We start from the raw sequence: 56,602 nt of genomic DNA, 5'->3' as shown, positions 1-56,602 counted from the left end.
GCCAGGCGAGCTTCGCGCGTTGCCACGTCAGCTTCTGTGCCGATCGGGCACTCGTGATAAAAGACGTTAAAGCTCTTCGCCAGATCATACAAATAAGTGCAAATCGCTGAAGGCTTGAAGTTTTCCGCTGCCGCCGCGACCGCCGTGTTAAAGCCCCCCAAAGACTGCATCAGCTGTCTTTCAGAAGCGTGATTCAGGCGACTCCAGTCAATTTTTGCACCGGCCGTGCGTGGGAACTTGCGCCCCAGACTGGAAATACGTGCGTAAGAATATTGCACAAACGGACCGGACTCCCCGTCCAGTTTCAACCATTCGTTCATATCAAAGACGATTTTCTTGTTCGTATCCATACGAAGCATGCCATAGAAAATAGCACCTTTGGCCACTTGGCCGGCAATCTTCTCAACATCCTCTTCAGACCATTCGCCTTTATAGCGACTCAGGTATGTTGTCTTCACGTGATCTTCCATGCGGTGAACCAGTTCACGCAGCGGCACGATATTGCCCTTACGGGAACTCATCGCACCATCCGGAAGCTCGACATAGTTGTACTGAAGGTGGAAGCAGTTTTTCGCCTGCTCAAAGCCCAGGATTTCCAAAACGCGGAAGACCTGTTTAAAGTGCAAAGCCTGGCGCATATCGACGACATAAACACTTTTTTCAATCTTCACATCTTCAAACTTGTGTTTTGCCAACAACAAATCTTTCGTCGCGTAAAGACCCGTGCCGTCGGATTTCAAAAGCATGCAGAAGCCCAGCTTTTCAGACTCCAGATCCTTGCCGATGGCCCCTTGAGACATCTCAAGCTTGCCCTCAGCATAAAGTTGCTTCACCCAAGCCGCCGACGGAGAATCCATTTCAGATTCAAAGTACCACTCATCAAAAGTCACATCCGCCCAGGCATAGACCTTTTTCATCAATTCGATGGACCATTCGCGGGTTTCTAACCACAGGTCATAATAAGGACCGGTTTTGCCTTCCAACTGATGCAAGATTGCTGTCAGCTCCTGACGATTGATATCTTCCTGAGGTGTGCCATTTTGATCTTCCAAAAGCAGATTGGCCTTGGAATACATGCGACCCAGCCATTCACCTTTTTCAGTTTCAGGCACTGGCTCTTGATTGTGTTTTTTCATGTACCAAAGACACTTCGCCACGTGCGTACCCATGTCGCCCGGGAAGGTCGAAGAAACGATCTCACGGCCGCTGTAACGAAGCATGCGAACAATCGCGTCGCCCAAACAAAGGTTGCGCATATGACCCACGTGAAGTTCTTTGTGCGTGTTTGGCTGGGAATATTCGATCATGGTCTTCGGGGATTTTTCCATCAGCGGCTTTTTGAAATAGCTGCCATCCAGGATTGTCGCCAGAACCTGTTCACCATGAGTTTGTTCGTCAAAACGGATATTAATATAAGGACCCGCCGCAACCGCTGACACTTTCTCGCCAGAGAATTTCGCCAACTCTTCGGTCAACTTTGCCGCCAGCTGTGGTGGGGCGCTTTTCAGATGTTTGGCCAGAATAAAGCATCCAAAAGCAAGATCGCCCAGTTCGGACTTGGGTGGATTCACCAGGGACTTATAGATTTCATCTTCAAGATTGATGTTTAAAGCCGCCAATTCATTTGGATAAGCGCGCATAGCTGCATCTTTAAGTAGAGTCGTCGCAAGCAATCGAATGGAGTCGTGTTTAATCATAGACCTTTCCAGAAGAAAAATACGCCAGCCCAAGCCAGACCAATAAGAAGGACAACTATACTGATATTTCTGTGGAATTTCAGGTCTTTTTTCAATTCCTGAAGCTCTGATTTCAGCTTTTCACGCTCAGAAAACACTCCGCGAAGCTCTAAAGACAGCTTTTCAATCTCTTCGCGGCGGGCCTGACGTTCCAAATCGACTTCCTGAAGGGCTTTTTGATGCAGAACCTGGGGGCTGGAACCCAGGAAATAATTCGGCGTGAGCCCGGGGATCTTTTCCCGCAGGGCCAAATACCACTGCAAAGCTCTCCAGATATGCGGGGGAGCTTCATCGCCTTGTTTTACCCAGCGGGTCCAACTGGATGGATCGACCATTAATAGTTGCGAAATTTTGCGTTGGGAAAGCCCTAAATCCCCCCGAATTTGTTCCAGATTGCCGATCTGACTTTGGATGACTGCCACCTGAGCTTCGTAATTCATACGCAAAGACGTCTTGGATCGGGGGTTCAAATCATCCTCGATAAACCCCTCGTCAAACGCCCCCTTTTGAAGCTGATCCTCACCTGGACCCCGAACCTTATCCTGCATACAAACCCCTTCTGGACCATTGTATTTCGCAATATTTGTGTTGTTATTCACAATAAATAGCGTTGTATAATACAGATATCTTTCCAGAAGGGTCTTTGCGGGGTCAAGCTAAGTCATTGAAACCACAAAAGAATATTTCCAAGGGTACCCCAGATACCCCTTTTTCAAATCCGCCTAAAGCTTATAGTTATAAGCTTTAGTATTAAGTATCTGTTTTTATTGATTATTTTTATTCTGTATATTTGGGTATTGCCACATAACGCACTGCGTATATTATCAACGCACCACAACTAAACATAAATTATTTACCTATCAATACTTTGGATGCGGCGCGTTGCGAATATCCCCTTGTCAAAACCATCTCGACTTTTGAATGATGAGTTATGGCCACGGCACCTCGGTATCAACTTAATAAGAACAAGTATCTTCTCGCACCCGAATCAGAACGTTTGCGAAAAATCCTCACGGATTTTCAGGACAAGGATCCCCGCAATTGTTTGATGATTTGGACGGCTTTGCGGACCGGGGCCCGGGCTCAGGAAGTTCTCAATATCCAACGGGCGGATTTGAACCCCTACGATGAAAGCATATTCATTAGAGGCCTAAAGGGGTCGAATGACCGCGAAATTCCGGTTCATTCCGATCTTTTCAGCCGACTTCGTCGCTTCGCCGAAAATCAGGGCGGAACGTCGGTTTTTCCTATTTCGTACAATCGGCTTTATCAGGTCTGGGAAATGTATCGCCCCGTGCCAAAGAAGTTTCACGCTTTAAGGCACACGTTTGCGATTGAGCTGTATCAGAAAACGAAGGATTTGCGACTGGTCCAGGTGGCGTTGGGACATCGAAACATCACCAACACCATGGTTTATGCAGATTACGTATATTCTCAGCAAGAGCTACGTAAGTTGATTCTTTAATTACTCTTCCATACCGCGGATTTCAGAAGCCAAGCGGTCAAACTGCTTTTCTTCCGAAGCGCGGTGGCTGATCTTTTCCTTTTTGAAGGCCAAAAGGTCTTTTCTGGTTGGAGCATTGTAAGAAGAGCCGGAGTTTTCCACCACCACGATACGCTCGCGCACTTCCGCCGCTGCGGCTTGTTCGCGGGACGCTTCCAGGTTGTGTTGAACCGTATTATGAAGCTCGTTTTGAGCCTTGGAATTTTCGCTGATCAAAGCGTTGAAATCCGAGATCTTGGCAAAACTGATTGCTGGGATCAGGGTCATTACGGCGATAACTACTTGCTTCTTCATACTTAGCTCCTTGCTGATACAGACTTATAAAGCAAGGGGGATGCCACCCGGGCAGCGATTCTATTGCTTTAGAGGTCGCTCCGCCGCAAAAGCCCCTTACAACTGTCAAAGAAGTAGTTATCAATTCTTGTAATGACACAGATTTAGACCTATGTTGAAAGCACGCAATTACAAGCATTTAGGTGTCTCAAAATGATAAAAACACTCTTCCCCACCTTCATTTACTATGCTCCTTTGGCGAGCAAAGACAAATCCCTGAACAAGGACCTTAAACAAGAGTCCCTGAAAATTGCCGAAGTCGATGAAGAAGGTCAGGTCTGGTCGCAAAAGAACTACAAAGGCGGCTTCACCTCTTACGGTTCCATGAGCCAATTGCACCAGTTTTCATCCACCTTTGGGGATCTGGAAAAAGAAATCAACAAGCACGTTCGCAAGTTCGTAAAACATCTTGAAATGGACATCGACCCGAAAGAGCTGCGCATGTCTTCGTGCTGGGTGAACATTATGCCCACCGACGTTATTCACACCATGCACTTGCATCCACTGTCTGTAATCAGCGGGACTTATTATGTTCAGACGCCGAAAAACTGCTCGGCGATCAAGTTCGAGGACCCGCGTCTGGATTCGTTTATGGCGTCACCACCACGCAAACACAACGCCAAGGTACACAACCAGCGCTATCACTCACTAGAGCCTCAGGAAGGCCACGTGGTGCTGTTTGAATCCTGGTTGCGCCATGAAGTACCCAAAAATGATTCTGACAAAGAACGCATCAGTATCAGCTTTAACTACGACTGGGTGTAAAGTGAGCGGAGCCCAGGGGATTCAAATTGAAAAACTGAACAAAAGCTTCGGCAAAAGGACCGTGATTGAAAACATGGATCTGATGGTCGAACCCGGTTCGTTCATTTCAATTGTCGGACCTTCAGGGTGCGGCAAGTCCACACTGTTAAGACTTATGGCAGGACTTGAGGCCGCCAGCTCTGGCAGTGTGAAACTGACCTTGCCTGACGCCCCTTCCAGTTTTGTCTTTCAAGAACCCAACCTGCTGGCATGGCGAACCGTTTATGAAAACGTATATCTGCCTTTTGAACTGAATCATGCTTTTAAAAACCTGCCGGATGAAGAACGCAAAAACAAAGTCCAGGCGGCACTGAAAAAAGTCCACCTGACAGAGGCTCAGCACCTTTTCCCGCATCAATTGTCCGGCGGGATGAAGATGCGTGTGTCTTTGGCGCGTGCGCTGGTCAATTCCCCAAAGCTTTTGTTGATGGACGAACCCTTTGCGGCTTTGGATGAAAGCACCCGCTTTGAAATGCAAAACCAGCTTCACGAGCTTTGGCATTCCGAACGTATGACGGTCGTGTTTGTGACGCACTCTTTGTTTGAATCCGCTTTTTTGTCTGAACGAGTGGTGATGCTCAAAGGGCAGGGAGCACCCATCGTCTTTGATCAAAAACTGGCGCTGCCAGAAAGACGGCAGGAACACTTAAGAACCTCCGAAGGCTTCAATAAGATCGTTGAAGGACTTTCTGAAAGGCTGCGCGCATGAAACGTTTTCTGCCGGCCTTTATCAGTTTTATTGTATTGACCTTAAGTCTTGAAATTCTGGTTCGTGGCGGGTGGGTGAGTGAGACCCTGCTTCCCTCCCCTTCCATGATCGTTGCAACTTTGCAGGAGCTTCGCGCTGATTTTGCGGTGGCCTTCAAAGAAACCCTGATCAATGTTCTTGCGGGATTGGGTTTAAGTGTTCTTGTGGGCGGCTTGATTTCATTTGTGTTTTCAATGTCGGAAACCTTGAAGCGGGCGATTTTGCCGTTTGCGGTGTTTTTCCAGACAGTGCCAATCATTGCGATTGCCCCTTTGCTGGTGATCTATTTCGGCTTTGGTGCCCCCACTGTGATTGCTTCAAGTTTTATTGTTTCATTGTTCCCGATTATCGCCAACACCCTGATGGGTCTTGAAAGTGTCAGTGAATCACAAAAAGATTTATTCAGGATTTACCGCGCCACTCGTATGCAGACTCTGTGGAAGTTAAAACTTCCCCATGCTTACAGCTATATCTATTCCGGCCTTAAAATCTCGACTGGTCTGTCGATTATCGGTGCCATCGCCGGGGAGTTCGTGGCTGGCGGGGGTTTGGGTGCTCTGATTGATTCTGCGCGCACCCAACAGCGGGTCGATATTGTCTTTGGCGCCCTTTTGTTGTTATCACTGATGGGACTTCTTTTAATGGGCACCTGGGCTTTGCTTCATAAGTTTATACTCAGCCGCCGTCCCCTGGCCTCTTCCACACAAGGAGAATTATGAAAACCATGATCACCCTTTTATTTTCTATGCTGATGACATCAACAGCCTTTGCTGCCAACACGCCTGTGACATTGGCGTTGAACTGGAAAGCGGAGCCTGAGTTTGGTGGGTTCTACGCCGCCTCTTTGCAGGGCTTCTATAAAGCACAAGGTCTGGATGTAAAAGTGCTTGAGGGCGGGTCTGGAACACCCACCGTGCAGATGCTTGCAAACAACAAAGTTGATTTTGCCATCGTCAGCGCCGATGAACTGATCATTTCCCAGGACAAAAACAAAGTGAACAAGGTCAAAGCCCTGTTCGCGGTTTATCAAAAATCCCCTTACATCGTGATGACCCACGCAGAAAGAAACTTTAAAAGCCTGAAGGATGTTTTCACCAACGAAGGCTTCCTGTCCATGCAATCAGGGCTGCCATATTATCAGTATTTGGTGCAAAAATTCGGAAAGCCCAAAGTCCGTGTCGTGCCTTATTTGGGTGGCGTTAGCAACTTTGTCAACGACATGACCTTTTCCCAGCAGGGCTTTATCACCATTGAGCCTTTAAGCGCCGAAAAAGCCGGCGCCAAAGTTAAAAACTTCCTGATTGCGGATGAAGGTTTTAATCCTTATCTGGTGGTTCTGGCGACCACAGAAGAGACCTTGAAGAACAAACCCGAACTGGTGCAAAAAGTTCTGACTGCCACTCGTGAAGGCTGGGCCCAGTACCTGAAAGATCCCAAAGCCACCAATGAACACATGGCCAAATTGAACAAAGCCATTGATCTGGAGACCTTTAATAAGGCCGCCGACATTCAAAAGCCCTTGATTGAAACAGCCGGCACTACTGTGGGCTCCATGACCGATGACCGCTGGGACACTCTGGTTCAGCAGATGAAAAAGCTGAAGCTGATCAAGTCCACACCAAAAGCTTCTGACTTGTACGTTAAGTAAGAAAAAGCCACCTGATAAAGGTGGCTTTTTCTTTTTCAGCGCTCACATCGCACGGGCATCAAAGTCCCGTGGAGCTTGTTTGTATTGATGTTGCAGATGACGTTCCACTTTACCCACGAAGGTGCGGATGTTTTCGGCGACCTCTTCAGGTTGTTCGATCACAAGGGCAAAGCCTGCGTGGTGGATGGTTTTGTATTCACCGGCCGGAAGAGCTTTCGCCATTCGGCGGTAAGCTTCCAGATTGGAAGGTGAATCCTCGTCACCGGCCAGAACCAGAACGGCACAATGGACTTTGTTCAGGTCTTCACTCATGTCGGTGCGACGGAAGATCTGCAAAGCCGAATCCATTTCGTCTGGTTTCATGTGTTTGATATGACTCAGCCATTTTTCACGACGGCTGACTTGAATTGGATCTTTGGTGGCGCGGAAGGTGTCTCCGAACCACATTTTAGCGAAGTCATTGACTCCGGCTTTCATACCTTCTTTCTTGATATTGGCGACAAAGCCTTCCATGGCTTTGATTGTTTCGTCGCTTTCACCTTCAGCGACCGCTCCCATCAAAGTGCAGCTTTTCAGCAGATCAGATCGATGGATGGCCAGCCGCAGGCCGATATAGGCTCCCAAACAGTTTCCTACAAAGTGGCAGGGTCCGACACCCAGTTGCTCAATAAGCGCGGCCACATCCTTGGCGCTGCTTTCCAGGCTGGGGCTGACAGTGTGTTCACTGCGACCCAAGCCGCGGTGATCATAGGTGATCACACGATAGTCATCCGCCAGGATGCGGGCGATGGGCTCATAAACAGTGGTGTCTGTATAAACAAGAGGACTCAGCACGATGCAGGGGGCGTCTTTGGGACCATGATCTTCATAGTAATACTCATGTCCATGCAGTTTTAAAGTAGCCATATAGACCCCCTTTGGCTTTCAATTAAAGCCTACTCCCGCTATATAGCCCCGCAAGGCCCACTGGACGAAATCAGTCCTTGACCAACCGCTCCAAATTCACTACAAAGTTCCGTTCCCCGATTACAATGCACTATGGGCCCCCAGAGGCCTCTGGGGAACCTGAGGAGTTTCTATGAAGATCAAATTGAATGAAGTCCCTGAAGAAGGCCGTGCCTATCACTGGACCACTCAAACTGGTGAAGCCAATGCGGTTTTGGCTGACATCGTTGGCAAAAACGCCTACGACGCTGAGTTTTTCATTAAACCTTTGAATTCCAAGGACTTCGAGCTGACCGGCAGAATCAAGACCAAATCCCCGGAAGTCTGCTCCCGCTGCGGAAATGACTTCAATCTGCCAGTCAGCGAAAGATTCCACGAAATCCTGATCCCCAAGCGCGAACAGCCCCGCGCCAGCAAGTATTCCAAGGTGAACCACGTCAGCGACCTGCCAGAAGGCGGCCCTGAGGTTTCTGAATACGAGAACATGGTTTTTGATATGAGCGAATACCTGCATGAAGTGGTGGCTCTTGCTGCGCCTTTTAATCCGGCATGTCCGGAAATTGGCGAAGATGGGAAACCCTCAGATTGCAGAATTCCCGAGTCAGGACAGGGTCTTATCTACGACGAACAAATGCCTGTGGAAAAGCCGCAGAATCCATTTGCAGCTCTAAAGAATTTAAAACTCAATTAAATTGTTGATTTTTATTGTTCTTTGGTTAAATTAACGTGCTTTGCTAAATACTGATTTAAAACGAGGTTTGAAATGCCAACTCCTAAGAAGAAAACATCCCGCTCCAAGCGTGACATGCGCCGCTCTCACGACGGTCTTACTGCTCCAGCTATCGCTGTAGAAAAAAAGACTGGTGAACTTGTTCGCCCTCACCGCGCACACAAAGGTGCTGACGGTGCTTTGTATTACAAAGGCAAACAAATCAGCGCAGCGAAGTAATCTCGCTTCATAACAGAATAGGTTGACTCCATGGCAGGAATGTATCGATCTCGAGTTTCAGGGATAGGCTCCTATCTACCGGAAAAGATTCTTTCAAATAAGGATCTGGAAAAAATGGTAGAAACAAACGATCAGTGGATCGTTGAAAGAACCGGGATCGAACGCCGCCATATCGCCTCTGAAGATCAGGCCACTTCTGATCTTTGTGTCATCGCCGCCAAGCGCGCTCTGGAAGACGCTAATCTAAAAGTCGAAGATATCGATATGATTCTGGTGGGCACCGTCACTGGTGACCATCAAATGCCGTCTACTGCGTGCTTTGTCCAAGCGAAACTTGGAGCAAAAAACATCATGGCTGTGGATTTGAACGCAGCTTGCTCCGGCTTCCTTTACGGCGTCAGCATTGCCGACCAATTCATCCGCACAGGCATGTACAAAAACATCCTGGTTATCGGTGCAGAAGTCCTTTCCCGCTACATGAACTACAAAGACCGCGAAACCTGCATTCTTTTCGGAGACGGTGCTGGTGCGTGGGTCATGTCCCGTGCAGCCGAAGGCCAGACAAACGTTATCGAAAGCTCTCACCTGCGTGCCGACGGCACCTTGGCGGATCTTCTGATCCTTCCATCTGGTGGCAGCAAAATCCCGCAGTCTCACGAAGCTATCGACAAAGGTCTGAACTTTATGACCATGAAGGGCCGTGACATCTTCAAGAACGCGGTTCGCACGATGGCGTCCTGTTGCCAGGAGGCTCTGGAGCACAACAAGGTTGCACCTGAACAGGTCGACTGGATTGTTCCTCACCAGGCCAACAAGCGCATTATTGAGGCGGTTGCTGATCAATTTAAATTCCCAATGGAACGCGTGATTGTCTACCTTCAGGAAACTGGTAACACATCTGCTGCTTCCATCCCTCTTGCATTCGACTGGGCCGTTAAAAACGGCAAGATCAAACGGGGTCAGACTATTTTGCTTACCGCATTCGGTGCAGGTCTTACTTCCGGCAGTATTCTATTGAGGTACTAAAAATGTTTACACTTGTATTCCCAGGACAAGGCAGCCAGCAACCTGGCATGGGCCGCTTTTTGTTTGAAAACTTCAAGATCGCTCAAGAAACTTTCGAAGAAGGTTCTGAAGCTTTGAAACAAGATATGAAAAAACTGTGCTTCGAGGGCTCTGAAGCCGACTTGGCTTTGACCGAGAACACTCAGCCGGCACTGCTGCTGGTTTCCACAGCCACTCAACGTGTGCTGACGAAAGAGTTCGGTGTAAAAGCCTCTGTGGCGGCCGGTCACTCTATCGGTGAATACGCGGCCCTTGTTGCAGCGGGTGTGACTCGTTTTGACGAATCCATGCGTGCTGTGAAAACCCGTGGTCAGGCGATGCAGTCTGCAGTTCCTGTGGGTCAAGGTGGTATGGTCGCTGTGTTGGGTCTTGAGCCTGATCAGGTCGAGACACTTTGTAACTACGTTGTGAAAAACTCCGGCGTGGGCCCTCTGTCAGCTGCCAACTTTAATTCTCCAGGACAAATCGTTATTTCTGGCTCCCAAAAAGCCATCAACTGGCTGAAGGACAACTTCAAGCCAGAAGCGATTTTTTCTGAAGCGCCAAAACGCGCAAAGCTCATCCCACTGACAGTTTCAGCGCCTTTCCATTGTGAAATGATGAAGCCTGCCGAAGACAAGATGAGAGAAGTCCTGACCGCGATGAAATTTGAAACGGCGGCCTTCCCGATCATTCAAAACTTCCACGCCAAAGCTGAAACCGATGGTTCCATCTTGCGTGAAAATCTGATTCGTCAGGTATCAGCCCCTGTGCGCTGGACTCAGAGCATGGAAGTTCTTAAAGGCATGGGTCACTCGCAAGTTATCGAGTGTGGCGCTGGTAAAGTCCTTCAAGGTCTGCTTAAAAAAATTGATGGGGATTTCTTCAAAGTCATGACCACAACTTCCATCGAAGATGTGAAAATTATTGAAGAATTTCTGAAAGCTACGAGTCATTAAAATTTCTTGAGCTTTATTCGGAGTTCGGTCAAAGTGTGCTGAAAACAACACAGGTTATTGCTTAAAAGGATTTTGCACATGAGCGGAAAGTCGCTTCAAGGAAAGAAAATTGTTGTCACTGGTGGCAGCCGCGGAATTGGCGCTGCTATCGTTAAGCTTCTTGCTGATGAGGGCGCTCAAGTTGCCTTCACTTACTCTTCCCGCGAAGAGGCCGCTCAACAGGTGGCTCACTCTTTGACCGGCGAAGGTCACTTTTACATTAAAATGGATATCGCGAACGAAGAATCTGTGAACTCTGCTGTAGATCACATTCTGGAAAAATGGAGCGACATCGACGGCGTTGTGAACAATGCCGGCATCACCAAAGACGGTTTGCTTCTGCGCATGAAATCAGAAGATTTCGATTCCGTGGTGAACACCAATCTGCGCGGCACTTTCCTGGTGACCAAAGCCTTCACCAAACCCATGATGAAAGCGCGCAAAGGTTCCATCGTGAACATCGTGTCTATCATTGGTGAGACAGGCAACGCCGGTCAGGCGAACTATGCCGCTTCCAAAGCCGGCACGATTGCGTTTAGCAAATCCGTGGCTCTGGAACTGGGTTCCCGCAATGTGCGCGTGAACAACGTGGCACCTGGATACATCGCAACAGAAATGACAGATGTTCTTTCTGAAGATGTGAAATCCAAAATGATGGAGAAAATTCCCTTGGCAAAAATCGGCGAAGGATCCGACGTGGCGCAAGCCGTGCGCTTCCTTTTGAGCGATGAATCCAAGTACATCACCGGTCACACCTTGGATGTGAACGGCGGAATGCACATGAACTAAGCTCGCGAATAAACTCGCGAATACTTCATATCGCCTAGGAGCGACATGATAGAGTTCTAACACTAGACTAGACTTGTAATTTAAGTAATATTGAACGCACTATTAGGAGGCATAAATGGCTATTCATCCAAAGGTTAAAGATATCATCGTTGAACAACTTGGCGTAGATCCAGATAAAGTTAAAGCGGAAGCTTCTTTCATCGACGATCTGGGCGCAGACAGCTTGGATATCGTTGAACTTGTGATGGCAATGGAAGAAGAATTCGATCTTGAAATCCCTGACGAAGACGCTGAAAAGCTGAAGACAGTTCAAGACGTAGCTTCTTACCTTGAGAAAAAAGGAAAAGCTTAATTCATTATGAACTCCCGATTTGAACGTCCATCCAAACCACAAAGAAGAGTTGTCGTCACCGGAGTAGGCGCAGTCACTCCCCTTGGTAATACCATTGAGGAGAGCTGGGCAGCTGCAACCCGTGGTCAATCTGGGATCGCCAAGATCACCAAATTCGACACGACAGGCTTTGATGTGACTTTTGCCGGCGAAGTAAAAGGTTTTAATACAGACCAATACATCGAGAAAAAAGAGCAAAAGAAAATGGACGAGTTCATTCACTACTCGATCGCAGCTTCCAAAATGGCCGTGGAAATGGCCAAGCTGGAACTGACCGAAGAAGTGAAGAATCAAGCGGGAGTGATTATTGGTGTCGGTATCGGTGGTCTTGCGAACATCGAAGAAACCGCCATAAAAATGAAGGAAAGAGGACCGGGCCGTATCAGTCCGTTCTTCATCCCTTCTGTGATCACGAACCTGGCCGCGGGTCAGGTGACGATCTCATTGGGACTGAAAGGTCCTAACTATTCTGTGACTTCCGCGTGCGCTTCAGGTGTTCACTCTATCGGGGATGCGGTTCGCTATATTCGCGACGGCGTGACTGATGTGATGCTTGCAGGTGGCGCAGAAAGCACGATCTGCGGACTGGCTGTTGGAGGCTTTGCTTCCATGCGCGCCCTGTCCACCCGCAACGATGCTCCTGAAAAAGCCAGCCGTCCTTGGGATAAAGACCGTGACGGATTTGTTTTGGCAGAGGGTGCGGCGGTTCTTTGCATCGAATCCCTTGAGCACGCCATCAAACGTGGCGCCAATATTCTTTGCGAAATCACAGGCTACGGAGTTTCCTCCGATGCTTATCACATGACTTCCCCGGCTCCAGAAGGCGCTGGTGGTTATGCGGCGATGTCCATGGCTTTGAAAGACTCTGGTCTGAAAGCGGAAGACATCAACTATATCAACGCTCACGGCACAAGTACGCCGGTGGGTGACGGCCTTGAAACCGCGGCAATCAAACGCCTGCTGGGTGATCATGCGAAAAAGGTCTGGGTTTCCAGCACCAAGTCCATGATGGGTCACGCGTTGGGCGCAGCTGGCGCAATTGAATCTGCTTTCTGTGTGATGGCAATTCGCGACCAGGTGGCTCCTCCAACGATCAACTTGGAAAATCCAAGTGAAGACTGTGATTTGGATTACGTTCCTAATGAGGCACGTAAAGGTAAAATCACCAATGTCATCAACAACAGCTTTGGTTTCGGTGGAACCAACGCTTCTATGATCTTCTCGAAATACGAAGGATAAGAAATGATTGTCTATGTTGGCTGCGATCACGCTGGGTTGGATTTAAAACTTAAAGTGATGGCGGCTCTTCCAGATATCCAATGGAAGGACATGGGCACTCACTCCGCTGACTCTGTCGACTATCCGGACTATGCCAATCAGGTGTGCCGTGAAGTTGTTAAAGTGGAACTTCAAAATCAAAAAAACAACCTGATTGATTCTCAAAAAGGCCCGGCTTTGGGTCTTTTGATCTGTGGCTCCGGCCAGGGCATGGCCATTCGCGCCAACAAGTTCCCACAAATCCGTGCGGCACTTTGCTGGAATAACGATATCGCCCGCCTGTCCCGCGAACACAATAATGCGAACGTTCTTTGCTTGAGCGAACGTTTCACATCCCCCGATGATGCGGTGAAAATGCTGCAAACGTTCCTTTCAACATCCTTCGCCGGTGGACGCCACCAGCAGCGTGTCGACAAGCTTTCAAGCGACACTGGTTGTTGAGACTTTTAAATTCCTGTCTTTCAAGGGATACTTTCATCATCTGATTTAACATCACGACTAAAATCAAGGCGCAGTTTGAACCTGCGTTAAGGAGTCCGTCTATGCATTCAACTTCACTCAGCTTAGCCCAAGTGGATCCGGAAATTCTGGCAGCCATCAACAAAGAATCTGAACGTCAGCAGTTCGGCCTGGAAATGATCGCTTCTGAAAACTACACCTCCAAAGCTGTGATGGAAGCACAAGGTTCTATCCTGACAAACAAGTATGCTGAAGGCTATCCAGGCAAACGCTACTATGGCGGTTGCGTGAATGTGGACACCGTCGAATCTCTGGCAATTGAAAGAGCAAAGAAACTTTTCGGCGTTCAGTATGCCAACGTCCAGCCACACTCTGGATCCCAGGCCAACATGGGTGTTTACCTGGCAGCCTGCAAAGCGGGCGAAACTATCTTGGGCATGGATCTTTCTCACGGTGGGCACCTGACTCACGGGTCTCCGGTGAACTTCAGCGGGATGCTGTTCAAAGCAGCTTCGTACAAGCTGGATCCGGAAACAGGTCGTTTGAATTATGATACAATCCGCGCCACAGCAAAAGAGGTTCAGCCGAAACTGATCATCGCAGGCTACAGTGCTTACCCGCGCACCTTGGACTTTGCAAAGTTCAAAGAGATCGCAGATGAAGTCGGCGCTCAACTGCTGGTGGACATGGCGCACTTTGCAGGTCTTGTGGCGACGGGCCATCACCCGTCCCCGGTTCCATATGCCGATTACATCACCACGACCACACACAAAACTTTGCGCGGTCCTCGCGGCGGTATGATCCTGACGAACTCAGAAGAAAAAGCCAAGACCATGAACTCCCGCATCTTCCCTGGCATCCAGGGTGGACCGTTGGAGCACGTGATTGCCGGCAAGGCTGTGGCCTTCGGCGAAGCTCTTAAACCAGAGTTTAAAGACTACTCCGGCAAGGTTGTCAGCAATGCAAAAGTTCTGGCAGAAGAACTTTTGTCTGCAGGCTTCAAGCTTGTGACTGGCGGCACTGACAACCACTTGATCCTGGTGGACCTGAGCGATCGTGAAATCACCGGTAAGCTGGCTGAAAATTCTTTGGATGAAGCTGGTATCACTGTGAATAAAAACACTGTGCCAAACGAAAAGCGCTCTCCATTTGTCACAAGTGGTGTTCGTATCGGAACTCCGGCATTGACCACGCGTGGAATGGGTCCTTCAGAAATGAAGCAAATTGCGAAATGGATCGGCCAAGTTCTGAATAATGCTGAAGATGCTGCGGTGAAAAACCGCGTGCATGAAGAAGTAAAAGAGCTTTGCAAGCAGTTCCCGATTTACTAAGTACGTCCCAAACTGACAAAGTGTTACGAAGCCCTCAGAAATCTGAGGGCTTTTTTTATGGCTTTAAGCAGTGAAAATGCCTTTATTTTAAGCTGGTCTTTGGTCAAAAAATTCTTTGGATCCAAGGGCTTATGTCGTATACTCAATCCATGACACCAGGATGGAATCAGCTCGTTAAAATTGCAGGATGCATTGCCACGTTGGGAACTTTGGGTTCCTGTACGACTTTTCACACCCCCCTTTCACGCGAATATCTGGCACCCAATGGCGGTAATAGCGCCCGTGTGGCCGCTTCAGATCACAGCCCCCGTATCGAACAGTCTTTGACTTTTGATTGGCCTGTGGATCGCGCGCGCATGACCCGTGGGTTCTTACCCAATAAGCGCCGTCCGCACCTGGGCATTGACCTGGCAGCACCTAAAGGAACGCCTATTTTGGCCTCCCAGGCCGGCACAGTGATCTATGCGGGTCGTGAGTTCCGTGGATATGGAAAAATGGTTCTGATCGAGTCTGGCAACGGTTGGGCAACGCTGTATGCCCACTTTGACAAGATCCTGGTCTCTGAAGGCCAGAAGGTCCGCCAGGGCGAAGTTGTCGGCGCCATGGGCCGCACAGGACGCGCTACCGGGGTTCACCTGCACTTCGAAGTCAGAAAGGACCGCGGACCGATTGACCCGCTTCCGCTGCTTCCTTCAGTCACCGCTCAGTTATAAATTAAAAAAACAAAACCCGCTCACAAAAGCGGGTTTTTTATTTTCCGAAACATTCAGCATGAACGTCTTTATGTTTAAGAAATAAAAAAGGCCACCCCAGAGGGCAGCCTTTTCGTTTTCCTAATTTCCGTCGGGAATTAGAACAAGTTCAAGTTAGCAGAAACTGCTACGTTTGTTCTGTCAGCGCGAACATCTTTAGGAGTGAACTGTACGTTTGGATAAACGTAGATGTCACGAGTAACGGAGATACCAACACCAACAGACTGGTATGGTTCCATTTGGATCAAATCGCCGCTGTCTTCGTACTTAGCAAATTGGAAGTAACCAAATACTGTTCTGAAAGAGTAGTCGTCGTTGAAAGCGTACTCAGCAAATGGGAACAAGCCCACGCCGTAGTCATAACGCAAATCGCCTGGAACGTTGAAAGAACCTTTAGCGATGTCTTTATCTAGAGACAAAGACAAACCACCCTGCCATTTGGAATCACCGAAGTCAGCAAGCACAGTTTGGCTTACAGACAGGTTGCCCATCAGGTTGTAGTAATCAGTTTGATCTTCTTCAGTGTAGTGAGAGTAAGTCACGCTGGAGATCATCTGCATGTCCATTGCACGGTAACCGTGGCTGTAGTCCATGTATGGAGTGGAAACTTGAGTACGTTTTACATCAGCACCTTTTCTGGAAGCGCGTGGATCTTGGAAATCCTTAGTGATGTCGCCTTCAAGTGGAGCCATGATAACTACACCAGTACCGAAAGAAAGGTTACCACCTTTGGATACACGGTAGTTAACACCTACGTTACCGGACAAAGCAGTCAAAGACTCGATTGTCGCAGAAGCGCGGTAGTTAGGACGGATAGAATCGAAAGGTTTTTGCAAAGAGCCGCCGTTGTAACCAAGGCTGGATTTGAAAGACCACTGAGACTTGGAACCAAGCTCAGAACGCATACGAGCATTCGTGATCTCCTGGTCAATGTCTTCTTTTTTCTCTTCAGACTTTTGAACATCAGACACTTTTACAGTGCTAGTGTTTGCATTTTGGTTTTGTTCTTCTGCCTGAGCAGAAACCGCAACCATAGACCCCGCCAAAATCAGTGACATCAAAATTTGTGTTTTCACTGTTTTCCCTTTCAATAATGGTTAATTATGTTTCTTTTCCGTCTTTCGACGTTTAATTTTCAATCATCTCGTTCGGACCCCGGATTATCCCCCAGATCCTTTTTGCCAAAAATGGTCCCAATTTGGAGCCACATAGGCCAATAAGCAAGTAAGGTGCCATGACTTTGGTCGAGCGGCAAAGCAAATCTTGACGGATTTTTAAAAAATCGTTGCGCCATCCCCACTTAAATTCGATTTGAGGACATTTTTGCCAATTTGAGGTGGTATCCTTTTGTATCATTACACTTTCAACCTGTTCAAATGACAGAAGCACATGAAGAAAATTCAGTGCCACTTTGGCCCATGTAAACCTACAAGTTGCCGCCCTCATCAGACCTTCCAATACTAATATGAAGGAGGTTCTTATGGCCGATGCTCAGGAACTCAGCCGCGAACGGGCTTTTTTGCATGATGTCGGAGTCAACCTCAATGGAGCTCTCTTTATCGTGGAGCGACTGATTGAGGAGATCAAAGAAGAGGAAGGTCGACTGGAAAACGATTCCGAAATCGAACGGCTGTTTAACAACCTCGCCACCCACCTGGCCAAGATCGACAGTCAGGTGAAGAGTCGCCATAACTTTCTGTCCGAACTGCTGGATCTGGAAATCCAAAAAGAAAAAAGGAAGAGCACCTTGCAGGACTCCTCCTTAAAATAGTCTGTTATTTGAATTCTTACTTAATCAGACTGGAAGAGCTGCCGCCCGTGACGGCCTGATTCAGGTACCCCACCATGCCGCGAGGATCTGCCTGGTTTGAGCCCAGCAAAGGCAACTCATTACCCGGTGAAAGCCACTGGTAAAGATCCTGATGCTCGGGTTTGGTCTTATCAAAGTAAATGCGAATGCCTTCCTGAATCACGATGCGCCCATTCTGATAGACTTCCATCGCCGCATAATAAGGATTGCACTCGTCATTTCCGCACATGGCGTGATAACGGACGTTGTATCCATTCACATCCACACTGCCATCCACAATCTCGGTGCTGTAGTGATGACTGGTCACCGGGAACTCCGTGTTATTGATCAGAATGGTCGCCATGACCACGCGGGGACCTGGCTGCCCTTGCGGTGTCCAGTATCTTTTGACTCCCACGATGTCAGCTTCCAGCCCCTGGGCTGCCGCCTGCTCACCGGCCTCCTGGGTTTTTGCGCCATCGACAACACTTGCACCCATTTTGTTTTTCGCATAGCGGGCGGCAAACTCAGAGTCCTTCTTCGCACACGCGGTCATCAGGCTGCCTGCAAGCAAAACTGCAAAGATCATCTTGGTTTTCTTCATAAGCCACTCCTTGTTCGATGGACGTCGAACTTTGAAATTGCAAAGCCTTCGCCAACAGACGCAAACGCCGAACCCCCGGAAATCTTTCCTTATTCTCACTCTGAAACGCGTCTCAGAATCGAACACTCCACCCCGGTTCGAACACTTTGCGCCCCTTGTCGCCCAGCTCTTTGACAGACATTCCCTGGAGGCCTAGGCTTATTTTATCGAGGTGTTCACATGGTCATTCGGCCCAAATACAATTGGTTTAAAATGCTGCTGGTGTGGAAGGGCTCGGTTCTGCCCGAGATTCTGCCTCGCCTGATTTTTATCTTCTTTCTTTCAGCGCTGGTTATTTATTTCCATGGCGTGTTTTTCTCTGTCAAAGTTTCCCTGAACCCCACACCGTTCACCCTGATGGGGATTGCGCTGGCGATCTTTCTGGGGTTTCGCAACTCGGCTGCCTATGACCGCTTCTGGGAGGGGCGAAAACTGTGGGGATCCCTGCTGAATGTTTCCAGATCTCTTTCCCGCCAGGCGCTGACTTTTACCGGACTTGAAGCCAATCATGCCGAAAGTCGCCGGTTTCTTCAGCTGATCATCGCTTTTGCTTATTGCACCAAGCACCAGCTGCGCAAGACCAACGCAGCGGCTGATCTGAAGCGACTGACTCCGGAACTGGCCTCCGAGATTTCCAATGCCGAATACAAACCCGCAGTGCTGTTACGGCACTTGGGCCAATGGATTCAGGATCAAAAGACGGCCGGGCGTATTGACAGCATCACAGCCGGGATGTTTGACAAGAATCTAAACGACATGTCTGACATTCTGGGGGGATGCGAGCGCATCGCCAACACCCCGATTCCTTATCCTTATGCTGTGCTCTTGCATCGCACGGTTTATATTTACTGTGTCCTTTTGCCATTTGGGCTGATGGACAGCATCGGCTGGATGACACCGGCGATCTGCACCTTTGTGGCTTATACCTTTATGGCCCTGGATGCGATTGTGAATCAAATCGAAGAGCCTTTTGGCACAGAGGACAACGACCTGGCTTTGAATCAAATGTGTGAAACCATTGAAGCCAGTGTGCAGGAAATGCGCGGAGAAAAAATCACGCTTCAAAGACCCGAAGAAGGTCAGTTCGTATTCAACTAATAAAAAAAGGCATCACGGGTTTCGTGATGCCTTTTAAGTTTGTCTTTGTTAAAGAAAACTATTTTTTCGCAACAAGTTTCAAAGTCAGTTCGAACTCATCATTGATGATTTTGTCACCAGCAAGTTCTTTGAAGAAGTTGCCAGAGCCGTATTTCAGACCCCATTTGGTGCGGTCGATTTTCACAACAGCTTCACCAGTTGCAACACCTTTATCAACAGTCACTTTTGCAGGGAACTCGATCGGGTGTGTGCCACCGATCATAGTGAAATCACCTTTTACAATAACTTCACCTTTGTTTTTGGATGGAGCCACGGAAGTGATTTTGAAAGTGGACGTTGGGAACTTGCCTGCGTTGAAGAAATCTTCAGTGGACAAATGACCTACAAGCTTCTTGTTGTAGCCGGCATCTTTCACGTCAGCGTTTGTGATCGTAGTCATGTCAACAACCACATTACCACCAGTCAACTGACCTTTATCAACCGTCACTTCGCCCTCTTTCACGGAAATACCACCATTGTGGGCGTCGCCCATTTTTTTGGTGCCTTTCCATGCCACAGAGCTGGCTTTAGTATCAATTTTATAAACATCAGCCGCTTGTGCATGAGCAGCCACTACCAATACGAACGCAGCCAAAACAGTTTTAAACATTTGCATTTTCTCCTTCGCAATTCCCGTTGTTTAGCTTCACTGTTAACCATCAAAACTTTCCCGCATAATGTAACAGAGATCAACACAGAAAAGAAATCCCCTCCCTAAATCCAATCGTCAGGACTTTCGGGGCACTTCACATTCAAAGCACTCCTTAATAACCAGAGAAAGCCACAGTTTTCGTTTTCAGTTCTTTTTCAATTGGATTTAACTTCTGAATTTTTTCGGGATTTTGTAAGCCGTATCAAATAGAAAGGGAGTCGAACTGACTCCCTTTTACAAGGCAGGTTTCCCTTCAATGGGACCAGCAACCGAATTAAGATTACTGTGGCCTTGTTCGTGTTCAGTATCGCTTATCTGTATTTTTCTGCAAGTCCAGAAAACGTCTGTCCGCGCCTCCCTTTGTCTCTTAAAATCTAAGTCACAAAAGAAAGGGGGCCCCTTGTCATCCCTCGGTCTTGTTCTATCCGGTGGCGGCGCACGCGGAGCCTACCAAGCAGGAGTCATCAATGCCCTGGCTGAGATCAGCCGCCAGGAAGGGATTGCTTATCCTTTTTCCTATTACACCGGCGTCAGCGCCGGCGCCATCAACACCGCTTTCTTAACCACGGCCGACAACTGCCACATCGGCAATGCAACAGCCAAACTCACGGAACTCTGGACTGGCATCAGTGCCGAGCAGGTTTATGTCAGTGACATTTTTTCTTTATCCAAAGGCGGCATTCAATGGCTGCTGGATCTGTCACTGGGGGGAATGAAAAAATCATCCCCGCATCGTTCTTTGCTGGAAACAAAACCGCTGCATGAATTGATCCGAAAAAATTGTGACTTCAACAACATTCAAAAAAACATCGACGCGAAAAGATTCCGGGCGGTGGCTATTTCTGCTTTGGATTATTTTACCACGTCGACGGTCACGTTCATTCAAGGGGAAGAAAAAACCCCCACATGGACCCGCGTGCGCAAAGTGGGTATCGCTGGCAAGATCACCGCAGATCACGTGATAGCCTCGGCCTCGATCCCCTTATTGTTTCCACCGACCACGGTGGATGGACGGTTTTTTGGAGATGGCAGCATTCGCAACCAATCCCCTTGCGCCCCGGCGATCTATATGGGCGCCCGCAAGCTGATCGCCATAGGGGTGCGCAAGAAGCAGGACGTCTGCTTCGCCTCCAGACACGTAAACACTCACGAAGCCCCGTCCATCGCCCGGGTTGTCAGCGTGATTCTGAACACAGTCATGATGGATGGTCTGGAGGCCGACATCGAACGCCTGGAAAGGATTAATATAAATCTGCAGAAAATTTCTGCCAGTGAGCTTGAAAATGTATCGGTAAAGCCGGTGAAATACCTGTGGATTTCCCCATCGGTGGACCTGGGCGAAGTGGCTTCAATGAAAACCGAGAACCTGCCGCCGATGATCCGATATCTGCTTCGCGGCCTGGGCACACTGCAGGAAGCCAGCGAGATCGCCAGTTTTCTGCTGTTTGAAAAATCCTATTCGGCGGATTTGATTCAAATTGGCTATAAGGATGGCATGAATGCCCGGGAGCAGGTGGTTCGCCTGCTCCATGACGATTAGATCTCGACCTGGATGCCCACTTCAATCACCTGATTCGGCGGGATGCGGAAGAACGCTGTCGGTCGCTGGGCATTTTTGGACATGATCGCAAACAGACGTTCACGCCAGTGCGCCATGCCGGTTTCTCCCGGACGATTTGGACCTTTTTCTGCAATGATGGTTTCACGACCCAGCACAAAAGTTGTTTCATTCACGTTGAAGTTGATGTCACGCTGACGGCAAGCCTCAAGAATATGTTTCATCTTGGGGATTTCCATAAAGCCGTAGTTTGCAATAATACGATAGATATTGGGAATCACTTCCTGAATGGAAATCCGATCACGCTTGGAAACAAACGGTACTTCTTTGGTTTGGATCGTCAGGATCGCCACACGCTGATGCAGAACCTTGTTATGTTTCATGTTATGAAGCAATGGCGCTGGGACCCCCCAAGGGTCACCGGCCATGTAAATCGCCGTGCCCGGTGCACGAAGTGGCGGTTCACGCAGAAGCTTCTGACAGAAGTCCTCAATCGGCATCGAGCGTTCCTTAAGACGGCGGAACAGAATCTGACGTCCCTTCTGCCAGGTCGTCATCAACAGATAAATGATCGCACCAATCATCAGAGGCACCCAACCTCCATGCGGAATCTTATGCACGTTGGCGCCAAAGAAGGCCAGATCCATGATCAGGAAGCTGCCAAAGATGGCCGAAGCCTTCAAAAGACTCCACTTCCATTTCTGACGGGCCACTTCGAAGGCCAGAATCGTGGTGATCAATGTTGCGCCGGTAACGGCAATACCGTAGGCCGCTGCCAGATTACTGGAGGTTTTAAACGTCAACACCAGCCAGATAACGCCGATGAACATAGCCCAATTCACGATCGGAACATAAATCTGTCCGATTTCCTGACTGGAAGTATGAACGATATTCACGCGCGGACAGAAGCCCAACTGGATCGCCTGACGAGTGATCGAGAAAACCCCAGTAATCAAGGCCTGGGAAGCAATCACAGTCGCCATCGTCGACAATATTACCATCGGCAACAAAGCCCACTTAGGCGCAAGCATATAGAATGGATTTGAAACGGCTTCAGGATTATTCAGCAGCAAAGCCCCTTGCCCGAAATAATTCAAAACCAGCGCAGGCAAAGCTACAAAGAACCAAGCCAGACGGATCGGACGCTTACCGAAGTGACCCATATCCGCATAAAGAGCTTCACCACCGGTCACAACCAGGAACACAGAGCCCAACACCAGGAATCCGGCCATTCCATTGTTAATTAAAAATTCGATCCCATGATGTGGCAGCAAAGCTTCAAAGATATGCAGATTTTCCGCCATACCACGAATACCCAACAGCCCCAGCACTGTGAACCAGATCAGAAGAATCGGCCCAAAGACAACACCAATACGTGCCGTACCGTATTTCTGCATCAAGAACAGCGCATTCATCACAAAAATAGTCAGAGGAATAACGTAAGGACCGAACTGTGGCGCAACCAACGTCAGACCTTCCATTGCAGAAAGCACCGAGATCGCCGGAGTGATGATGCCATCACCGTATAAAAGTGCGGCTCCAAAAAGACCAATGATAGTCATGGTCCAGCGGCGCCGAGAAACATCTTTGGAATGCTGACTGCGTACGGCCAGAGCCATCAGAGAAAGAATTCCTCCTTCGCCCTTATTGTCTGCTCTTAAGACAAAAGCCATGTACTTGACACTGATAGCAAGGATCAGTGTCCAGAAGATCAAAGACAAAATCCCAATCACATTCTCTGGCGTTGCTGCCAAACCATAGTGACCGAAACACTCTTTCATTGCGTACAAGGGGCTTGTTCCGATATCTCCGAACACCACACCAAGGGCGCCTAAGGCGAGCATTAAAACATTGGAATTATTTTTGTGATGGCCTGAATTTTCGATACCAAAAACCCCGTCTAAGTTGGCGAAACAAGGTTTTAGTCTAGTGAAATTGCATTATGATGTCAGCAATCCCCATGAAAAATTGACGCGTACCGACTACATTACAGGAAGTTCAGTTGCCTTTATTTTGGGCTTTTTGAGACCATAGATCTATGGCACGGAATGCGCTTTTTCGTTCGAAATGGTTTTTGGCAGCCCTCTTGATCTTAGGATTGATCTATTTTGAGGGCCGCGTTCATGACAGATTGATCGCCAGCCGACAACCTACGTCGACTTCTTACTCTCAATAAACGAGTTCGCATCCAGTTTATAGGCTTTCAAAGCCTCTGCGAACTTCTGGAATCCTTTGGCTTGCTTCACCAACAGGGACTTCATCAACTCGTCCGTCAACTGCCCTTCGGCATTGATGATCTTAAAGACGTTCATCATAAAGACGCGCTCCGGGAAAATAAAGGCATTACGGTATCCGAAAACCCCTTGCAGATGTTCCACCGGACGAAGTGCTCCAAACATCGCACCCAAACCCACGAAACAAACCGGACGATATTCGAAGGACTCTGGGAACTTCAAGTGATCAATGAAGTACTTCAGAATGCCCGGCATAGAGCCATTGTACTCAGGACACACCACAATCAAACCATCGCTGGCAAGAACCTTTCCCAAATATGGCTGCAAAGCCTCGGAAGGCTTTCCGTAGTGAATGTCATCATGAAGGTGCTGTTTCAATTCTTTCAGATCGATGATTTCAACGGCCTCACCCAGATCTTTGTAGATCCCCTGGATGATTTTGGAAACTTTAAGTGTGTTGGAATCGGGACGGTCTGTACCGGCGATGATATATTTCATGAGTAATTCTCCTAGACAAAGTCATATACCTTTCGCTGTAATAAAACACAAGACTCAACTGCGAGGAGCTTCATCGTGAATCCTAAAAACTGGTTCGTGCTTACCGACGGTCAGGTCAACGGCCCTTTCGATATACAGGAAGTGGAATCCCGTGTGGCCTCCGCCAAAGAAGCCCAGATCTGGGGTCGCGGCCAGAGCGAATGGATGACTCCGATCAAGTGGCGTCAGTCCTTGAAGGATTCAAATCAGGTGGCGATTGCTGCCAACGAATCTGAAGGACTTTGGAAAGTCCGCGTGGAAGGCAAAGACCGCCCTCCGATGAAGTACTCGGCTCTGATTGCGTTTCTAAAGGGCATGACGGACTTTTCCGCTGTCGATGTTTGTTCTGACAACTCCAACGTATGGAAAGAAATCTATTCCATTCCCCGTATAGTCGATGATCTTGGCATCAGTCGTCGATCACACCCGCGTGTCCCGATGGTGGGCACACTGGCTTGCGAAAGCCCCAAGGGTGAGTTCAGCTGCCGTGTGATTTCCATCAGCGAAGGCGGCCTGGGAGTCAACGATGCGCAGAACCTGCAAATTGGTGAACGCTTTAAAGGAACTTTGACCAGCCCAAACCTGTTCGTGACGATCAACACGACTTGTGAAGTCGTTTATGTTGGAAATGACGGTTATGCAGGTCTTCGTTTTGTCGGCTTACCGGAAGAATTCAAAAGCTCGATCATTGAATACGTGCGCAAGTTTGCCATGGTCTAAACTGCCATCTATCAAAGCTCTTTAAATAGAAAAAAGTCCGACCCTATGATGATCTATCAGAAATGTCGTGGCTGCTTCCCATTCTTGTCATTATCATCCTGCCCTGCTCTGTTTTTGCAGCCCGCAAAACAGAGTGGAGTCTGCATTTGGATTCAAAGCTTGAAGCCACTGCGTACCCTGAAGAATACGGCGAAGACACCAACTCGGAACTTTATGACCTGGAGCTGATACCGGTCTATCGCTGGAAGTATCTGGAGTCCTGGCGCTTCTTCGTCCGTCCGGTCTTTGTCGCCACTCCGAACAACAACTCTGAAGAAGAACGCTATTTCTTTGATCCATCGGAAGCCTACATCCGCTATCAAACCGAAAGTGCTTCCCTGCAGGCGGGATACAATCTTTTCACATGGGGGGTGACCGATGGCTACAACCCGGTGGACATCGTGAATTCGAAGCAGTATTTCGATCCTTTGCGCAGCCGAAAGCTGGGGGCGCTGTCGCTTTTATATTCCCAAAGCATAGGAAGCTGGGAGCTGGAACTGGTGTACATCCCGCAAAATCGCGGCTCGACTTTGCCCGGAACTGAAAGCCGCTGGTTGCCGCGGGAAATATTTGTGCCCCAGACCGCCGACAATGATCTGGTGCTGAATCTTCCCGACAATCTTCGTTATGACTATTCATCCCGAAGAAATCTGGGCAATGCTTTGGACAATAACTATGCCTTCCGCCTGCAGCGGCGGGGTGACTTCATCGATGTGGCTTTGACTGGCTTTGAAGGGGCTGCGGGATTTCCTTTTGTAGAACCTGTCGTGACCGGAACCATTGTGCAGGTTTCCCCCAAAACGGTGATCGATGTGGATCCGGATGTTCTGCTAAACACCTACAATTATCGCATTCGCCAGGGCGGACTTTCTTTTGTGATGAACCAATGGAACATGCTTTTTAAGGCCGTTGGCAGCTACACGCAAAGCCTCGAAGACAATCCGGCCTTGCAGAAGTGGACCAATGAAAATGTGCTGGGACTGGAAAAGACCTTCACCTTAGGGGAAAGCGGCCTATTGATCGGCATTCTTCAGTATTCATTTGTGAACACAGAAAAGAAAAACGACTCGAATCTTTCCATCACGGAAATTTTTCGCAGCGCCTACATGGCCGGTGGACGTCTGACTTGGAAAGAGGTCTGGGGTTTTAATCTGCTGGGTCTTTACGACAGCATCCATGGCAGTACTTATCAACAATACAGCCTGAGCCGTCGTTTCTTTGATGCCTGGGTGGTGACAGCGACGGCAGACCTTATTCAGGGATCCGCCGAAACGCCCTTAGGAGTTTATGGAAAGAACGATTCTTATTCGTTGTCGCTCAGTCGTTCTTTCTAAGATTTACGGTGTCAGTTGCAAAACCAAGTCAGAGGATTCCGTCGTCAGCAGTTTATTCACCTGCAAAGACAAACCTTCCGCCACCGGAATCTCCGGCAAGGTCATACTGACCGACTGCCCCCACAGAGAATCAATAATACGATCCCGGATCGTCGAGGACTTAAAGCGACGGGATGGACTGTACCGGGAAATATAAGCCGGGTCATACACCCCCGTCATCCCCAGTGTTGGATTCACAAATTTTGTCTGCACCTTCCCGTCATCCAGATTCAAAGTCACCTTGGATGTGAATGGCAAAGTGAAATTCATAAACGGAACATAGGATCCGGATTTTGGTGCCTGCATTTTCGCATACATGGAAGCCTTCACCGAATACTGCAGGCCGTTTCCTGTGATTTGCACATCCTTGTCTGAATAAAGATCAAACATGAACTTCGCCGACTTGGAGTAATTCATCAGTTCCGGCCAGATAAACAGCTGCACAAAGCGAGATCCCATGATCGTGGAAAACCCCGGAAGCTTATTGGAACTGATCTGATGCAACCACGTGTTGCCTTTATAGGCCTCACTGAGCACCACATTGATAAAGTCCTTGGGCAGACGCAAAGAGGCCAGGCTTGAATTCGCTGCAGCCTCCTCAGCCAATTTCAAGACCTTGCGGGAATCTTCAGCGACACGCGTAAATGCCACTTCCAAGGTTCCTTTAGCCAGAAGTCCTTCCGTACCCAAATCCTGGAAATCCTTCACAGACATTGTGACTTCAATATCAGGACGGGCCACAACCAGCTTGCGACTGCCTGAGAAATCAAAACTTACACCTTCCAGGTATTTCTGCACATAGCTTTTAATAAGTTCTTTCTGCGGCTCAACGAAACTGGCTGAGTCATTGGTGATCTTGGTCACTTCATTCATTAAGATATCAGAGAAGCCTTCAGCACCAGAGCATTGGACATTCCCTGCCACCACCCAGGCACCCGGAAGCCAGGACAAAGACACGGAGTCGACATTGGCACCAGCTTGGGTGCTTCCCACATTCGGAGTCACTTTCATTGCAAACTGACCTTGGCCGGATTTCAGATTCAGAACAATGTCCTTGCATTGTGCCTGCACGCGGAAGCGTCCGATAATGCCACCGACGTTGCGCTCGACCACATGGTCCACCACGACCTCTGCAATCTTCAGCTCCGCCACCAGACCTTTGGAGGAAAGTTCCAGAGCGCTCTGAGAACCGCTTAGGGAGGGCTTTTCAAGGCGGGTTTTGATATCGATTGAGATTCCCTTGATGTCGACGGGGATATCCTGACTTACAACCTGCTGATCAGGAAATCGCCAGTTTGCAGCGAACTCGCGAGTCGTGAGTGTTTTCCACTTTTCTTCAATTAAACTTTGTTGAAATTGTCTAGGTAGTTTCAATTCGAACTCTGATTCCACAACAGTTCTGGAAAGTGCGGGTACAGTTATTAAGAATGTGAGTAGCGTGGCCGATAGTTTTGTTGTCATCATAGAACTTCGTTTCCTCATCATGTCAGACATCATGTTTCTAAGTTACGGCTTCAACTGAAAAATCTAAAGGAACTTTTTTAAGCAGAATCGAAAGAAGACATTCCAATGATAAATACGACAATCGCCAAATTATTTTCAAAAGTTTCCGTCAAAACAGTCTGCATTTCTACTCTTCTTTTTGTTTTTTTCGCCACCATCCTTAGTCTGTTCGCGCTTCCGAATTTACAAACTCAGTACAGTTTGAAGCAGTTCCTTCCCACTGATAACCCGCTTTTACAGCGGGACGAACACACCAAGCAGGTGTTCCAGCTTTCTGAAGCACAGCCCTTTATCATCACGGCCAAAGTAAAGGATGATGGTGAAACCTGGTTTGCCAAAGACAAGATTGAAAGTCTGAAAAACCTCACGGATCTGCTGGCGAATTTTCCTGGCGTGAAAGGCACGCTAAGTCTGGCTACCGTCCAAGGTGCCGTAAACAGCAAAGAGGGACTGAGCGTAGGTCCATTGCTGCAAAACCTGCCGGAGAAAAACTGGAAAAGAGAAACTCTTGCCAATCCGCTGATTTCGCCAACACTTATTTCCGAAGACGCACGGACGGCTTCAGTCATTGTGAACATCAAATCAATGAACACCAAGGAACTGCAGCATCTTCGCCAGAATCTGGCGGTCACCGCCTCAGCTTCGGTGCCATTTGCTCACGTTGAAATCGGCGGCACCCCGGCCGTGCAAACCGACGTGGGGGCCCTGCTGACCACGGAGATCCGCAACTTTGTTGTTCTGGGTTTTATTGCCTGTTTCCTGGTGCTGGGTCTGGTGTTTGCCAACTGGTCGCCTTTGATTATTTCTTTTGTGATCATTCTTTGTGCCAACATTCTGGTTCTGGCAGCTATGGCCATTGCGGGCTATCCGTTCTCTGTTCTTTCCAGCACCATTCCCATCCTGACCACCGTGGATGTGGTCTCGCTGGTCATTCATACTCTTTTAAGGTACGCCGAAGAACAAAAGAGCCAGCCCTTCCTGACTCATCAGGAACGGGTCATTTATACCTTCAAGGCACTCTTTGGAACGAACTTCTTTGCCTCCACCACCACCATGATTGGTTTTTTAAGTCTGCTGGTGACCAAAGTTCCACTGATTCGGGACTACGGCTTGACGGCTGCGGGCGCGATTATCATTGGCTGGGTTGTCACCACATTGCTGCTGTTCCCGATGCTTTATTTTATGCCGGGTCCAAAAGCGCGCGACTGGGCGTGGGCGAAGGCACGCTGGGGCCTTTACCTGTTCCGACGCTCTGGCATCTGGGCCTTTTTAATTATCCTGGTGTGTTCTGCCTTGGCCATCAAAGGCCAGGGACTCAGCTGGTCAGCAAGGTTATTTGATGATTTACCCGCCAACCATCAGGTGCGTCTGTCGACTGAAACCATCGATCGGGAACTGGGAGGAATGATCCCGGTGGATATTGAAGTTCGCGGGCCAGCAGATTCCTGGAATGAACCTCAACTGCTGGCGCGTCTGGATCAACTGCTGGTTGAACTGCGCAGTATTGAAGGCGTGGGAAGCGTCGTGGGACTTCCAGATCTGGTGGCGGCGGCAAATCTTCACCATTCCCGCCTGCCCGCCAGTCGCTCATCCACTGCAGAGATCTTTTTCCTGTACTCCTTAAGCAGCGCAAGTCCTCTTAAGAATTTCCTGACGACGGATTCTTCCAATACCCGCATTTCTGTTCGCACATTTGATCTTCCTTCAAACCAATTGCAGAGTGTGGTTGAACAGATTCGCGAAAAAGCCCAGACCGCATTCCCGCAGATGAAGGTGGACGTGACTGGCATGGGATCCACCATTCATCATCTAAATAACGAACTATCCAGGGAACTGATCTTTGGCTTCTGGCATTCGATGATCGCCATTGCTTTGGTGCTGGTCTTTGTTTTCAGATCTGTTCGCTGGGCGATTGTGGCTTGTATTCCGAACCTGGTGCCACCGGCAGCCCTGCTGGGATTCCTTGCCATTTCTGAAACTCCGATCAAACCAAGCATTGCGATTATTTTCTCGATTGCGCTGGGACTGGCATTCAACAATACGGTTTATCTGCTGGAACGTCTTAAATACATGCAGAAAAAATCCAGCAGCAAAGAACTGGAAATCGAGCGCACCTTGTGGCGTGAAGGAAACCCTTGTCTGATATCAAGCCTGATTCTGCTGGCGGGCTTCTCGGTCTTTATGGCTTCATACTTTGCCATGAACAGGATCTTTGGCTTCTATATGATACTGTCAATGCTCGCTGGACTGGTGGGAGATTTGATTCTTCTTCCAACTCTGTTGAAAAGTTGCCCTTGGCTGCTGGCTCCCGTACCGTGGAAAAAGGAGAAAGTCATGGCAACAACCGCAATGATACTTTTGACAATACTTGTGGCAATGGCCCCCGTTCCCACCCACGCCCAGCCCCCGACAACAGAAAAACTGGGCGAGGAAATGAGTCAGCGCCTGCGTTCCCGGGATGAGCAGTTCGTAGTGAAGATGAAAATCATCGAAGCCGATGGTTCCAGCAAGGACCGCGAAATGAAAATCTGGCGCTTCAGCCCGCAAAAAAAGGAACACTACCTTCTGGTGCGCATGCAAAAACCCCAGGACCTAAAGGGCACAGCTTTGCTGGCCACACTGAAGGGCGAGCAGGAAGACAAATGGATTTACCTTCCTTCCACCAAGCAAACACGCCGTCTGACCGGGGAATCCGGTCAAGGCGGGATTCTGGGGTCAGAGCTTTCAACCGAAGACTTTGATTTCAATCGAGATCAGGGCGTGCAAAATGTAATCAAAAAAGAAGCCGAAATCGGCGGGAAGAAATATTTGATCGTTGAATCCGACGTGAACACGACCTCCCCGTCTTATTCCAAAATCATCAGCTATGTATCCGCCACAGATTATGTGCCGGTGAAGGTGGAATGTTACGACAAACAGGGAAAGCTTCTTAAAACCCTGGATTTCACGGGATATAAAAAGGTCGCAGGCAATAAGATGCGTGCTTCCAAAATCAGTATCAAAAATGTGCAGAATAAAAGAGCCACGGTCATCGGCCTGTCCCAGGTGAAGATCGATCAGGGCTTGACGGCCGCGCGCTTTACGCCGAAAGCGCTGGCAGAGGATTAGTTCTTTTTGATGTAATCAGCAAACAGGTCATCGACCCGTTCCGGCGGCAGCTGGAACGCGATGGCGCCAAGTTCCTTCAGATAGATCTCCAGAATCTGGACTTCACTTAAAGTTGGGAACTCGATTTTCATCGCTTTCATCAACAAAGCCTCGGCCTCGTTGATCATCTTGCCGAACTGGGTCCCGGCGTTTTTCTCCAGATAATAAAGAACGAACAGATAGGGCATATTTTTCACATCCCGCAAAACGTCGCGCAGACGCTCACGGATGCCCACGGTCTTGGTGCGCTCCATATTGAAGATATGAGAGATGACGAATTTATAGGCCTCTTCCAGAACCTTGTCTTTCTCCTTCCCGAAATAGTAGTAAATCAGGGACCGGGTGACATTGGACTCTCTGGAGATATCGGACAGGGTCCATTGCAAATGGCCTTTGGCCACTTCCATCTTCAGGATAGCGTTACAGACCGCAAAATAGATTTCTTCCTTCGATTGAGTTGCCATCCTGCAATTTTGACAAAAACACCGCAATTCTGTCAATGGAAGGTGGCGAATTCGACAAAAACCCTCATTTACTGTCAACGCGTTAAAGCGACAAAGGTTCTAAATCGAAATAAATTGCCTCCATTCCAACGAAGGAGTTTTTTATGTTCGCAGTGAATCATGTTGTCCAGTCCCTGGGTCAAAAGTATCTGAAAACATACGGTCAAAGAATGACCGTGAATCACCAGGACCTTCTGTCAAAGCAAGAAAAGAACTTTGCCAGCCTGAAGCGTTCTATGACCGGCACGCGCATCTATAAAGATCTGCGCCTGTCCCACATCCACTCTTATGAAGAATTCGTAAACCACGTACCTGTGTTTGGTTACGACGAATATGCGCCTTATGTCGACATGATCGCCGCAGGCCATAAAGACATTCTTTTTAAAGACAAAGCGGACTATTTCGGTCTTTCTTCCGGCACATCCGGCAAAGACTCCAAACGCGTTCCTTATAATGAACGCATGATTCGCATGTTCATCAAATCTCAAAAGCGTATCGCAAGCAAACTGTCCACTTTGGAGCCGAATCTGAATCTGCTAAAGGCAGGTCGTCTGACTTTCGGTTCTGATCCATACCTGTATTCACAGAATGGTTTTAAATTTGGTTACATTTCCGGGATTCTGTCCACCCGTGTTCCAAAGGCTTTGGCCAAGAACACCTTCCCTTGCCGGGAGGTGCTGGCTATTTCCAACTGGGACAAAAAGATTGAAATGCTGGTTAACGAATCCATCCAGCAGGACATTCAAGTGGTGAGCGGAATCCCTACTTATATCATCTCTATCTTTGAAGCGGTTTTGCAAAAAACCGGCAAGACTCACATCAACGAAATCTGGCCGAACCTGAAAGTTTTCGTTTATGCAGCCACCCCGATCAAACAATACCAAGAGCGTATTGACCGTCTGGTGGGTCATGAACTGAACTATTACGGCGTTTATGCGGCAACAGAAGCTGCTATCGGTTTGCCATACGAAAAGTATGAAAACGGCCGCCAGCGTTACTTCCTGAACCCGGACCTGATTTACTCTTTCACTCCGGTCAATGGCCCTAAAAAAAACGTCGGCCTGCACCAGATCGAAATGGGCGTGGCTTACTATTTGAACGTCGGCACTCCAAACGGAATGATTCACTATTGCATGAAAGACGTTGTCAGCTTTGACCTGAATAACGGCGACCTTGTTTTCGAGTTCGTGGGTCGCAAATCCACCGGCATGAACCTGGCGGCTGAAAAAGTCAGCGATGATGAAATCCTGGATTGCTATCTAAACACCAAAAACTCCCACAATGTCGATCTGCGCCACTTCTTCCTGTCCCCGGTTCTGAATAACGGCAAAGCCGCTTATCTTTGGACACTGTTCGTTCCGGAAAAAGCGAACATCGACGTGGAGGCTTTGGCCGCCACTTTGGATCAACAGATGCAAAAATTGAATGGCGACTACCATGACTGCCGCGAAGTGGGTGTCTTGGGTCCGGCACAAGTGCAAATCATGAATGCTGATTATCTGCAGGCATATTTCGAGAAGAACCGCAGCCGCGGTCAGTTCAAAATGAAAACAACATTTGAAACTGCTGAAGAATACCTGAGCTTCATCCGCAACAACCTGGAACAGACAGGACTTGCGCAATGATTCTGTGGATGATTTCGGTGGGTTTTTTATCAGCGTTTGCGCTGGGGCCAGCAAGCTTCAGCATCATTCGCAGCCTGGTGTCCCGCCGCACCTGGCCCTGGTCCTCGATTGCAGGCTTTTTACTGGGGGATGTGACCTACATCCTTCTGGCGATGGCCCTGCTAAAAAGTCCATTGTTTCACCAGGAATGGCTTAAGGTCACACTGACTGCAATGACTGCGCTGGTTCTGTCAGCTTACTCTTTGAAAGTTCTGCTTTCCAAAGAGCAGCCAGCGTCACTTGAAATCCCCCATCAGGGATTCACCAAGAGTCTGGCTTTGACCCTGTCCAACTTCCATCTGGTTTTAATCTATGCAGGTTTGTTCGTTCACTTGCGTGATGCGAAGTCCCTGTGGCTGGGAGTTATCGTGTATCTTCTGACCTTTGTGGTCAGCTTCCTTGCTCTTTTGTGGGGGCTAAAAAGACTGCACGGGCCTATTAAGCAATTCTTAAGAAAAATCGAAATCGTGGCCGCCTGCGGTTTCTTCTGCTTTTCCATCTATCTTTCTGTGGGGATCCTATGAAGCGTCTTTTTATTCTGGCTCTTTTACTTCCCGGCTCTGCCTTTGCGGACTGTGTTCTTAAGAATGAACTGCAAGGTCAAAAGCACTTTGTCTGTCAGGCTCCGGGCACCTCCAAATCGGTGCACGTGCTGGACCTGAATGGTGGTTTTTCTGAGACCGCTTATTTCCACGGCTATTTCCTGAAGAAAGAAATTGAAGCGGGTGTTTTGAAGGGCGTTCAGGTTCGCACCGAACGTGCGTTCTCTGCCCTGGACAAAAAGTCCCAGGATCAGCTGTTGCTGATTAAAAAATGCGTGATCGACAACTATCGCGCCAGCGTTTCGGACGAATTTAAAACCGGACTGAAGAATCTGCACCGTGGATTGAAAGATGCCGGAAGCCAGGTTCCGTGGACGGCGTTTGAAGAAACCAATTACATGGTGGAGTTCTCTATCTTTGCTGATTCAATGCAAAGACAGATGGATGAAAGCCCCCGCAAAGGAGCCATGAAGGTTTTTGCCTCTTGCGCGCCTTACTTTATCGGGAACACTCTGGCCAAGCCCTTCAAGCTGCTGGCTCAGGGTTTAAGATCCATTAAAATGGGTTGTACAGGGATCAGTGCATCTGCAAGCAGCTCCAGGGATGGGGCCCTCCTACATGGTCGCAACTTCGATACGGGCCTTTTGGGCTTCTATGAACCTGAACAGGTCATCGTGATCAACCGTCAGAAAAACGGAACCACTTCTGTGGGTCTGGGCTCTGCGGGCCTGCACTATGCCGGAGGCATCAGTGGTATCAACAACCACGGCCTGTCTGTGAGCTTGCATGAACTGCAAACCGAGGGCACCCAGATTCGCTATGATCGTGGTGAATCCGACATCGCCCCTTACCTGCTGCATTCTGTTCTGTTGAAAGCACGCAACCTTAATGAGGCTATTGCCATGATCCAGACCCGCAAGGGCTTTGGTGCGTGGACATTCTTTATCTCTGACGCCAAAACCGACGAATCCGCTTCCATTGAGCTGAGCGGAGACACCGTGGTGGTGGCTCGTCGTGCGCAGAACAAATTCCTGGGCCAGAGCAATCACTTCCTGGGAGGAAAAACCAGCCAGGAAGGTTATGAATACAGCCTGAATAAAACCCTGGAAACCCGCGCGCGTCTGGCCCATGTCGAACGCACAATGAATGAAGACTTCGGGAAAATTGATGCCCAGTGGGTGATCAATCGTTTAAGTGGTCACACCGACGAGCTGGTGGGCGCCAGATCCTTTGGTCGCACCACGACGAAGCTGTACACGGCAGCGACCCACGTGATGCAACCAGGCCGCATGCAATGGTGGATGAGTGTGGCAGAAACTTACCCGACCAACCGTTCTCACTTTGTGGGCTTCCGCCTGCTGGGTCCGGGACAAAAAGCTCCGGTCGAGATTCTGGGAACCACCAAAGCGTGGGAAGACCCCACGAAGCCCGCCTGGTATGACTCTATGAAATACTATGTGAAGGCTTATCTCGCCAACGAACAGGATCACAGCACCATTGCTGGACTGGATCGCACCCTGGCGTTGCTTGAAACTGCTTCTGTGACCGCAGCTCAAGATGGCGTGTTTGAATTCCCGTACGAATTCATGTGGGCGCGAATCAAGGTTTTGCGCGCGGCCAAGAACATCATGGCAGGTCAGCGCGACATGGCTTATAGCGATCTGACTGAAGCTCAAGAACGTCTGAATACGATCTCGGCTCGTATGGGCTCTAGTCTTCATGACTATGAAAATTTCCAGCTGGATCTATGGAGATTCCGCGCGGAAACCCTGAAGCCTCAGGCAAAACAGTCCCGGGCCGCTCAAGGCGCCTTCCGTCAGGAAGCTCAAGGATTGTTGCAAGGTTTGATTTCCAAATACCCTCGCCAAAGTGAACTTTATGATTTGCAGTGGAGTCTGGGCGAAGAGGCGCAATTATACATTGTCCTTGATGCCGAGATCCGCTTGGGAACTGTGGAATAACTAAGGTGTGGTGGCGACAGTCTCGGTCAGGACCCGATCGAGGCTGCCGTCTTTTTTCATGGTCTCAATGGTTCTGGAAAAAATATCGGCAAGACGTTTGCCGTCTTCGTTGTCCTGAAACGCATAGTACACGACCTGCTCAGAGAGTGGTTGGCTGCGATCAAACTCAATCTGCTTCTGCCCACTGAGTTGAAGTGCCTTCAACCCTGAACGCTCTTCCACAACAAAAGCATCAATCAGGCCCTTACCCAGCTTTTTCATATTCAGCACATCATCAGCCGCCATTTCAAAGCGGATCTTTTTATTGCCGATAAGTTCTCTGACGTAAGGATAGCGGAAAGTCAGGCCGACTTTTTTGCCCTCAAGATCTTTCAGGCTTCTAAGTGGTTTGTCTTTTTTGTAGAAGACATAGTCCACCTTACGATAGAAAGCGCTGGATTTGGCAGAGGATTGAGGGACATAAACGTCCAATGCCGGAAAGAAGCCGTCCACCTTGTTGTTGGTGAAAGCCAAAAGAGTTTTGCCGGTGGGATAAACCAGAATCTCGACCTGTCGGGAGTTGCGCTTGGCAATTTCCCGGGTCAGATTGACGAAAAGGCCTTTTTCAGGGCTTTCCACCATCAAAGGAATGGCGAACGTCGCCATCACAATCGGCTTGGCCGATGCTATTGACGTCAAGAGCAGCAAAGCTGATACGTTCGCAATCAAAGACATAACTAAGTAAAGATTTATTGATGGTATTTAGCAAGAGCTTTTCAGTCCGAACAACGTTACAAATTCAGACGTTTTTAAGACCCAAAGTGGAGTTGCGCTTACCTTGAAAACCTTCGCGCAAGATCACTTCAAAGCCCTGGGCTTTCAGTGCGCGCTTCAAATTCCCCTTGCAAGCATAAGTAGTCAGAAGACTTTTCTCCTCCGTCCCCTCTCGTAAAATCTTATTCAGGAACTCTTCTTCCCACAGATGCGGAGAGGTTTTGGAACTGAAGGCATCATAAAGAATGCAGTGATATTTCGACACCAGCTCGACGTCCGCATACAGAGCCCCGCTGATTTTGCTGACATCTGAAAAATGATTTCTCAAGAAAAACTTAAGATTCTGCGGATCAAGAGAAGTGTTGCGACAAACACTTTGCAAAACCTGATCATAGGTTTGCAGCACCTCAGGATGCAGATCCTTACGATCGTCATGCAACCATTGAATGAAAAACTCACGCAGTTCCGGGACACTTTCGTAACTTGTGATCAAGCCCACATCCGCAGCCGTTTTCCCCAAAAGCAATGCCTCGCGTGCGATCACCAGCTCAATGTAGCCAAGTCCCAGGCCCACCACTAGAAAATGAGGTTTCTGTACTTTCTGAAGGATCTGTTTTGCAGGATCTCCGTAGATCATCAACGTCTCAGAGCACGCCCCGCCAGAGTGATGCATGGTCTCGCCGCGATCGGTGGCACCGTCTATAGACTCAAGCAGACGCAAACTGGGGCTTTCATCGCCCGTGATCTCAATTTCAAAACCAATATCGGCCCAAGACTTCATTTGATTGACTTCCCGCAGAAAAAACCTGTAAAAGTGCCTATGGAAAAAGGCTGGTTAGGGGTTCCCTATCATACTATCAGTGAGCACTACAATAAACTCTTTGGTGAAAAGGTTTATAAGGTGCCAGTGGCTGTCGTTGACGACTGCCCGAACCGCCGTGGCCTGAAAGGCATGCAGACTTGCGTGTTTTGCGATGTTTGGGGTTCTGCCGCCAACGCCGAAAGCCTTTCCATGGAGCTACGTGCGCAGATCGAAAAGTACCACGGCATTATCAGCAAAAAGTATAACGCCAAGGCCTTCTTGATCTATTTCCAGGCCTACACCAACACCTTCACCAAGGTGTCCGCCCTTAGAAACAATTTCGACGTGGCTTTGTCTTATCCATGGGTGAAGGGTTTCACCGTGGGCACCCGTCCGGACTGCCTTTCCAAGTCTGTTTTGGATCTGTGGCAGGAGTATCACGAAAAATCCTTCGTGGCGGTCGAACTGGGTGTGCAGAGCTTCTACAATGACCAGCTGGAGTTCATGCGCCGGGGGCACACGGCGGAAGATTCCATCGCGGCCATTCACAAAATTGCTTCATCCACGACCGTGGATCTGGGCATTCATTTGATCTTTGGAAGTCCCACGGAAACTGATGAACAGATCATTGAAACGGCGAAGATCTGCAACGACCTGCCAATCACCAACGTGAAACTGCACAACCTGCATGTTCTGAAGAACACTCCTCTGGAAGAGATGTATCACAAGGGTGAATTCCTACCGATCGACAAGGACACCTACACACGCCGTGTGGAGCTGTTCCTGCAGCATCTTTCTCCGCGTTTGGCTCTGCACCGTCTGGCGGCGTATTCTTCGCGCTGGGATGAGCTTGTGGCGCCGGAGTGGACCAGAAACAAGATGGGCATGCACCAGCACATTATTGATTCTTTGCGCGCTCACGGCTCTTATCAGTCCCAGAGTTTCGCGGCTTTGAACGACTCTGACCTGCTTTTGCAGAAGCGCTTGTTCGAAAAATCACAAAGAACAGACGCAGTCCTTGCCTAGTTTCTGCACAATTTAAGATCGTGTAAGATCAGTACAGGGAAATTTCAGCTTTAAGCCCCTAAATTTAAGGTTTCAGCACTGGACTTTGGTTTTACGAGGTAAAATTACAACCTCTTGCCAGTTTTGTTTGCACGACAGACGAGTCAAAGGGAAACCTTTTTCTGCTTAATTGATGGGCAACGTCACAAAAAAATCGGCGTTATTTTTAAAATTGTTCTTGAAACATCATCGAAAGAATTACAAGATCGGAATTGAGAGAGATACCCGGCATATGGATATGTCACCAATTAGAGACCACTAGATATAGTGGCAAGCCGAAAGGCGAACTAAGGGGGATTCAAGGGAAACAGCTAAGGATTAGCAACTTCGTTCTCACCAATTACCATACAACTTTATATATGCACTAACCAGACCTAAGTCTTTACGAGGGGTGAAGATCTTGGGGCGGGATTTTTTTGCCCAAACGGAACTGGGCAGAGGGGATACAGCCATGTTGGAAACAACAGCTCACATCATGAGAGTTAAAAAGCGCGATGGCACACTGGAGCCAGTGGACGTAACGAAAATCGTTGAGCGCGTAACCAAGAACTGCCAAGGATTGACTCAGGTAGATCCTTTGCGTGTTGCCACTAAAGCTATCAGCGGTCTTTATGATGGCGCCTCCACCAAAGAATTGGATAATCTTTGTATCCAGACAGCATCTTTGCTGATCGGTGAAGACCCAGAGTATTCCCGTCTGGCGGCCCGCCTTCTTTCCACATATATTGACGAAGAAGTTCGTTCTCAGAAGATTCAATCTTTCGCAGACTCTGTAAGCTTCGGCTTCCAGGCAGGTCTTCTTGCTGAGGGCACTTACAAATTCGTTGAAGCCAACAAAGCAGCTCTTTGCGCGGCTATCGAGCCGTACAGAACAGACCGTTTCGAATACTTCGGTCTAAGAACTGTTTATGATCGTTATCTATTGAAAAACCCAACAACTCGTCAGGTGTTTGAGACTCCTCAATACTTCTTCATGCGTGTTGCCTGCGGTTTGGCGCAATCTGTTGAAGAGGCTATCGAGTTCTATCGTTTGATCTCCTCTCACGATTACATGCCGTCCACCCCGACTTTGTTCAACTCCGGCACTATGCGCCCGCAGATGTCCTCTTGTTATCTTTTGGATTCTCCAAGCGATGACTTGTCTGCCATCTATCAGAAATACACGGACATCGCCCTTCTGTCCAAATTCGCCGGCGGTATCGGCGTGGCTTACTCCCGCGTTCGTTCCCGTGGTTCTTTGATCAAAGGGACCAACGGTCACTCCAACGGTATCATCCCTTGGCTGAAAACAATGGATTCTTCCGTTGCGGCAGTAAATCAGGGTGGTAAACGTAAAGGTGCAGCCTGCGTTTATCTTGAAACATGGCACGGTGACATCGAGGAGTTCCTTGAGCTTCGCGACAACACTGGTGACGAAGCAAAACGCGCGCACAATCTGAACCTGGCAAACTGGGTTCCAGACTTGTTCATGAAGCGTGTTGAAGCCGATGCAATGTGGTCTTTGTTCGACCCGAAAGTGGTTCCTCATTTCGTGGACACTTACGGTGAAGAGTTCGAAAAAGCTTACGTTGAAGCCGAAGAAAAGAAACTTTACATTAAACAACTCAAAGCCCGCGACCTGTACAGCCGTATGATGAAAACATTGGCTCAGACTGGTAACGGCTGGATGACTTTCAAAGACCATGCAAACTTGAAAGCCAACCAGACTGGCGAAGCTGGAAACGTGATCCACCTTTCCAACCTGTGCACAGAGATCCTTGAAGTGACCTCTGACAAAGAAACTGCAGTGTGCAACCTGGGTTCTGTGAACCTGTCTCGCCACGTGGAAAACGGTCAGTTCAACTTCGAAAAACTGGCTCGTTCTGTTCGCACAGCTGTGAAATACCTGGACCGCGTTGTTGATATCAACTTCTACCCGATCACAACTGCTCAGGACTCCAACCACAAATGGCGTCCAGTGGGCTTGGGCGTGATGGGTCTGCAGGATGCTTTGTTCCTTATGAAGCTTCCGTTTGACTCTGCAGCGGCTCGTGATCTTTCTGCAAGAATCCAGGAAGAGATCTATTACAATGCATTGGTTACTTCCTGTGAACTGGCTGAGAAGCTGGGTCCTCACGGCGCTTACGAGCAGACCAAAGCAGCCAAAGGTTTGTTGCAATACGACCTTTGGGGTGTGACACCTTCCCAACCAGAGCGTTTCGAGAAGCTGAAAGAGAAAATCAAAAAGCACGGCCTGAGAAACTCTTTGATGATCGCGATTGCTCCAACAGCAACTATCGCTTCCATCGTGGGTTGCTACGAGGCGATCGAACCACAAGTTTCCAACTTGTTCAAACGTGAGACTCTTTCCGGAGAGTTCATGCAAATCAACAAGTACCTTGTGGGTGACTTGAAAGCGATGGGCATCTGGACTGAAGAAGTTCGTAACGAAATCAAACTTCAGGACGGCTCCATCCAGGACGTGGCGATGATTCCTCCACAAATCAAGGAATTGTACCGCACTGTTTGGGAAATCCCGATGAAGTCCTTGGTTGATATGGCTGCTGACCGTGGCGCTTATATCGATCAGGCTCAATCTTTGAACTTGTTCCAGGAAAGCCCGACTATCGGAAAACTTTCCTCCATGTACATGTATGCATGGAAAAAAGGCGTGAAGACGACTTATTACCTTCGCTCTCGTCCTGCGACTAAAATCGCAAAAACGACTGTGAAAGCTTCCAGCAACTCTGCAAATCCAACGGCTTCTGAAAGCATGATGGACGCAGCTCCTGCTCAGGAAGCCAAGAAGTCTTACTCTGACGCAGAAGTGATCGCATGCTCCCTGGAAAATCCGGAAGCCTGCGAAGCTTGTCAGTAATCGCGGCTCGCCCGCGGAGTGCTAAGGGGGCACAAGCCCCCGAAGCTGAACCTGCGCTTTTTTAGCGCGTACTTTTTTGGAGTTTTTTATGATTTTGGATCCTGGCTTTGACCTGACTTTGCGCCCGATGAAATACCCGATTTTCTACGAAATGTACAAAAACGGGATCAAGAACACCTGGACTGTGGACGAAGTTGATTTCTCTACAGACCTTGTGGACCTGCACTCCAAAATGACCGAGTCAGAAAAACATCTGATCCGTCGTTTGGTGGCTTTCTTCGCAACGGGTGACTCTATCGTGGGTAACAACCTGGTGTTGAACCTCTACAAGCACGTGAACTCTCCAGAGGGTCGCATGTACTTGTCCCGTCAGCTTTATGAAGAGGCTTTGCACGTTCAGTTCTATCTGACACTTTTGGATAACTACATTCCAAATCCAGATGAACGCGCGGAAGCTTTCGCAGCGGTTGAAAACATTCCGTCCATCAAAAAGAAAGCAGACTTCTGCTACAAGTGGATTGATTCCATCAACGAGCTGACAGAGCTGAACACGATCGAAGATCGTCGCCGCTTCCTGATGAACCTGATCTGCTTCGCAACTTGCGTTGAAGGTCTGTTCTTCTATGCAGCCTTCGCCTACGTTTACTTCCTGCGCTCCAAAGGTCTTTTGGCTGGTTTGGCGTCTGGTACCAACTGGGTCTTCCGTGATGAGTCCATGCACATGGCCTTCGCGATCGAAGTTGTTAAAACAGCTCGTAAAGAAGAACCAGAATTGTTCAACCAGCAAATGGAAGACATGGTTGTGCAAATGCTTGAAGACGCCATCGAATGCGAGATGGAATTTGCTCACGACGTACTGAACCTGGGTGTTGCCGGTTTGTCTGCGAAAGACATGAGACAATATCTTGAGTACTGCGCTGATCAACGCCTTGAAAGCCTGAACATTGCTCCACGCTACAACGTGAAGAATCCGTTCATCTTCATGGAACTTCAGGACATGCAAGAACTTGCCAACTTCTTCGAAAGACGCGTTTCCGCATACCAAACAGGCGTATCCGGCGCAGTTGCCTTCGACGAAGCGTTCTAGTCGAGTTGCGTGAAAAGCAACATTCTTTGGATCTTCTTTTTTCTAATCTGCATGGGGGTGGGATTTCTGCACGGAGTCCTGCCCCAAGGCATTTCTCGAAGCTACTTCAGCACTCCCCGGAAAATTTCAGTTCTGACCACGGATGAAGTCCTGTTCCCGATGAACTTGCGCCAGGAATTGGAAGAAGAACTTCATGTGCGTTTTTCCGTCACAGTGACCCGTGACTGGGAATCCATGCTGGCCAACGTGGTGGCAAGTCCTTCCGCCGATTTGATCTTCCTGCCTTCGTACTGGGCCAACACTCTGGCGCACCAGAATCTTTTGGCCAATGTGGCCGGCATTCAAGGGGAACTGCTGCGACGAGTGTCGACGGATTTCGTAAAAAGCCGCAACCCCGAGACCTTTACTTTCCTGCCCATTTACTGGATGAAAACCGGCATTGATACTCCACTGGATGAAACCTTCCTGGATTATCTGAAAAACAAAAAAGAGACCTTCCTGTTTTTGCTGGCCGACGAGGATCTGCTGCTAAAGCACTTCCAGACCTGGAAAGAACAGGGATTGCTTGAACAAATCAGTTCGAAAAGAATTCTGACCCTGCAGCTGGATCAACTGAGCAAAACCAGCGATGAGGGTGCTGTGGAGACCCCACTGAATCGCGACTTCCGCGGAGGCACTCACCCGTTTTTGAGTGCCCTATTGATGTGGGGAGCCGCAATCCCGACAAACTCCACCCAGAAAGAACTGGCGCTGGAAATTCTTGAGGTTTTGACGAATGTGGAGCACCAGGAAAAAGGATTGCTGGGCACCCCTTTTAATTCGACCTTTTCAACTGTGACCGGAAAAGAAATTCCACTGCACAGACGTGCGGACTTCATCCGCGACCTGCAATTGAAGGACACCTTGATTCTTGAAACCAAGGATCAAGAGGCTCCTTTGAAGCTTAAAAACGAATTCAATTTTATTTTGTAAGAGTGAACGTCGGAGCCGCACGGGCTTCGTTCATCACGGCATTCCCGTCCGCATCGAAGGCCTGCATGATGATTCGCATGCTGTAAACGCCGGAAGCCAAAGACGCAATATTCAAAGAGAAATTAAAGCGCCCGTTTTTACAAGTGGCATAGTTGGCATTGGCTGCCGTTGCCGGATTCGTGTCCACCAAAGCCATTTGTGTGGAGCCATTCATCACAATCAGTCTGTGGGAAGGATAAGTCGAAACATAGCACTCGCCGGTGATTTCGGCTTTGGTGTCTGTGTTTTTCATGTTGATGGTGGGAGAGAAAAGCTGAACCGTCAGCTCTTCTGATTTGGGAGTTTTATCCAGAGTATGAGTGCTGGAATCATCCTGTTTATCAGTCAACAGCGAATCGCCTTCGACTGGCTGACAGGCCGCCAACAGAAGACAAAGACTTGAAAGTCCTGCAAAATATCGTACTGATCTCATGAGCTCCCCCACCTTTATAGAATAAATGAGGTGCAGGGACGCTTAAACGAGTTTTTTCATCAGGTCCAGTTTTGAGACGGTTTCCCCGTCCCAAATTGCGATAAATGCGGTTTTACTTAAAAAGACCCCGGACTTTTAACTCCAACAGCGGACTTAACCCGGTGGTGATCCAGGTCACTTGATGATTCTTATCCAGCAAGGCCGTCGTCGGCGTGGCGCGAACTCCATAAAGACCGGCCACCTGACCGCTGATATCCACGCCCACCAGGAATGTATAGCGGCGCTGATCCACGGTTGTCTGAACAAGATGACGATCTTCCAGACTTGAAATAGCCAGAACCGAATCTGCAGGAATGATCTTTTCATCAATCAGCTTTTGCAAGCGGGAAAGTTCGACTTCACAAGGTCCGCACCACGTGGCCCAAAACACCACCACCAGCGGTTTCCCGGTTTTTTCTGACTCAAACAAGGTTCCATCCAGCAAGGGCACTGCGAACGAAGGCGCCGGCTGATTCTGCTTATTGAAGTTATCAATAATACCCGGAAGGCGATTGATCACAACCCACAGGACTGCCACAACCAACAGTCCATTCACGATTTTTCCAATCAGGGCTTTACTCATTTAAATGCGCACCACAGAGCGGGTCTTCACAAGAGTCTTTTCAAGAAGCTGGGGATCCAGAAACAGGAAGTATGTCGACACCATGACCGTGGCAAATGGAATCAGACCCATAAAGATGCCGATCCCCGCATGGAACGAAAGCCCCAACAGCAGACACAGATATCTGGTCTTGGGCCAGGCCACCATCGCCGGGAAATAGATTTCAAACAGGATCGTCACATAACCAATCACCGGGATCACCCACGGGAAATGGCGCAGGAACGAAAAGTCCATCGTCGTCATCTGGGGATTTGCCAGAACACTCCACAATGCGGTTCCATCCCACCAACTGCCACCTTTAAGTTTTTCCCACCCGGTGTAAGCATAGATCACAGAAATCTGAACCTGCATCATGCGAATCATCATCGAGCTGACCGTATCGCTAAGCTGGAACGTCTTTTTTCTGCGCACCAGATTCACAACACTCAAGCGCTCACAGCTTTGCGTGAAGGCCATATAGAACAGGAACAACGCCCCGATCACATCCGCGCCAAAATTCACCGCATAGTTTCTTTGCAGGAATCCGGCATTAATGATCCACGCAATCCCCATCAGCCAGCGCCCGCCAATCCCCAAGGTCAGCAGAGCCAAAATCACCACCAGCACCAGATTCATCACAAAGTTCATGCTGTCCGGCCAGAACGTCCACAGGAACAACGGGCGCCCCAGTTCCGGCATCACTTCCAGCGCACGGCTGCGCGGAATCCAGCTGGAGTCTGTGTAAAATTCAAGATTGTAGAATCGGGAAAGATTCATATAAAGCAGCGTCGCACACAGCATGATCCGCATGTACGCAAGACCCAGCAGATTTTGTGGCGCAAACCAGAATTGATCCCAATGAGCCCAGAGCTTTTTAATCATAAACTCTCCTCATCCCCACCCGTGCAGGAATAGGATTCCCGAATATACTGGACCTCTTTGGACAGATCGCTGACGCTGTCCTCACGGAAACGCACGGCCTGATCAAGGAATGGAATGGTCTCTATCACGTGCTCCATGTCCACAGACGTGGCGCCCGGATACTGACGGCAGAACCACGGCCCCATCAGCACGCGCAGGCGCTTGGGGTCCAGCACCATATAGCGCATTAAGGCCCATTCCCGCTTGCGGGTGATGTTCGGCAAAGGCCGGTTGTCCTTGGCGATTTCCAAAGGGAAAAAGCCGTAAACCGGTTCTTTCAATTCCTCGCCTTCAGCATCCAGATAATTGATAGTGTATTTCAGATACATGGGATGGGCTGGCTCGGGGGAAAAGAAATTCCACCCGGCATTCAAACCCACCGTGTTGGCGTAGGGAGTGACCACGTTTGCAGTCACCCGCCCGAAATAGGCACCCACATTGGGCATCACCAACATCACAAAGATATTATATACGATCCAAAGACTCAGAAGAGTCTTAAACAGAAGCTTCACCTTCTTCATCAATGTCGTCCGCCTCACCCAGGAATGGCAACTCTTCTTCTTCGGAAGATTCATCATCAGAGTCAGCGAATAATTGATCGTCTGAAGCCTCATCCAGATCTTCGTCGTTATCAAATGCTACGACAGCTTCTTCCAGCTCGGAATCATCCCCGTCGGTGGATTCGTCCAGAGATTCACTCTCGGATTCGTCCATGGAAGCTTCCAAAGTCTCTTCAGATCCTTCCTCAGAGATTTCTTCGCCGTTTTCAGCAGTCACTGCCGGCTTTTTCATGTTTTCCAAAGCCGCGGCTTTCTTTTCAGCTGCCATGGCCACCAAAGTGGTCCCCGCAGCCAAAGCCTCATCGTACTTCGTCAGCCAGTTTTGATCACGAGTGGAAACCGGCTCGCCGAACGCCAAAGCATCACGGATGTTCTGAGCGCGTTCCTGATCACGTTTTTCAGCCTGACGGCGCTTTTCTTCCTCAAAGAAGTTGGAAGAAGTCGCGATGTCCTCCAGCTGTTCCTGGATCTTCATCAGCTCTTCCTCTCCTTGAGAGTAAGAACCAATGTAAGTTTCAGACATGCTATCGGTGATGGTGGAAAGAGTCGGTTTTTCTTCCGCCTGCTGTTCATCAATACCATCCGGCAGAAGCTCATCAATCTGGGACAGGGTTGGAAGCTCTTTCAAGCTTCTCAGACCGAAGATCTCCAGGAACTTTCTGGTGGTGCCGTACTGCATAGGACGGCCTGGAAGTTCGGATTTACCTTCGAAGCAAACCAGATTTTTCTCCATCAAAGCACGCAGCAAGTGACCGGATTCAACGCCGCGGATTTCGTCCACTTCCGCTTTCACGGTCGGCTGTTTATAGGCCACGATGGAAAGAACTTCCAAAGCCGGGCCGGAAAGTTTGAACTGACGCGCTTTCAATGTGCGCTTCAGGAATTCCATATTGTCAATTTTAGTGCGCAGCTGGTATCCACCCGGAACTTCTTCCAGGGTCACACCACGACGGCCGCCAGCGTATTCAACGGCCAGCTGATCCAGGGCGCGGCGGATCTTGTCACCACGGATGTTGGTCCCTTTGAACAGTAGTTTCAAAGAAGCCAGACTTACCGGTCTGTCTGAGGCAAACAACACGCTTTCCACGATGCTTTCAAGGCGCTCTTCCTCGACGAATTCCACTTCTTCAATTTCAGCGGAATCAAAACCGTCAAGCTCCGTGCCGTCGACAGACACTTCGTCCTCTTCTGCAGAGGCCTCCAGGGCGTCGACTTCATCATCAGACACTTCCGGAAGGAAACCTTCCGATTCCTCTTCTTCCTGCAGGAATACAGAGGCGTCGGACTCAATACCATCGGCGGAAAGCTCGTCAGTTTCAACGTCAGCTTCAGTTTCGAAGCCTTCAGATTCTTCAGCGTGATTCATTTCTTCGTTGATCAAATCGTCTTTTTCTTCAGACATGGTCCCCTCTACACTTCCGTCACGTCATCTTTAAACAATTCACTCTCAGCAGCCAAGATTTCGTCGTCCGTGGCGATATCATCGACATTTGTATCAACAAAAGCGATGTCGTCTGTGAGACCAGCACCCAAGTCCATTTGCAGCTGGTTGTTTTCTTCTTCAGTTTCTTCATTCTCCGCCAAAAGATCTTCGTCAGCGTCGATCTTTTTGGTTTCTTCCATCATTTTTGCCGCGACTTCATCAGCGCGCATGGAATCGTACTCTTCAACCCGGCTCAAAACGTCAGTTTCGATCGGTTTTTTGGTATCAACCCAGATGTCAGAATAAGCTTCGGTCTGATACAGACCCACAAAGCCCATTTTACCCAGTTCAAGCAAAGACAGGAAGGTGATCAGGGCCTGGCGGGCGCGGTCTTCCGTCGCCGTCACCATCTCCATCATTGTGGTTCTTTGACCGACAATCAGACGATCCTTCATTTCAAGGATACGGCTGGAGATGGACTGGGCTTTCGCCGCCACCTGGTGAATTTTCTTTTTAACTGCACGGGAAATGCGACGGTAGCTGGCGATCAAAGAGAACAGGGCGTTGTCCTCAAGAACAATTTCCTCTTCTTTTTCATCCAGCTTTTCACGGGTTCCACGCAACCACACATCACGACCCACCAGCGGGCGATCGTAAAGAAGCTTCGCTGCTTCCTGGTACTTTTGGTATTCAAGAAGTTTCTGAACCAGCTCTTTGCGCGGATCTTCCACTTCGATAGCTTCGCCGTTTTCGTCGTACTGAGGCAAAAGCATGCGGGATTTGATCTGGATCAGAGTCGCAGCCATGGCCACGAACTCTCCGGCAACTTCCAGATCCAGTTCTTTCATCAATTTGATATATTCAAGGTATTGTTTGGTGATCTCATGGACTTTGATATCCATGATGTCCATTTCCTCTTTACGGATAAGGTAAAGAAGAAGTCCAAGAGGTCCTTCGAATTTAGGCAACTGTACTGTAATACTCATGAAAGATGGTCCCCTCTACCCTTTCACTAAAACCGGAACGCACTTCGCAGTCCCCGTCCAAACGCCGAAGATTGAATCAAGCGGCTTTGGATTATTCAACAACTCTTTAAAGGCCCCACTCGACGCGTTTGCGCCGCAGCAAAGCCTTAAACGCCCACCCCGCTCAACGCAAGATTGATCAGGTGCTGAGAACTCCAGTAAACCGGCTCAGCCAGGAAGCGCAACATTCCCGTCAACACCAGCACCATCAAAACCATGCTGGTGATGTGTTCATTCTGTTCCAGCTTATAATTCAAGCTGGCAGGCAGGAAGCGCGCCAGCACCTTGCCACCATCCAGCGGATGCATCGGCAAAAGATTGAAAACAGCCAGGAACATATTAGTCACAATAAAGGTCTGAAGAATCGTCACAGCCCCTTTGGCATACATGCCGAAGGAGTAGTACTTCGCCACCAGAGCGATCGCAAAAGCGCCCACCAGCGCCAGCAGGATGTTCGAAAGCGGACCCGCCAAAGCGATCCAGAACATATCCACACGCGGATTCTTAAGATTGCGGGAATTCACCGGCACCGGCTTCGCCCAACCAAAAAAGATCGGCGAAGAAAACGCAATGGCGGCGATCGGAAGAATCAACGTCCCGACCAAATCCATGTGCGCCACCGGGTTCAGAGTCAAACGACCCATCTGCTCCGCCGTGTTATCCCCACGTAGACGCGCCACCCAACCGTGCGCAAACTCGTGGAAGCAAAGTGCAAAAAGAAAAGGAATAAAGTAGACACCAATCTTGGCGCCGATTTCCATCATATCCATACAACCTCACGCTAAAACACACCTAGACTCATGTCTAGTGCGATAAAACACTTGCACATTTAAAGTGCAATTCAGCTTAACACAGCTTGTTAAGAGAAAAGCTCCCATCATTCCAAGGTCTTGAATAAATCTGTCAAAAACGTTACCGTGACTCCCGTTTTTACAAACAGTTTTAAAACAGATTTAAAACGGTTCTGAATACGTTTTAACAAGAACTGAAGCCCTGCCCTAGGGGCCTACACCTAGCCCTGCGCCAAGTTCCGCAGCAGCACATCCCAAAGGGATGGCGTCCGCGAGGACTGTCCGAAGGCGAAGGGTTAGGTGTAGGCCCCTAGGGCAGGGCTTCCGATCGAAGGGAAATAAGATGTCTGATATGACTCATGCGCGTCCGGCGCTGACCGTACTTTCTGAAGATGAACAGGCTTTCCGTGATGCTGTAAGATCTTTTGCAGAATCCGAAATCAAACCTCATGTGACTCACATGGATGAAGAAGCCAAGATGAAACCAGAAATCCTGACGAAGCTTTTCGAAATGGGCTTGATGGGTATCGAAACTCCTGAAAAATGGGGCGGTGCTGGTTCCACATTCTTCATGGCCTGCCTGGCAGTTGAAGAGATCGGCCGTGTGGACGGTTCTGTTTCCGTTCTTGTAGACGTTCAAAACACTCTGACAACAAATGCCTTCCTTAAATGGGGTACTGAAGCTCAGAAATCCAAATACCTGGGCCAGATGGCTTCCAAAGACGTGGGCGCATACGCTTTGTCTGAATCCTCTTCCGGTTCTGATGCTTTCGCATTGAAATTGAAAGCAGAAGACAAAGGTGACAAATGGGTTCTGAATGGTTCCAAATTGTGGATCACCAACGGTAACGAAGCTAACATCTTCATCGTATTTGCCAACATGGCGCCTGAAAAAGGCTACAAAGGCATTACAGCGTTCATCGTTGAGCGTGGCTTCAAAGGTTTCACTGTTGGCAAAAAAGAAGATAAACTGGGCATCCGCGCTTCTTCCACTTGCGAATTGCTGTTTGAAAACTGCGAAGTTCCAAAAGAAAACGTTTTGGGCGAAGTCGGCAAAGGCTACAAAATCGCAATTGAAACACTGAACGAAGGCCGCATCGGTATCGGCGCTCAGATGATCGGTATCGCTCAAGGCGCTTACGAAGCGGCTTTGGGTTACGTAAAAGGCCGTGAACAGTTCGGCAAACCAATCGCTCACTTCCAGGGCGTTCAGTTCCAGTTGGCAGAAATGCGCACAGAGCTGGAAGCAGCTCGTTTGATGGTTTACAATGCCGCTCGTCTGAAAGACGCGGGCCTGGACTTCATCGAAGCAGCCGCTATGGCGAAACTTTACTCTTCCCGCGCGGCAGAGAAAATCACTTCCAAAGCCATCGACTTGTTCGGCGGTAACGGCTTCACCAAAGAATATCCAGTTGAGAAATTCTGGCGTGACGCGAAGATCGGTCAGATCTACGAAGGTACAACCAACATGCAATTGCAAACGATTGCAAAAATGGAATTGGACAAATAGTTCAATCCTTAAGTTGAAACCCGAAAACGGCAGGCATCCCCTGCCGTTTTTTTATGATTTTTCCCGGTCATTTTCGTGCTTCTAATCATCCCGCCCTTAAGTTAGTCTTTAAAGCATGAAAATCATCCTAGCACTTCTTCTGGTTTTTCCCGTTTTTGCCTCTGCCAACCCCAAGGCATTTCGCCTGCATCTTGCCAATGAACCAGGCAGCATGGATCCAAACAAACAAAAGACTTCAGCTTCCAGTTACCTGCTGGGAAATCTGTATCGCAATATTTTCACCTTTGATGACCAAAAGGGCCTGGTTCCGGATCTTGGCAGCGGTTGCACCCGTGACAAGAAAAAGAACCTGACCTGCCGCCTGAAAAAAGATCTGCGCTGGAGCGATGGAACACCTCTGACTTCCGAAGACTTCCTGCGCACCTATAAAAAGATTCTCGATCCCAAATCCGCAGCTCCGCGCGCGGATTTGCTTTTCAAAATCAAAAAGGCTCAGGATTTTTATGCTGGTAAAGCCAAAGCCAGCGAACTGGGAATTTCAGCGCCGGATGCCCTGACTTTGCGTTTTGAGTTCCAGGAACCAGACCCTGATTTTGAATACAATCTTTCAAGCTTCTTACTGGCCCCCACCAAGGCAGATCTTGGCGCGTATTCCGGCCCGTACAAACTGGCTGAATGGAAAAAAGGGCAAAAGATCATCCTGGCCGCAAACACAGCCTATCAGGGCGGACACCCGCAGCGTCCGAATGTGGAGTTTTTGTTCATCGAAGAAGACACCGTGGCTTTGCAGCTTTATGAAAAGAACGAACTGCAGTTCCTGCGTCGGCTTCCGACACTGTTCATTCCCAGCCATAAAAAGCGCCCGGACTTTCACTGGATTCCGGTCACCCGTCTGGACTATCTGGGGTTTGGACCCGAGTTGGCAGACAAAGAAGACCTAAGAAAAGCCTTCACGTATTCCTTGAACTACGTGGAGCTTCAGAAGATTTTCTCTTCTGAAGGTCGCCCCGGTTGCATGGGGGTTCCGGATTCCTGGTTTCCGGAAAAAGCGCCTTGTTACGACTTTGACTTAAAGAAAGTTCCCAAGATTCAGAACACTTCAACCTTTACTTTGATGTTCTCAAGTCTTGGCGGTGAAGACCACAAACGCGCCACCGAATGGATGCAAAACCAGTGGCTGAAAAACGCGGGCCTGAAAACGCATTTGGAGTCCCGCGAAAACAAAGTCTATCTGCAAATCCTGCAGCAGAACCCTCCGGCGGTGTTCCGTAAGGGTGTGGCTCCGGATCGTCCAACCTGCCTTGCTGCCTTAGAGACCTTTGCGCCATTGAGCCCGGAAAACTACATCCGCTTAAAGTCGACAGAGTATGAAAACATTTTGTCCTCACTTGCGAAGGCGGAAAAACCCCAGGAGCAAAAGAAATGGTGTCAGGCCGGCATGGACTTCCTGATGAAAAGACACCTGCTGATTCCGCTGGGAGCCATTCATTTCTCGATGCTGGCCAAACCCGAATTTACGGGATGGAAACTGAATCAAATGAATCAGCTGGACTTGTCCAACCTGCACCAAAGACCCTAGAATAAAACTCATATGAATGCAGCAGCTCAGTCCGTCGACATCCACAAAGATCAGATCATTTTCAGCGAAGGCGATGCAGGTGACTGCGCCTATATCATCGAAAAAGGACGGGTGCTGATTTATCTCACCAAAGACAAAGAGGAAATTCCCCTAACCATCCTGGGGGAAGGCGAAATCTTTGGTGAAATGGCCCTGATCGACAATCAAAACCGCTCTGCCAGTGTGCGCGCTTTGGAAGATGTCCGCTTGGCCATCGTCACCAAACAACAGGTATTGGAACGCGTCTCCACCGCTGACAAAGTCGTTCAGCTTCTGATGCGTGTTTTACTCAAACGTCTGCGCCGCAAAAATATCGGCGGCCCTGGTGGCTCTCGCATCTCTGAGGTTGAATTCGACAATTCGGGCGCTGGCGACGATGGAACTCAGAGTGCCCTTGATCAGATCAAACTTGAAAACCAGATCTTCCAGGCTTTCCAGAACAAGGAATTTGAACTGTTCTATCAGCCGATCGTGAATCTGAAAAACAAAACCATCACGGGTTGCGAGGCGCTCTTGCGCTGGAACTCCCCGCAGCATGGATTGGTTTCCCCGAATCTTTTCATCGATATCATCGAAAATTCATCGATGGTGATTCCGATTGGTCACTGGATTATCAATCAGGCCCTGAAGGATCTGCGCACCATTCAGGATCAGTTGCGTCTGAATAAAAAAGAGCGCATGGCTGATGATTTCATGATGAGCATCAATATCTCCGGCCGTCAGTTCACGCATTCTGATTTCGTGAACAACCTGGAGGATCTGCGTGAAAAGCATGACCTGCACACTCAGAACATCAAACTTGAGATGACCGAAAGAATCATGATGGATGGCGCGATCGCCATTGATGCCCTGAACCAGTGCCGCAGCCTGGGCTATGCAATTTCCATTGATGATTTCGGGACCGGCTTCTCGGGTCTGCAATACCTGACCCAGATGCCGATCAGCTTCCTGAAAATCGACCGTTCATTCGTGATGAAAATTCTGAGTGATCCAAAATCCAAAGCCGTGGTCAGCTCGATCATCCACTTGGCGCACGCCATGGATATTGAAGTCATCGCTGAAGGCATCGAACACCACGAAGAAGCGCTGGTGCTTGAAACCTTGGGAGCTCGTTTCGGTCAGGGGTATTTGTTCTCTAAACCCGTTGATCTGGGCCGCTTCTTAAAGCTGATCTAACCCGCAAGGCCTCTGAAGAAGAGGCCTTATTCCTTCGTAAAATCGCCAATACGTGTCTCAAACTGAGACTTCTAAACTTGAGAAGATTTCCTAAAGTCCGCAAGACCTTCGCCGATAAGTCTTATGTCTTAAGACAATCAACCAGCTTAAGATTTCATCTGGAGGTCACACGTATGGCTGACAAAAAATTTGATAAACAGATCCCAAACAATGTCGTTTCTCTTGAATCTGCCCGCTGCTGCGGCGAAGGCTGCAAAAAGAAATCTGAAAAAGCAGGTTTCTGCGCAGAACACTTTGACTGGTTTAAAGCCGGCCTGATCACAAAAGAAGGCATGAAGGCGCCAGACTTCGACAAGAAGTACTACCACTACACGGCAGCCAAAAAAGTGGCTTAAAGCCGTTCCTATTTCGAATTCATCCGTTGAAAGCCGGGCTCCCACCCGGCTTTTTTTTATGCCGGCACTCCAGCCTCCTCGGCGTGGCCGGGATTAAAAATGGCTGAAAAAGGCCCCGAAGATCAAAAGACCGACAAAGAAGAACTTTATTCCGATAGACGTCGCTTCGCGCATGGACATGACTTCTCTTCGGTCCCCTCTTTTGCTACCATAAGTCCAGTTCAAATCCATCAGCACTTCGACGAAGTCGGAGTGGGGCTTCGGGGGTCCAACGTGAAAAAAGCCGTCCTAGTCACTGGCGCCAGCAGCGGCATCGGTGCTGCCACCGCGATCGAATTTTCCAAAAACGGATACTTTGTCTATCTTATGGGTCGCAACAAAGAGCGCCTGCAGGACGTGGCTTTGAAATGCCGAAGTGGCGCTTCCATCGTTTCCTGTGACCTGTCTGATGAACCAGCACTGAACAAGCGCCTGGCCGAAGTCATGGGTGCTAAAATCCACCGCGTGGAGTGCGTGGTGAACAATGCCGGCATCTATGAAAGCAACACCACAGAATCCGGAACTGATGAACTGTGGAGCCGTCAGTTTGAAGTTAACATGCTGGGACCATTGCGCATTGTTCGCGCTTTCTTCCCGTACTTCAAAGAACAAGGTGGCGGCAGCATCGTGAATATCTCCTCGACACTGGGGTTGCGCCCTCAAGGCCCGACGTCTGCTTATTCGGCGGTGAAGGCAGCCTTGGTGAACTGGACAGAAAGTCTGGCCCTGGAAGGCGGACCACTGAATATCCGCGCCAACTGCGTGTGTCCAGGTCTGGTCGACACCCCGATTCACCAGTTCCATGCTTTGCCGGAAGATCAGAAAAAAGCGACACTGGATAAAATGGGCGGTCTACAGCCGTTGGGTCGCATCGGAAGGCCTGAAGACATCGCGCGTGCCGTTTATTTCCTGGGTTCGGATCTTTCCTCCTGGACCACCGGAGCCGTGCTGTCGGTGGATGGCGGGATCAATCTGAAATGATCATCACCCTTAAAAGCCCTTTCAGCGCTGCGCACTTTTATGCTCAACCCCAATGGGATGAGCATAAGAACCGCGAAACCTTTGGCCGTTGCTATACGCAGTACGGGCATGGGCACAACTATGTGCTGGAGGCAGGCTTTTATTGTCAGAACGGCAACTGGAAACAACAACAGCAGCATTATCAGTCTGTTTTAAACAAACTGACCGCTGTTCTGGATCACGAACATTTGAACTTTGTGATTCCCGAATTCAAAAATAATATCCCGACGACAGAAAACATCTGCCTTTATTTTCTGGAAAAACTAAAAAAACAGATGAAGTCCGAAGAGATTTCTTATCTGCGCCTATACGAGATGGACAACATCTGGACGGAGATCCGCCTATGAGCGAAGACAACAAAGTACGCCTTTCCAAACTGATGGCTGAAAAAGGCATCTGTTCCCGCCGCGAGGCTGATGATTATATTTCCCGTGGCCTTGTCATGGTCAATGGTGAGGTTGTCAGCCAATTGGGAACCAAAGTCAGTCCGGATGTTAAAATCACCCTGGAAGCTCAGGCGTTGAAACAGCAAAAACGTCTGGCGACGATCTTGCTGAATAAACCCGTGGGTTATGTTTCCGCCCAACCTGAACCACCGTATCAACCCGCAATCAAACTGATCACCCCGCAGAATCAGTTCGGGAATTCCAGAACCCGCTTAAAAGAAGAACACTTCAAAGGCCTGGCCGTCGCCGGTCGCCTGGATATTGATTCGCAAGGGTTGCTGCTGTTCACGCAGGACGGACGCATCGCCAAGAAAATCATTGGCGAAGAATCCAAACTCGAAAAAGAATACATCGTGCGTGTGCAAGGTCAGCTGCCGCCGGACAAACTGAAGCTTCTGAATTTCGGTCTTTCTTTGGATGGCAAAAAATTAAAACCTGCCAAAGTGGAATGGCTGAATGAAGATCAGCTGCGCTTTGTTTTGCAGGAAGGAAAAAAGCGTCAGATCCGCCGCATGTGCGAGCTGGTCGGTTTGAAAGTCACAGGTCTAAAGCGTGTGCGCATCGGAAAAATCCGTCTGGGTCAGTTGCCCGAAGGCCAATGGCGCTTCCTGGAAGAGGATGAGCATCTTGATTAGAGCGTGGTTGCTGGCGGCATTTGTTTTTGCAGGATTCAGCCCGCTGGCTATCGCCGCCAGCAAAGGCGAATCCTACAGCGCCACGATCGAAAACGACACCCGTCGCATGGGTGGACCGAACTCCGACGACGATTATAGCAGCGGTTTTCGTTTTGCCTACATCTATGCCGAAGACACCATTCCATCCTGGGCCCCCACACTGACTGATTGGTCCAAAGCCTTAAAAAAAGAACTGGCGGAATCCACCACCAATTTTGGCGTTTCACTCAATCAGAAAATCTACACTCCCGAAAACACCGACACCAAAGAACCGATCCTGGATGACCGTCCCTATGCGGCCTGGCTATATCTGGGTTTTTCAGCAAACTACAAAACCGAAACCCACAGCCACAGCCTGGAGCTTGATATCGGCATCGTTGGACCTCCAGCGCTGGGCGAACAGGTTCAAAATGGATTCCACCACATTGTCGATGTGCCCGAAGCACAAGGCTGGGACAATCAGCTGGACACTGAACCTATTGTCCAGGCTTCTTATTTTCAGAAAGTACGCTTCGTCGATGTGCTGGATAAAACCACAGGCCGCATGTTTGACGTGATTCCCTATGCTGGAGCCTCGCTGGGGAACGCCCTGATTGCTGCACATAGTGGTGTGATTGGCCGACTGGGAGTCAACATCCCCAACGA

56 protein-coding genes (1 of these 56 cut by a window edge) are annotated in these 56,602 nt (G+C 49.0%); 36 read left to right on the top strand and 20 right to left on the bottom strand.

The genetic code is table 11. The features are described from left to right. Both argS and ACNQKP_RS14595 read right to left on the bottom strand, forming a co-directional pair. Positions 1–1,697, bottom strand: partial view of an arginine--tRNA ligase gene (argS, locus tag ACNQKP_RS14600; RefSeq protein WP_417865509.1) — the 5' portion only. The gene continues 76 nt to the left of window position 1, outside the view; 1,697 of the gene's 1,773 nt are visible here — the first part of the coding sequence; its start codon is at positions 1,695–1,697; the stop codon falls past the left edge of the window. Further along, a complete protein-coding gene (locus ACNQKP_RS14595) occupies positions 1,694–2,284 on the bottom strand; it encodes a hypothetical protein (RefSeq protein WP_417865507.1) in 591 nt (196 codons plus the stop codon). The genes argS and ACNQKP_RS14595 overlap by 4 nt, the downstream gene beginning before the upstream one ends. A 383-nt stretch (positions 2,285–2,667) precedes the next feature. Here ACNQKP_RS14595 and ACNQKP_RS14590 point away from each other — a divergent pair, with 383 nt between their 5' ends. After that, the gene (locus ACNQKP_RS14590; protein ID WP_417865505.1) at positions 2,668–3,201 is read left to right on the top strand and encodes a tyrosine-type recombinase/integrase; all 534 of its coding nucleotides are present in this window, start codon (positions 2,668–2,670) and stop codon (positions 3,199–3,201) included. On the opposite strand, the gene ACNQKP_RS14585 is transcribed toward ACNQKP_RS14590, so the two are convergent. Beyond that, on the bottom strand, positions 3,202–3,534 hold the full coding sequence (locus ACNQKP_RS14585) for a hypothetical protein (RefSeq protein WP_088565221.1): 333 nt from the start codon (positions 3,532–3,534) through the stop codon (positions 3,202–3,204). 192 nt (positions 3,535–3,726) lie between these two features. On the opposite strand from ACNQKP_RS14585, the gene ACNQKP_RS14580 reads away from it, so the two are divergent. The 4 genes from ACNQKP_RS14580 to ACNQKP_RS14565 are packed head-to-tail and all read left to right on the top strand — an operon-like array spanning position 3,727 to position 6,773. Continuing rightward, complete coding sequence (locus ACNQKP_RS14580; RefSeq protein ID WP_417865503.1) at positions 3,727–4,338, top strand: 2OG-Fe(II) oxygenase family protein; 612 nt, start codon at positions 3,727–3,729, stop codon at positions 4,336–4,338. Position 4,339: 1 nt separating this feature from the next. Then, on the top strand, positions 4,340–5,086 hold the full coding sequence (locus tag ACNQKP_RS14575; protein ID WP_417865501.1) for an ABC transporter ATP-binding protein: 747 nt from the start codon (positions 4,340–4,342) through the stop codon (positions 5,084–5,086). After that, positions 5,083–5,844 (top strand): ABC transporter permease, encoded by a 762-nt coding sequence (locus ACNQKP_RS14570; RefSeq protein WP_011164471.1) that lies wholly within the window; start codon positions 5,083–5,085, stop codon positions 5,842–5,844. Before ACNQKP_RS14575 ends, ACNQKP_RS14570 begins: the two co-directional genes overlap by 4 nt. Continuing rightward, positions 5,841–6,773, top strand: coding sequence for an ABC transporter substrate-binding protein (locus ACNQKP_RS14565; protein WP_417865499.1), 933 nt, complete (start codon positions 5,841–5,843; stop codon positions 6,771–6,773). Before ACNQKP_RS14570 ends, ACNQKP_RS14565 begins: the two co-directional genes overlap by 4 nt. Before the next feature lie 42 nt (positions 6,774–6,815). Here the strand turns inward: ACNQKP_RS14565 and ACNQKP_RS14560 are convergent, their stop codons facing one another. Further along, on the bottom strand, positions 6,816–7,679 hold the full coding sequence (locus tag ACNQKP_RS14560) for an alpha/beta fold hydrolase (protein ID WP_417865497.1): 864 nt from the start codon (positions 7,677–7,679) through the stop codon (positions 6,816–6,818). 172 nt (positions 7,680–7,851) lie between these two features. On the opposite strand from ACNQKP_RS14560, the gene ACNQKP_RS14555 reads away from it, so the two are divergent. The 10 genes from ACNQKP_RS14555 to ACNQKP_RS14510 all read left to right on the top strand — a co-directional run bounded on the left by ACNQKP_RS14555 (position 7,852) and on the right by ACNQKP_RS14510 (position 15,670). Continuing rightward, on the top strand, positions 7,852–8,409 hold the full coding sequence (locus ACNQKP_RS14555) for a YceD family protein (protein ID WP_417865495.1): 558 nt from the start codon (positions 7,852–7,854) through the stop codon (positions 8,407–8,409). 72 nt (positions 8,410–8,481) lie between these two features. Further along, positions 8,482–8,667, top strand: a complete 186-nt coding sequence (rpmF, locus tag ACNQKP_RS14550) for a 50S ribosomal protein L32 (protein WP_011164465.1) — start codon at positions 8,482–8,484, stop codon at positions 8,665–8,667. Positions 8,668–8,697: 30 nt separating this feature from the next. After that, on the top strand, positions 8,698–9,693 hold the full coding sequence (locus ACNQKP_RS14545) for a beta-ketoacyl-ACP synthase III (RefSeq protein WP_417865493.1): 996 nt from the start codon (positions 8,698–8,700) through the stop codon (positions 9,691–9,693). Between the two features lie 2 nt (positions 9,694–9,695). Continuing rightward, positions 9,696–10,670 carry an ACP S-malonyltransferase gene (gene fabD, locus ACNQKP_RS14540; RefSeq protein ID WP_417865491.1) on the top strand — a complete coding sequence of 325 codons (975 nt, stop codon included), beginning with the start codon at positions 9,696–9,698 and terminating at the stop codon, positions 10,668–10,670. Between the two features lie 78 nt (positions 10,671–10,748). After that, complete coding sequence (gene fabG / locus ACNQKP_RS14535; RefSeq protein WP_041583536.1) at positions 10,749–11,498, top strand: 3-oxoacyl-[acyl-carrier-protein] reductase; 750 nt, start codon at positions 10,749–10,751, stop codon at positions 11,496–11,498. Positions 11,499–11,613: 115 nt separating this feature from the next. Next, entirely contained in the window at positions 11,614–11,850 is a 237-nt protein-coding gene (gene acpP / locus ACNQKP_RS14530; RefSeq protein ID WP_011164461.1) for an acyl carrier protein, read from the top strand. 6 nt (positions 11,851–11,856) lie between these two features. Continuing rightward, positions 11,857–13,128: a beta-ketoacyl-ACP synthase II gene (gene fabF / locus ACNQKP_RS14525; protein WP_417865489.1), complete on the top strand. Its 1,272-nt coding sequence runs from the start codon at positions 11,857–11,859 to the stop codon at positions 13,126–13,128. A 3-nt stretch (positions 13,129–13,131) separates the two neighbouring features. After that, on the top strand, positions 13,132–13,608 hold the full coding sequence (gene rpiB / locus ACNQKP_RS14520; RefSeq protein WP_417865487.1) for a ribose 5-phosphate isomerase B: 477 nt from the start codon (positions 13,132–13,134) through the stop codon (positions 13,606–13,608). A gap of 101 nt (positions 13,609–13,709) precedes the next feature. After that, positions 13,710–14,957 carry a serine hydroxymethyltransferase gene (glyA, locus tag ACNQKP_RS14515; protein ID WP_417865485.1) on the top strand — a complete coding sequence of 416 codons (1,248 nt, stop codon included), beginning with the start codon at positions 13,710–13,712 and terminating at the stop codon, positions 14,955–14,957. A gap of 149 nt (positions 14,958–15,106) precedes the next feature. After that, entirely contained in the window at positions 15,107–15,670 is a 564-nt protein-coding gene (locus ACNQKP_RS14510) for a M23 family metallopeptidase (protein WP_417865483.1), read from the top strand. Positions 15,671–15,807: 137 nt separating this feature from the next. On the opposite strand, the gene ACNQKP_RS14505 is transcribed toward ACNQKP_RS14510, so the two are convergent. Beyond that, entirely contained in the window at positions 15,808–16,785 is a 978-nt protein-coding gene (locus tag ACNQKP_RS14505; protein WP_417865481.1) for a hypothetical protein, read from the bottom strand. 404 nt (positions 16,786–17,189) lie between these two features. Here ACNQKP_RS14505 and ACNQKP_RS14500 point away from each other — a divergent pair, with 404 nt between their 5' ends. Continuing rightward, complete coding sequence (locus tag ACNQKP_RS14500) at positions 17,190–17,480, top strand: hypothetical protein (RefSeq protein ID WP_417865479.1); 291 nt, start codon at positions 17,190–17,192, stop codon at positions 17,478–17,480. A 16-nt stretch (positions 17,481–17,496) separates the two neighbouring features. Here the strand turns inward: ACNQKP_RS14500 and ACNQKP_RS14495 are convergent, their stop codons facing one another. Next, the gene (locus tag ACNQKP_RS14495; RefSeq protein WP_417865477.1) at positions 17,497–18,102 is read right to left on the bottom strand and encodes a hypothetical protein; all 606 of its coding nucleotides are present in this window, start codon (positions 18,100–18,102) and stop codon (positions 17,497–17,499) included. Positions 18,103–18,321: 219 nt separating this feature from the next. On the opposite strand from ACNQKP_RS14495, the gene ACNQKP_RS14490 reads away from it, so the two are divergent. Then, entirely contained in the window at positions 18,322–19,239 is a 918-nt protein-coding gene (locus tag ACNQKP_RS14490; protein WP_417865475.1) for a bestrophin family protein, read from the top strand. A 58-nt stretch (positions 19,240–19,297) separates the two neighbouring features. Here the strand turns inward: ACNQKP_RS14490 and ACNQKP_RS14485 are convergent, their stop codons facing one another. Then, positions 19,298–19,888 (bottom strand): YceI family protein, encoded by a 591-nt coding sequence (locus tag ACNQKP_RS14485; RefSeq protein WP_417865473.1) that lies wholly within the window; start codon positions 19,886–19,888, stop codon positions 19,298–19,300. A 442-nt stretch (positions 19,889–20,330) separates the two neighbouring features. Here ACNQKP_RS14485 and ACNQKP_RS14480 point away from each other — a divergent pair, with 442 nt between their 5' ends. Continuing rightward, the gene (locus tag ACNQKP_RS14480) at positions 20,331–21,470 is read left to right on the top strand and encodes a patatin-like phospholipase family protein (RefSeq protein ID WP_417865471.1); all 1,140 of its coding nucleotides are present in this window, start codon (positions 20,331–20,333) and stop codon (positions 21,468–21,470) included. Here the strand turns inward: ACNQKP_RS14480 and ACNQKP_RS14475 are convergent. Both ACNQKP_RS14475 and ACNQKP_RS14470 read right to left on the bottom strand, forming a co-directional pair. Further along, positions 21,467–23,332: a potassium transporter Kup gene (locus tag ACNQKP_RS14475; protein ID WP_417865469.1), complete on the bottom strand. Its 1,866-nt coding sequence runs from the start codon at positions 23,330–23,332 to the stop codon at positions 21,467–21,469. The genes ACNQKP_RS14480 and ACNQKP_RS14475 overlap by 4 nt on opposite strands. Positions 23,333–23,638: 306 nt before the next feature. Continuing rightward, positions 23,639–24,220, bottom strand: a complete 582-nt coding sequence (locus ACNQKP_RS14470) for an NADPH-dependent FMN reductase (protein WP_417865467.1) — start codon at positions 24,218–24,220, stop codon at positions 23,639–23,641. 75 nt (positions 24,221–24,295) lie between these two features. On the opposite strand from ACNQKP_RS14470, the gene ACNQKP_RS14465 reads away from it, so the two are divergent. Continuing rightward, the gene (locus tag ACNQKP_RS14465; protein WP_417865465.1) at positions 24,296–24,979 is read left to right on the top strand and encodes a PilZ domain-containing protein; all 684 of its coding nucleotides are present in this window, start codon (positions 24,296–24,298) and stop codon (positions 24,977–24,979) included. Between the two features lie 62 nt (positions 24,980–25,041). After that, positions 25,042–26,352, top strand: coding sequence for a hypothetical protein (locus ACNQKP_RS14460; RefSeq protein WP_417865463.1), 1,311 nt, complete (start codon positions 25,042–25,044; stop codon positions 26,350–26,352). Between the two features lie 3 nt (positions 26,353–26,355). On the opposite strand, the gene ACNQKP_RS14455 is transcribed toward ACNQKP_RS14460, so the two are convergent. Beyond that, a complete protein-coding gene (locus ACNQKP_RS14455; protein WP_417865461.1) occupies positions 26,356–27,765 on the bottom strand; it encodes a hypothetical protein in 1,410 nt (469 codons plus the stop codon). A 330-nt stretch (positions 27,766–28,095) separates the two neighbouring features. Here ACNQKP_RS14455 and ACNQKP_RS14450 point away from each other — a divergent pair, with 330 nt between their 5' ends. Further along, complete coding sequence (locus ACNQKP_RS14450) at positions 28,096–31,002, top strand: outer membrane lipoprotein-sorting protein (protein WP_417865460.1); 2,907 nt, start codon at positions 28,096–28,098, stop codon at positions 31,000–31,002. Here the strand turns inward: ACNQKP_RS14450 and ACNQKP_RS14445 are convergent. Beyond that, entirely contained in the window at positions 30,999–31,505 is a 507-nt protein-coding gene (locus tag ACNQKP_RS14445) for a TetR/AcrR family transcriptional regulator (RefSeq protein WP_417865458.1), read from the bottom strand. The genes ACNQKP_RS14450 and ACNQKP_RS14445 overlap by 4 nt on opposite strands. Before the next feature lie 143 nt (positions 31,506–31,648). Here ACNQKP_RS14445 and ACNQKP_RS14440 point away from each other — a divergent pair, with 143 nt between their 5' ends. From ACNQKP_RS14440 to ACNQKP_RS14430, 3 genes are read left to right on the top strand one after another with little or no spacing between them, the layout of a single operon-like run. After that, positions 31,649–33,169 (top strand): GH3 family domain-containing protein, encoded by a 1,521-nt coding sequence (locus tag ACNQKP_RS14440; protein WP_417865456.1) that lies wholly within the window; start codon positions 31,649–31,651, stop codon positions 33,167–33,169. After that, complete coding sequence (locus ACNQKP_RS14435) at positions 33,166–33,732, top strand: LysE family transporter (RefSeq protein WP_417865454.1); 567 nt, start codon at positions 33,166–33,168, stop codon at positions 33,730–33,732. The genes ACNQKP_RS14440 and ACNQKP_RS14435 overlap by 4 nt, the downstream gene beginning before the upstream one ends. Continuing rightward, entirely contained in the window at positions 33,729–35,711 is a 1,983-nt protein-coding gene (locus ACNQKP_RS14430) for a C45 family autoproteolytic acyltransferase/hydolase (protein ID WP_417865452.1), read from the top strand. Before ACNQKP_RS14435 ends, ACNQKP_RS14430 begins: the two co-directional genes overlap by 4 nt. Here the strand turns inward: ACNQKP_RS14430 and ACNQKP_RS14425 are convergent, their stop codons facing one another. Together ACNQKP_RS14425 and ACNQKP_RS14420 are read right to left on the bottom strand one after the other, a co-directional pair. Further along, positions 35,712–36,425, bottom strand: a complete 714-nt coding sequence (locus tag ACNQKP_RS14425) for a substrate-binding periplasmic protein (protein ID WP_417865450.1) — start codon at positions 36,423–36,425, stop codon at positions 35,712–35,714. 64 nt (positions 36,426–36,489) lie between these two features. Beyond that, positions 36,490–37,245, bottom strand: a complete 756-nt coding sequence (locus ACNQKP_RS14420; protein WP_417865448.1) for an MnmC family methyltransferase — start codon at positions 37,243–37,245, stop codon at positions 36,490–36,492. Between the two features lie 39 nt (positions 37,246–37,284). Between ACNQKP_RS14420 and ACNQKP_RS14415 the strand changes: the two genes are divergently transcribed. The 4 genes from ACNQKP_RS14415 to ACNQKP_RS14400 all read left to right on the top strand — a co-directional run bounded on the left by ACNQKP_RS14415 (position 37,285) and on the right by ACNQKP_RS14400 (position 43,247). After that, complete coding sequence (locus ACNQKP_RS14415) at positions 37,285–38,292, top strand: TIGR01212 family radical SAM protein (protein WP_417865446.1); 1,008 nt, start codon at positions 37,285–37,287, stop codon at positions 38,290–38,292. A 490-nt stretch (positions 38,293–38,782) separates the two neighbouring features. After that, positions 38,783–41,188 (top strand): ribonucleoside-diphosphate reductase subunit alpha, encoded by a 2,406-nt coding sequence (locus ACNQKP_RS14410; protein ID WP_417865444.1) that lies wholly within the window; start codon positions 38,783–38,785, stop codon positions 41,186–41,188. An 88-nt stretch (positions 41,189–41,276) separates the two neighbouring features. Beyond that, positions 41,277–42,275 carry a ribonucleotide-diphosphate reductase subunit beta gene (locus ACNQKP_RS14405; protein WP_038449231.1) on the top strand — a complete coding sequence of 333 codons (999 nt, stop codon included), beginning with the start codon at positions 41,277–41,279 and terminating at the stop codon, positions 42,273–42,275. A gap of 51 nt (positions 42,276–42,326) precedes the next feature. Further along, positions 42,327–43,247, top strand: a complete 921-nt coding sequence (locus ACNQKP_RS14400) for a hypothetical protein (RefSeq protein WP_417865442.1) — start codon at positions 42,327–42,329, stop codon at positions 43,245–43,247. Here the strand turns inward: ACNQKP_RS14400 and ACNQKP_RS14395 are convergent. From ACNQKP_RS14395 to ACNQKP_RS14365, 7 genes are all read right to left on the bottom strand, one after another. Beyond that, positions 43,237–43,719, bottom strand: a complete 483-nt coding sequence (locus ACNQKP_RS14395; protein WP_417865440.1) for a hypothetical protein — start codon at positions 43,717–43,719, stop codon at positions 43,237–43,239. The two genes, ACNQKP_RS14400 and ACNQKP_RS14395, sit on opposite strands and share 11 nt — an antisense overlap. 112 nt (positions 43,720–43,831) lie before the next feature. Further along, a complete protein-coding gene (locus ACNQKP_RS14390) occupies positions 43,832–44,341 on the bottom strand; it encodes a TlpA disulfide reductase family protein (protein ID WP_417865438.1) in 510 nt (169 codons plus the stop codon). Then, positions 44,342–45,241 (bottom strand): HTTM domain-containing protein, encoded by a 900-nt coding sequence (locus ACNQKP_RS14385; RefSeq protein ID WP_417865436.1) that lies wholly within the window; start codon positions 45,239–45,241, stop codon positions 44,342–44,344. Beyond that, positions 45,238–45,801, bottom strand: a complete 564-nt coding sequence (locus ACNQKP_RS14380) for a hypothetical protein (RefSeq protein ID WP_417865434.1) — start codon at positions 45,799–45,801, stop codon at positions 45,238–45,240. The genes ACNQKP_RS14385 and ACNQKP_RS14380 overlap by 4 nt, the downstream gene beginning before the upstream one ends. Beyond that, positions 45,776–47,242, bottom strand: coding sequence for an SMC-Scp complex subunit ScpB (gene scpB, locus ACNQKP_RS14375; RefSeq protein WP_374027207.1), 1,467 nt, complete (start codon positions 47,240–47,242; stop codon positions 45,776–45,778). The genes ACNQKP_RS14380 and scpB overlap by 26 nt, the downstream gene beginning before the upstream one ends. A gap of 8 nt (positions 47,243–47,250) precedes the next feature. Further along, positions 47,251–48,249: a segregation and condensation protein A gene (locus ACNQKP_RS14370; protein ID WP_011164428.1), complete on the bottom strand. Its 999-nt coding sequence runs from the start codon at positions 48,247–48,249 to the stop codon at positions 47,251–47,253. A gap of 146 nt (positions 48,250–48,395) precedes the next feature. Continuing rightward, entirely contained in the window at positions 48,396–49,058 is a 663-nt protein-coding gene (locus ACNQKP_RS14365) for a site-2 protease family protein (RefSeq protein ID WP_417865432.1), read from the bottom strand. A 364-nt stretch (positions 49,059–49,422) separates the two neighbouring features. On the opposite strand from ACNQKP_RS14365, the gene ACNQKP_RS14360 reads away from it, so the two are divergent. The 8 genes from ACNQKP_RS14360 to ACNQKP_RS14325 form a co-directional block, all read left to right on the top strand. Further along, a complete protein-coding gene (locus tag ACNQKP_RS14360) occupies positions 49,423–50,589 on the top strand; it encodes an acyl-CoA dehydrogenase (protein WP_417865430.1) in 1,167 nt (388 codons plus the stop codon). Positions 50,590–50,704: 115 nt separating this feature from the next. Then, positions 50,705–52,168 (top strand): peptide ABC transporter substrate-binding protein, encoded by a 1,464-nt coding sequence (locus ACNQKP_RS14355; protein WP_417865428.1) that lies wholly within the window; start codon positions 50,705–50,707, stop codon positions 52,166–52,168. Between the two features lie 12 nt (positions 52,169–52,180). After that, positions 52,181–53,383: an EAL domain-containing protein gene (locus ACNQKP_RS14350; RefSeq protein WP_011164423.1), complete on the top strand. Its 1,203-nt coding sequence runs from the start codon at positions 52,181–52,183 to the stop codon at positions 53,381–53,383. A 173-nt stretch (positions 53,384–53,556) separates the two neighbouring features. Beyond that, a complete protein-coding gene (locus ACNQKP_RS14345; RefSeq protein ID WP_374032984.1) occupies positions 53,557–53,778 on the top strand; it encodes a hypothetical protein in 222 nt (73 codons plus the stop codon). Between the two features lie 273 nt (positions 53,779–54,051). Then, positions 54,052–54,798 (top strand): SDR family NAD(P)-dependent oxidoreductase, encoded by a 747-nt coding sequence (locus ACNQKP_RS14340; RefSeq protein ID WP_417865426.1) that lies wholly within the window; start codon positions 54,052–54,054, stop codon positions 54,796–54,798. Next, on the top strand, positions 54,795–55,184 hold the full coding sequence (locus tag ACNQKP_RS14335; protein ID WP_417865424.1) for a 6-carboxytetrahydropterin synthase: 390 nt from the start codon (positions 54,795–54,797) through the stop codon (positions 55,182–55,184). The genes ACNQKP_RS14340 and ACNQKP_RS14335 overlap by 4 nt, the downstream gene beginning before the upstream one ends. Continuing rightward, on the top strand, positions 55,181–55,918 hold the full coding sequence (locus ACNQKP_RS14330) for a pseudouridine synthase (protein WP_417865422.1): 738 nt from the start codon (positions 55,181–55,183) through the stop codon (positions 55,916–55,918). Before ACNQKP_RS14335 ends, ACNQKP_RS14330 begins: the two co-directional genes overlap by 4 nt. Continuing rightward, positions 55,902–56,602: lipid A deacylase LpxR family protein (locus ACNQKP_RS14325; protein WP_417865420.1), on the top strand; the 701-nt coding region annotated here is incomplete at its 3' end. The genes ACNQKP_RS14330 and ACNQKP_RS14325, both read left to right, overlap by 17 nt.

Source organism: Bdellovibrio bacteriovorus, assembly GCF_048286975.1.
Classification (GTDB): domain Bacteria; phylum Bdellovibrionota; class Bdellovibrionia; order Bdellovibrionales; family Bdellovibrionaceae; genus Bdellovibrio; species Bdellovibrio bacteriovorus_H.
This window is presented reverse-complemented; position numbering and strand designations above follow the sequence as displayed.

What these genes read in the sequence shown, in the direction of transcription:
- ACNQKP_RS14445 (WP_417865458.1), bottom strand. Translation starts at nt 31,505, where the DNA reads ATGGCAACTCAATCGAAGGAAGAAATCTATTTTGCGGTCTGTAACGCT.
- ACNQKP_RS14500 (WP_417865479.1), top strand. Translation starts at nt 17,190, where the DNA reads ATGGCCGATGCTCAGGAACTCAGCCGCGAACGGGCTTTTTTGCATGAT.
- ACNQKP_RS14580 (WP_417865503.1), top strand. Translation starts at nt 3,727, where the DNA reads ATGATAAAAACACTCTTCCCCACCTTCATTTACTATGCTCCTTTGGCG.
- ACNQKP_RS14350 (WP_011164423.1), top strand. Translation starts at nt 52,181, where the DNA reads ATGAATGCAGCAGCTCAGTCCGTCGACATCCACAAAGATCAGATCATT.
- ACNQKP_RS14475 (WP_417865469.1), bottom strand. Translation starts at nt 23,332, where the DNA reads ATGCTCGCCTTAGGCGCCCTTGGTGTGGTGTTCGGAGATATCGGAACA.
- ACNQKP_RS14355 (WP_417865428.1), top strand. Translation starts at nt 50,705, where the DNA reads ATGAAAATCATCCTAGCACTTCTTCTGGTTTTTCCCGTTTTTGCCTCT.
- ACNQKP_RS14460 (WP_417865463.1), top strand. Translation starts at nt 25,042, where the DNA reads ATGTCGTGGCTGCTTCCCATTCTTGTCATTATCATCCTGCCCTGCTCT.
- ACNQKP_RS14330 (WP_417865422.1), top strand. Translation starts at nt 55,181, where the DNA reads ATGAGCGAAGACAACAAAGTACGCCTTTCCAAACTGATGGCTGAAAAA.
- ACNQKP_RS14335 (WP_417865424.1), top strand. Translation starts at nt 54,795, where the DNA reads ATGATCATCACCCTTAAAAGCCCTTTCAGCGCTGCGCACTTTTATGCT.
- ACNQKP_RS14395 (WP_417865440.1), bottom strand. Translation starts at nt 43,719, where the DNA reads ATGAGATCAGTACGATATTTTGCAGGACTTTCAAGTCTTTGTCTTCTG.
- ACNQKP_RS14420 (WP_417865448.1), bottom strand. Translation starts at nt 37,245, where the DNA reads ATGAAGTCTTGGGCCGATATTGGTTTTGAAATTGAGATCACGGGCGAT.
- ACNQKP_RS14490 (WP_417865475.1), top strand. Translation starts at nt 18,322, where the DNA reads ATGGTCATTCGGCCCAAATACAATTGGTTTAAAATGCTGCTGGTGTGG.
- fabD (WP_417865491.1), top strand. Translation starts at nt 9,696, where the DNA reads ATGTTTACACTTGTATTCCCAGGACAAGGCAGCCAGCAACCTGGCATG.
- glyA (WP_417865485.1), top strand. Translation starts at nt 13,710, where the DNA reads ATGCATTCAACTTCACTCAGCTTAGCCCAAGTGGATCCGGAAATTCTG.
- ACNQKP_RS14410 (WP_417865444.1), top strand. Translation starts at nt 38,783, where the DNA reads ATGTTGGAAACAACAGCTCACATCATGAGAGTTAAAAAGCGCGATGGC.
- ACNQKP_RS14370 (WP_011164428.1), bottom strand. Translation starts at nt 48,249, where the DNA reads ATGAGTATTACAGTACAGTTGCCTAAATTCGAAGGACCTCTTGGACTT.
- scpB (WP_374027207.1), bottom strand. Translation starts at nt 47,242, where the DNA reads ATGTCTGAAGAAAAAGACGATTTGATCAACGAAGAAATGAATCACGCT.
- ACNQKP_RS14365 (WP_417865432.1), bottom strand. Translation starts at nt 49,058, where the DNA reads ATGGATATGATGGAAATCGGCGCCAAGATTGGTGTCTACTTTATTCCT.
- ACNQKP_RS14380 (WP_417865434.1), bottom strand. Translation starts at nt 45,801, where the DNA reads ATGAAGAAGGTGAAGCTTCTGTTTAAGACTCTTCTGAGTCTTTGGATC.
- ACNQKP_RS14415 (WP_417865446.1), top strand. Translation starts at nt 37,285, where the DNA reads ATGGAAAAAGGCTGGTTAGGGGTTCCCTATCATACTATCAGTGAGCAC.
- ACNQKP_RS14345 (WP_374032984.1), top strand. Translation starts at nt 53,557, where the DNA reads ATGGCTGACAAAAAATTTGATAAACAGATCCCAAACAATGTCGTTTCT.
- ACNQKP_RS14545 (WP_417865493.1), top strand. Translation starts at nt 8,698, where the DNA reads ATGGCAGGAATGTATCGATCTCGAGTTTCAGGGATAGGCTCCTATCTA.
- rpiB (WP_417865487.1), top strand. Translation starts at nt 13,132, where the DNA reads ATGATTGTCTATGTTGGCTGCGATCACGCTGGGTTGGATTTAAAACTT.
- ACNQKP_RS14425 (WP_417865450.1), bottom strand. Translation starts at nt 36,425, where the DNA reads ATGTCTTTGATTGCGAACGTATCAGCTTTGCTGCTCTTGACGTCAATA.
- ACNQKP_RS14590 (WP_417865505.1), top strand. Translation starts at nt 2,668, where the DNA reads ATGGCCACGGCACCTCGGTATCAACTTAATAAGAACAAGTATCTTCTC.
- ACNQKP_RS14585 (WP_088565221.1), bottom strand. Translation starts at nt 3,534, where the DNA reads ATGAAGAAGCAAGTAGTTATCGCCGTAATGACCCTGATCCCAGCAATC.
- ACNQKP_RS14435 (WP_417865454.1), top strand. Translation starts at nt 33,166, where the DNA reads ATGATTCTGTGGATGATTTCGGTGGGTTTTTTATCAGCGTTTGCGCTG.
- ACNQKP_RS14485 (WP_417865473.1), bottom strand. Translation starts at nt 19,888, where the DNA reads ATGTTTAAAACTGTTTTGGCTGCGTTCGTATTGGTAGTGGCTGCTCAT.
- ACNQKP_RS14560 (WP_417865497.1), bottom strand. Translation starts at nt 7,679, where the DNA reads ATGGCTACTTTAAAACTGCATGGACATGAGTATTACTATGAAGATCAT.
- rpmF (WP_011164465.1), top strand. Translation starts at nt 8,482, where the DNA reads ATGCCAACTCCTAAGAAGAAAACATCCCGCTCCAAGCGTGACATGCGC.
- ACNQKP_RS14430 (WP_417865452.1), top strand. Translation starts at nt 33,729, where the DNA reads ATGAAGCGTCTTTTTATTCTGGCTCTTTTACTTCCCGGCTCTGCCTTT.
- ACNQKP_RS14565 (WP_417865499.1), top strand. Translation starts at nt 5,841, where the DNA reads ATGAAAACCATGATCACCCTTTTATTTTCTATGCTGATGACATCAACA.
- ACNQKP_RS14385 (WP_417865436.1), bottom strand. Translation starts at nt 45,241, where the DNA reads ATGATTAAAAAGCTCTGGGCTCATTGGGATCAATTCTGGTTTGCGCCA.
- ACNQKP_RS14405 (WP_038449231.1), top strand. Translation starts at nt 41,277, where the DNA reads ATGATTTTGGATCCTGGCTTTGACCTGACTTTGCGCCCGATGAAATAC.
- ACNQKP_RS14360 (WP_417865430.1), top strand. Translation starts at nt 49,423, where the DNA reads ATGTCTGATATGACTCATGCGCGTCCGGCGCTGACCGTACTTTCTGAA.
- fabG (WP_041583536.1), top strand. Translation starts at nt 10,749, where the DNA reads ATGAGCGGAAAGTCGCTTCAAGGAAAGAAAATTGTTGTCACTGGTGGC.
- ACNQKP_RS14470 (WP_417865467.1), bottom strand. Translation starts at nt 24,220, where the DNA reads ATGAAATATATCATCGCCGGTACAGACCGTCCCGATTCCAACACACTT.
- ACNQKP_RS14400 (WP_417865442.1), top strand. Translation starts at nt 42,327, where the DNA reads ATGGGGGTGGGATTTCTGCACGGAGTCCTGCCCCAAGGCATTTCTCGA.
- ACNQKP_RS14495 (WP_417865477.1), bottom strand. Translation starts at nt 18,102, where the DNA reads ATGAAGAAAACCAAGATGATCTTTGCAGTTTTGCTTGCAGGCAGCCTG.
- ACNQKP_RS14555 (WP_417865495.1), top strand. Translation starts at nt 7,852, where the DNA reads ATGAAGATCAAATTGAATGAAGTCCCTGAAGAAGGCCGTGCCTATCAC.
- acpP (WP_011164461.1), top strand. Translation starts at nt 11,614, where the DNA reads ATGGCTATTCATCCAAAGGTTAAAGATATCATCGTTGAACAACTTGGC.
- ACNQKP_RS14570 (WP_011164471.1), top strand. Translation starts at nt 5,083, where the DNA reads ATGAAACGTTTTCTGCCGGCCTTTATCAGTTTTATTGTATTGACCTTA.
- ACNQKP_RS14595 (WP_417865507.1), bottom strand. Translation starts at nt 2,284, where the DNA reads ATGCAGGATAAGGTTCGGGGTCCAGGTGAGGATCAGCTTCAAAAGGGG.
- fabF (WP_417865489.1), top strand. Translation starts at nt 11,857, where the DNA reads ATGAACTCCCGATTTGAACGTCCATCCAAACCACAAAGAAGAGTTGTC.
- ACNQKP_RS14510 (WP_417865483.1), top strand. Translation starts at nt 15,107, where the DNA reads ATGACACCAGGATGGAATCAGCTCGTTAAAATTGCAGGATGCATTGCC.
- ACNQKP_RS14440 (WP_417865456.1), top strand. Translation starts at nt 31,649, where the DNA reads ATGTTCGCAGTGAATCATGTTGTCCAGTCCCTGGGTCAAAAGTATCTG.
- ACNQKP_RS14390 (WP_417865438.1), bottom strand. Translation starts at nt 44,341, where the DNA reads ATGAGTAAAGCCCTGATTGGAAAAATCGTGAATGGACTGTTGGTTGTG.